At 47.0% G+C, this 57,671-nt stretch carries 52 protein-coding genes and 1 pseudogene (2 of these 53 running past the window's edge); 11 read left to right on the forward strand and 42 right to left on the reverse strand.

Translation table 11 applies throughout. The features are described from left to right. Positions 1 to 463 carry the 5' portion of an HD domain-containing protein gene (locus LKE33_12910; GenBank protein MCH3951814.1) on the reverse strand. 155 nt of this gene lie to the left of the window's left edge, so the window shows 463 of its 618 coding nt (coding positions 1-463); it begins with the start codon at positions 461 to 463; its stop codon lies off the left edge, out of view. 729 nt (positions 464 to 1,192) lie between these two features. On the opposite strand from LKE33_12910, the gene LKE33_12915 reads away from it, so the two are divergent. Continuing rightward, positions 1,193 to 2,542, forward strand: coding sequence for an ISL3 family transposase (locus LKE33_12915; protein ID MCH3951815.1), 1,350 nt, complete (start codon positions 1,193 to 1,195; stop codon positions 2,540 to 2,542). Here LKE33_12915 and LKE33_12920 read toward each other — a convergent pair. Both LKE33_12920 and LKE33_12925 read right to left on the reverse strand, forming a co-directional pair. After that, complete coding sequence (locus tag LKE33_12920; protein MCH3951816.1) at positions 2,481 to 2,873, reverse strand: hypothetical protein; 393 nt, start codon at positions 2,871 to 2,873, stop codon at positions 2,481 to 2,483. The two genes, LKE33_12915 and LKE33_12920, sit on opposite strands and share 62 nt — an antisense overlap. A gap of 200 nt (positions 2,874 to 3,073) precedes the next feature. Beyond that, a complete protein-coding gene (locus LKE33_12925; protein ID MCH3951817.1) occupies positions 3,074 to 3,421 on the reverse strand; it encodes a hypothetical protein in 348 nt (115 codons plus the stop codon). Between the two features lie 638 nt (positions 3,422 to 4,059). On the opposite strand from LKE33_12925, the gene LKE33_12930 reads away from it, so the two are divergent. From LKE33_12930 to LKE33_12940, 3 genes are read left to right on the forward strand one after another with little or no spacing between them, the layout of a single operon-like run. Beyond that, on the forward strand, positions 4,060 to 4,695 hold the full coding sequence (locus tag LKE33_12930; protein ID MCH3951818.1) for a hypothetical protein: 636 nt from the start codon (positions 4,060 to 4,062) through the stop codon (positions 4,693 to 4,695). Positions 4,696 to 4,727: 32 nt separating this feature from the next. Next, positions 4,728 to 5,654, forward strand: a complete 927-nt coding sequence (locus tag LKE33_12935) for a carbon-nitrogen hydrolase family protein (GenBank protein MCH3951819.1) — start codon at positions 4,728 to 4,730, stop codon at positions 5,652 to 5,654. 20 nt (positions 5,655 to 5,674) lie between these two features. Next, positions 5,675 to 5,902 (forward strand): hypothetical protein, encoded by a 228-nt coding sequence (locus tag LKE33_12940; protein ID MCH3951820.1) that lies wholly within the window; start codon positions 5,675 to 5,677, stop codon positions 5,900 to 5,902. A 472-nt stretch (positions 5,903 to 6,374) separates the two neighbouring features. Here the strand turns inward: LKE33_12940 and LKE33_12945 are convergent, their stop codons facing one another. From LKE33_12945 to LKE33_12955, 3 genes are all read right to left on the reverse strand, one after another. Beyond that, positions 6,375 to 9,653: a UvrD-helicase domain-containing protein gene (locus tag LKE33_12945; GenBank protein ID MCH3951821.1), complete on the reverse strand. Its 3,279-nt coding sequence runs from the start codon at positions 9,651 to 9,653 to the stop codon at positions 6,375 to 6,377. Further along, positions 9,650 to 12,241, reverse strand: a complete 2,592-nt coding sequence (locus LKE33_12950; protein MCH3951822.1) for a PD-(D/E)XK nuclease family protein — start codon at positions 12,239 to 12,241, stop codon at positions 9,650 to 9,652. Before LKE33_12950 ends, LKE33_12945 begins: the two co-directional genes overlap by 4 nt. Before the next feature lie 275 nt (positions 12,242 to 12,516). Further along, a complete protein-coding gene (locus tag LKE33_12955; GenBank protein ID MCH3951823.1) occupies positions 12,517 to 13,221 on the reverse strand; it encodes a hypothetical protein in 705 nt (234 codons plus the stop codon). Positions 13,222 to 13,608: 387 nt separating this feature from the next. On the opposite strand from LKE33_12955, the gene LKE33_12960 reads away from it, so the two are divergent. Genes LKE33_12960 through LKE33_12970 form a run of 3 tightly spaced genes read left to right on the forward strand, consistent with a single transcriptional unit; the run spans position 13,609 to position 15,611 of the window. Continuing rightward, complete coding sequence (locus tag LKE33_12960; GenBank protein MCH3951824.1) at positions 13,609 to 14,556, forward strand: hypothetical protein; 948 nt, start codon at positions 13,609 to 13,611, stop codon at positions 14,554 to 14,556. 14 nt (positions 14,557 to 14,570) lie between these two features. Further along, entirely contained in the window at positions 14,571 to 15,389 is an 819-nt protein-coding gene (locus LKE33_12965; GenBank protein MCH3951825.1) for a hypothetical protein, read from the forward strand. An 18-nt stretch (positions 15,390 to 15,407) separates the two neighbouring features. Beyond that, a complete protein-coding gene (locus LKE33_12970; GenBank protein MCH3951826.1) occupies positions 15,408 to 15,611 on the forward strand; it encodes a hypothetical protein in 204 nt (67 codons plus the stop codon). A 592-nt stretch (positions 15,612 to 16,203) separates the two neighbouring features. Here LKE33_12970 and LKE33_12975 read toward each other — a convergent pair. From LKE33_12975 to LKE33_13090, 24 genes and pseudogenes are all read right to left on the reverse strand, one after another. Further along, entirely contained in the window at positions 16,204 to 16,767 is a 564-nt protein-coding gene (locus LKE33_12975; GenBank protein MCH3951827.1) for a hypothetical protein, read from the reverse strand. A 123-nt stretch (positions 16,768 to 16,890) separates the two neighbouring features. Continuing rightward, a complete protein-coding gene (locus LKE33_12980) occupies positions 16,891 to 17,541 on the reverse strand; it encodes a hypothetical protein (GenBank protein MCH3951828.1) in 651 nt (216 codons plus the stop codon). Between the two features lie 398 nt (positions 17,542 to 17,939). Beyond that, positions 17,940 to 18,080, reverse strand: a complete 141-nt coding sequence (locus LKE33_12985) for a hypothetical protein (protein ID MCH3951829.1) — start codon at positions 18,078 to 18,080, stop codon at positions 17,940 to 17,942. Between the two features lie 174 nt (positions 18,081 to 18,254). Continuing rightward, on the reverse strand, positions 18,255 to 21,167 hold the full coding sequence (locus LKE33_12990; protein MCH3951830.1) for a sel1 repeat family protein: 2,913 nt from the start codon (positions 21,165 to 21,167) through the stop codon (positions 18,255 to 18,257). Between the two features lie 5 nt (positions 21,168 to 21,172). Beyond that, positions 21,173 to 22,936 carry a hypothetical protein gene (locus tag LKE33_12995; GenBank protein ID MCH3951831.1) on the reverse strand — a complete coding sequence of 588 codons (1,764 nt, stop codon included), beginning with the start codon at positions 22,934 to 22,936 and terminating at the stop codon, positions 21,173 to 21,175. A 343-nt stretch (positions 22,937 to 23,279) separates the two neighbouring features. Beyond that, on the reverse strand, positions 23,280 to 23,843 hold the full coding sequence (locus tag LKE33_13000) for a hypothetical protein (protein ID MCH3951832.1): 564 nt from the start codon (positions 23,841 to 23,843) through the stop codon (positions 23,280 to 23,282). A gap of 119 nt (positions 23,844 to 23,962) precedes the next feature. Continuing rightward, positions 23,963 to 24,511 (reverse strand): hypothetical protein, encoded by a 549-nt coding sequence (locus tag LKE33_13005; GenBank protein ID MCH3951833.1) that lies wholly within the window; start codon positions 24,509 to 24,511, stop codon positions 23,963 to 23,965. Positions 24,512 to 24,896: 385 nt separating this feature from the next. Then, complete coding sequence (locus LKE33_13010) at positions 24,897 to 27,980, reverse strand: DEAD/DEAH box helicase family protein (GenBank protein ID MCH3951834.1); 3,084 nt, start codon at positions 27,978 to 27,980, stop codon at positions 24,897 to 24,899. Continuing rightward, a complete protein-coding gene (locus tag LKE33_13015; protein ID MCH3951835.1) occupies positions 27,980 to 29,896 on the reverse strand; it encodes a site-specific DNA-methyltransferase in 1,917 nt (638 codons plus the stop codon). Before LKE33_13015 ends, LKE33_13010 begins: the two co-directional genes overlap by 1 nt. A 23-nt stretch (positions 29,897 to 29,919) precedes the next feature. Then, positions 29,920 to 31,479 (reverse strand): site-specific DNA-methyltransferase, encoded by a 1,560-nt coding sequence (locus LKE33_13020; GenBank protein ID MCH3951836.1) that lies wholly within the window; start codon positions 31,477 to 31,479, stop codon positions 29,920 to 29,922. A 210-nt stretch (positions 31,480 to 31,689) separates the two neighbouring features. Then, positions 31,690 to 33,267 (reverse strand): recombinase family protein, encoded by a 1,578-nt coding sequence (locus LKE33_13025; GenBank protein MCH3951837.1) that lies wholly within the window; start codon positions 33,265 to 33,267, stop codon positions 31,690 to 31,692. After that, entirely contained in the window at positions 33,252 to 35,015 is a 1,764-nt protein-coding gene (locus tag LKE33_13030) for a recombinase family protein (GenBank protein MCH3951838.1), read from the reverse strand. Before LKE33_13030 ends, LKE33_13025 begins: the two co-directional genes overlap by 16 nt. Before the next feature lie 43 nt (positions 35,016 to 35,058). Beyond that, complete coding sequence (locus tag LKE33_13035; protein ID MCH3951839.1) at positions 35,059 to 35,235, reverse strand: hypothetical protein; 177 nt, start codon at positions 35,233 to 35,235, stop codon at positions 35,059 to 35,061. Further along, complete coding sequence (locus LKE33_13040) at positions 35,225 to 35,632, reverse strand: DUF2116 family Zn-ribbon domain-containing protein (GenBank protein MCH3951840.1); 408 nt, start codon at positions 35,630 to 35,632, stop codon at positions 35,225 to 35,227. Before LKE33_13040 ends, LKE33_13035 begins: the two co-directional genes overlap by 11 nt. A gap of 56 nt (positions 35,633 to 35,688) precedes the next feature. After that, positions 35,689 to 38,608, reverse strand: a pseudogene (locus LKE33_13045) (DNA polymerase). A 60-nt stretch (positions 38,609 to 38,668) separates the two neighbouring features. Next, a complete protein-coding gene (locus LKE33_13050) occupies positions 38,669 to 38,857 on the reverse strand; it encodes a hypothetical protein (protein MCH3951841.1) in 189 nt (62 codons plus the stop codon). Between the two features lie 12 nt (positions 38,858 to 38,869). After that, complete coding sequence (locus LKE33_13055) at positions 38,870 to 39,433, reverse strand: DUF2815 family protein (protein ID MCH3951842.1); 564 nt, start codon at positions 39,431 to 39,433, stop codon at positions 38,870 to 38,872. Between the two features lie 13 nt (positions 39,434 to 39,446). Beyond that, on the reverse strand, positions 39,447 to 40,577 hold the full coding sequence (locus LKE33_13060; protein ID MCH3951843.1) for a DUF2800 domain-containing protein: 1,131 nt from the start codon (positions 40,575 to 40,577) through the stop codon (positions 39,447 to 39,449). Beyond that, entirely contained in the window at positions 40,567 to 40,878 is a 312-nt protein-coding gene (locus tag LKE33_13065; GenBank protein ID MCH3951844.1) for an rRNA biogenesis protein rrp5, read from the reverse strand. Before LKE33_13065 ends, LKE33_13060 begins: the two co-directional genes overlap by 11 nt. Position 40,879: 1 nt before the next feature. Further along, positions 40,880 to 41,071, reverse strand: coding sequence for a hypothetical protein (locus tag LKE33_13070; protein ID MCH3951845.1), 192 nt, complete (start codon positions 41,069 to 41,071; stop codon positions 40,880 to 40,882). Positions 41,072 to 41,402: 331 nt separating this feature from the next. Further along, positions 41,403 to 41,705 carry a hypothetical protein gene (locus LKE33_13075; protein ID MCH3951846.1) on the reverse strand — a complete coding sequence of 101 codons (303 nt, stop codon included), beginning with the start codon at positions 41,703 to 41,705 and terminating at the stop codon, positions 41,403 to 41,405. Positions 41,706 to 41,762: 57 nt separating this feature from the next. Then, positions 41,763 to 44,834 (reverse strand): type I restriction endonuclease subunit R, encoded by a 3,072-nt coding sequence (locus LKE33_13080; protein MCH3951847.1) that lies wholly within the window; start codon positions 44,832 to 44,834, stop codon positions 41,763 to 41,765. Positions 44,835 to 44,846: 12 nt separating this feature from the next. Further along, positions 44,847 to 46,061, reverse strand: a complete 1,215-nt coding sequence (locus tag LKE33_13085) for a restriction endonuclease subunit S (protein MCH3951848.1) — start codon at positions 46,059 to 46,061, stop codon at positions 44,847 to 44,849. A gap of 12 nt (positions 46,062 to 46,073) precedes the next feature. Beyond that, entirely contained in the window at positions 46,074 to 47,681 is a 1,608-nt protein-coding gene (locus tag LKE33_13090; protein MCH3951849.1) for a type I restriction-modification system subunit M, read from the reverse strand. A gap of 407 nt (positions 47,682 to 48,088) precedes the next feature. Between LKE33_13090 and LKE33_13095 the strand changes: the two genes are divergently transcribed. The 4 genes from LKE33_13095 (at position 48,089) to LKE33_13110 (ending at position 50,453) form a co-directional block, all read left to right on the forward strand. Then, a complete protein-coding gene (locus LKE33_13095; GenBank protein MCH3951850.1) occupies positions 48,089 to 48,568 on the forward strand; it encodes a J domain-containing protein in 480 nt (159 codons plus the stop codon). After that, on the forward strand, positions 48,546 to 49,271 hold the full coding sequence (locus LKE33_13100; protein ID MCH3951851.1) for a hypothetical protein: 726 nt from the start codon (positions 48,546 to 48,548) through the stop codon (positions 49,269 to 49,271). Before LKE33_13095 ends, LKE33_13100 begins: the two co-directional genes overlap by 23 nt. A 40-nt stretch (positions 49,272 to 49,311) precedes the next feature. After that, positions 49,312 to 49,758 (forward strand): hypothetical protein, encoded by a 447-nt coding sequence (locus tag LKE33_13105; protein ID MCH3951852.1) that lies wholly within the window; start codon positions 49,312 to 49,314, stop codon positions 49,756 to 49,758. Positions 49,759 to 49,859: 101 nt separating this feature from the next. Next, entirely contained in the window at positions 49,860 to 50,453 is a 594-nt protein-coding gene (locus tag LKE33_13110; protein ID MCH3951853.1) for a hypothetical protein, read from the forward strand. A gap of 40 nt (positions 50,454 to 50,493) precedes the next feature. Here the strand turns inward: LKE33_13110 and LKE33_13115 are convergent, their stop codons facing one another. From LKE33_13115 to LKE33_13170, 12 genes are all read right to left on the reverse strand, one after another. Further along, positions 50,494 to 50,928 (reverse strand): peptidase M24, encoded by a 435-nt coding sequence (locus tag LKE33_13115; protein ID MCH3951854.1) that lies wholly within the window; start codon positions 50,926 to 50,928, stop codon positions 50,494 to 50,496. A 114-nt stretch (positions 50,929 to 51,042) separates the two neighbouring features. Continuing rightward, positions 51,043 to 51,597 carry an N-acetylmuramoyl-L-alanine amidase gene (locus LKE33_13120; GenBank protein MCH3951855.1) on the reverse strand — a complete coding sequence of 185 codons (555 nt, stop codon included), beginning with the start codon at positions 51,595 to 51,597 and terminating at the stop codon, positions 51,043 to 51,045. Further along, the gene (locus LKE33_13125; GenBank protein ID MCH3951856.1) at positions 51,594 to 51,908 is read right to left on the reverse strand and encodes a hypothetical protein; all 315 of its coding nucleotides are present in this window, start codon (positions 51,906 to 51,908) and stop codon (positions 51,594 to 51,596) included. The genes LKE33_13120 and LKE33_13125 overlap by 4 nt, the downstream gene beginning before the upstream one ends. Beyond that, positions 51,893 to 52,189 (reverse strand): hypothetical protein, encoded by a 297-nt coding sequence (locus tag LKE33_13130; protein ID MCH3951857.1) that lies wholly within the window; start codon positions 52,187 to 52,189, stop codon positions 51,893 to 51,895. The genes LKE33_13125 and LKE33_13130 overlap by 16 nt, the downstream gene beginning before the upstream one ends. A gap of 18 nt (positions 52,190 to 52,207) precedes the next feature. Next, entirely contained in the window at positions 52,208 to 52,861 is a 654-nt protein-coding gene (locus tag LKE33_13135; protein MCH3951858.1) for a hypothetical protein, read from the reverse strand. Beyond that, positions 52,858 to 53,820, reverse strand: coding sequence for a radical SAM protein (locus tag LKE33_13140; GenBank protein MCH3951859.1), 963 nt, complete (start codon positions 53,818 to 53,820; stop codon positions 52,858 to 52,860). Before LKE33_13140 ends, LKE33_13135 begins: the two co-directional genes overlap by 4 nt. 1 nt (position 53,821) lies before the next feature. Next, entirely contained in the window at positions 53,822 to 54,652 is an 831-nt protein-coding gene (locus LKE33_13145) for a hypothetical protein (GenBank protein MCH3951860.1), read from the reverse strand. Continuing rightward, entirely contained in the window at positions 54,646 to 55,056 is a 411-nt protein-coding gene (locus LKE33_13150) for a Hint domain-containing protein (protein ID MCH3951861.1), read from the reverse strand. The genes LKE33_13145 and LKE33_13150 overlap by 7 nt, the downstream gene beginning before the upstream one ends. Positions 55,057 to 55,070: 14 nt before the next feature. Further along, positions 55,071 to 55,442 (reverse strand): hypothetical protein, encoded by a 372-nt coding sequence (locus tag LKE33_13155; GenBank protein ID MCH3951862.1) that lies wholly within the window; start codon positions 55,440 to 55,442, stop codon positions 55,071 to 55,073. Continuing rightward, positions 55,442 to 55,804: a hypothetical protein gene (locus LKE33_13160; GenBank protein ID MCH3951863.1), complete on the reverse strand. Its 363-nt coding sequence runs from the start codon at positions 55,802 to 55,804 to the stop codon at positions 55,442 to 55,444. Before LKE33_13160 ends, LKE33_13155 begins: the two co-directional genes overlap by 1 nt. Continuing rightward, entirely contained in the window at positions 55,779 to 56,900 is a 1,122-nt protein-coding gene (locus tag LKE33_13165; GenBank protein ID MCH3951864.1) for an SPASM domain-containing protein, read from the reverse strand. Before LKE33_13165 ends, LKE33_13160 begins: the two co-directional genes overlap by 26 nt. Further along, positions 56,897 to 57,671, reverse strand: part of the annotated coding region (locus LKE33_13170) for a hypothetical protein (GenBank protein MCH3951865.1) (this coding region is incomplete at its 5' end). Its footprint extends 456 nt past the window's final position; 775 of its 1,231 annotated nt are in view. The genes LKE33_13170 and LKE33_13165, both read right to left, overlap by 4 nt.

Consider the following 57,671-nt stretch of genomic DNA (forward strand, 5'->3'; position numbering starts at 1 on the left):
TGCGCCAGCGGTCAAGGGCGTCGGCGTCCTTAAAAAGATCGTAGAGAGGAATTGCATCGGCAAGGCCTTTTTCACGGAAAGCATTCTTTCCGATGCCGTCATCACGGTCATGATAGGCCATGATAAGGTAGACGCGCTCATCAAAATCCACCAGGCCGCGGTCGCAAAAACTCCTGTAATTTTCGGCAGCCCGGGCACCGTGTCCCACATCCCGCGTATCATCCTGGCGGCGCGAATCATGAAATACGGAAGCCTTGCACAGCACCGTAATCCCGTCTTCATCCAAGTTCGCCATCTTTGCCATCTTAAGATTATAAAGAAGCACGTGCGCACAGTGATTCTTCGTATGCAGCACGCTGACAAATTTCCCAAATTCGATATTTTTCATCATGAAGGAATACCACTTGTAGAAACGCTGCTGGATTTCCTGTGGTTCTTCATGAAGAGCTCTATCCAGAAACATACTTTTCCATCTCCTACATTATCTCTCCATACCATGTGTCGTATGTATCCATCTTACATCTTTTGGAGGGAAAAGACAAAAGCGCCTTTTGCTTTTGGCATTTGGCATGTAGCCGTGTCTGCAGAGAGTGGAGAGTGGTTAGTACTCCCGTGCAGGCAGCTTGTTGGGCAAAACATAAGGCAGAAAGCAAATTGCATTTAGCCGCAGTTAGCGGAAAAGCGCATTTGGCATTTTTTAGTCCGGCCGTCGATAAAATGATCCGTTTTTTCACGGCACTGAATCATTTGTACCAAAAATCACCGCTTCCGTAAAGCAGCTTCCACAATAATACAAAACAGACCTTTCCGATTCGAAGCCATCGGAAAGGTCTGTTTGTTTAATGAAATGAGCTTTATGTCACAGCCCATTCGGTCAGAAATTTTCTTTACTTTTATACGAGCCTGCGATTTTGCTTCTCAGAAGAAACCGGCTCTTAATCCAAACTGCTTCTCATGCCCGTATAATCAGCAATCTGCCAGAAAATGTAGCTTAACATGCCTCTGTCATCATCCAGGTAATTTTGAGTCATATCTCTGCCATTCTCCGTAGCACGATCAAGGAAAACGAGTCTTTTACCATTTCTTTTAGGTTCTTCACGGAAATTTGTGGACTAAAAGACATTTGACTATTGAAAAAGGACATTAACTCCTCCAAAATATAATCGTCGAAACCATACCTTGGGAGGAGAAAATGTCCCTTACTAATTACACTATTCAAAATAATGCAGAATGTCAAGATGTCTTTTACAATGTCTTCATGCCGGAAGACCCTTTTGATGACAGCCAGGAGATTGTTATTTGCAGTGAAAAGAAATATACTGACTTCCGTTGTCCTAAATGTGGTCAGAAAATGTATTCTTACGAGCCATTTTCCACCTACTTGAAAAGTTTTCCTGCGTATCCTGAGCATACCAGGATGATCCGCTTTGAAGGGCATCGCTTCCGTTGCTCCTGCTGCCATGCAACCATCACTGAGCCTATTCCCTTTAAATATCCAGGAACTCGCATTACCATGAGAGCTTCTCTCTGGATTGAGACGCTGCTTCGTAATGGAATCCCTGCCAATGCAATTGCCAAGATGTCAGGAATTCACTGGAGCACAATTCGCTATGTCCACAAACAGCTCATGGACGAATCTCTCGATAAATATGAAATGGAATTGGGGCTGACCTCTTACAAGCCCCGTTTCCTGGCCATCGATGAGTTTGCTATCCATAAGGGACACACCTATGCCACTTGCGTCATGGATTTAGCGACAGGTTATATTCTCTGGGTCGGCAGAGGTCGGGCGATAGCTGACTTCGAGCATTTCTTCAAGGAATATGATCAGACAAAGCTGACAGAGGTCAAGGCAGTCGCCATGGATATGAACGCTTCCTACAACAAGCTGGTACAAGAACATCTGCCGCAAGCTAAGGTCGTGTATGATCGTTACCACATGCAGGCTCAATTCGGGAAGGAAGTATTAGGTGTAGTAAGACTTGATGAGGCCAGAATGCATAAGGATAACGCCAACGACATGCAAGAAGCATTAAAAGACGCAAGTGCTGAAGACAAGCCGGCTTTGAAAGAGCGGATATCCGAGGAAAAGAAGAACTACCGCACATTGAAGAAAGTCCGCTGGCCGTTACTCACCAATGAAGATAAGCTGAATCCTAAGAGCAAAGAAGCGTTGCAGGCCATCTTTGCAGAGCACGAGGATCTGGCAATATGTTATTCCATGAAGGAAGAGATGATAGCCCTCTATGAATTAAGGGACTATGACAAGGCTCTTGCAGGATGGAAGCGCTGGTTTGAAGCAGCACTGGGCAGCGGGATTCCGGCCCTGGTTAGGTTTGCTAAGATTAAGTTGCCAAGGATAGACGGACTGGTGAACCATGCCCTGTACCCGATAAACACAGGGAAGCTTGAGGGTTTCAACAACAAGATTAAAGTGGCCAAAAGAAGAGCGTACGGATACAGAGATGATGAGTACTTTTTCACGTTAATTCGCTACCTCTCAATTCCAACCGTAAGAGGTATACTCCCGAAAAAAACGTGAAGAACCTTCTTTTATAGGTTTTAAAAACAAAAGTGATTTTAGAAAGATGAGCAGGACTTCCGTCCGATTGTGCACCGCCGTACGGGCTATAAACTAAGGCAGACAAGGTAGCAATGTTCCCATCACTGGCAGCATAGCAGCTGGTAGTATCCAAATAAAACGTACTTGCATCATTTGCACCTACAAGAGGATATTTGCCATAGAGCATATCACTGTACGGAAGCTGACTTGCCGGAAGATTTCTCATTGCATAAGCTGCTTTGGGCGTACCAGAAATAAAAAAGCCAAGGCAGACAGCAAGTGCACCGATAAAACACATTATTTTTTTCATTTGATTTCCCCTTTCCCAAGGTCTCGTTGTAAACAGCCGCGCCCCAGGCGCCGCCGAAAATACATCGTAGCTATTTTATGCAAAGCGTCCTATTCTGCTCTATCGTAAAATTCACTGCTAAAACGGCCGTTGTAGAATCTCATATTATATGCCAGGTAAAAAGCCATTTCCCCCGCCGGCATGGAAATGCCCGTTTGGGCTCAAGAGCCATTCGGGTCCAGATATCTCCATCTGCCGTTTGAGTTTACGTACATGCGGCGGCTTGTCCAGTTATAAGCAAATTCATTGGTAAAGACTCTGCCGATTGCCGTATTGTATGCCGGATTTTCCACTTCGCAGACATTTACGGCGATCCTGTATTCCGGCGGATTATACTCTTCCACCACAAGGGACGAACGGTCCAGATAAAAACCATAGCCCATATGGCCGTCAACACAGATAAAATTGCTGTCTCCGCCCAGATGATCCGGGTAATTGGCTCCAGCCGACGCGGTGCCGCCTACCATCAGCAGGCAGATCATACAAAGCAATAACCAGATTTTCTTCATAACTGCATCTCTCCTCTATTTATAAAATTTTCGGCATAAGTGCCGTTATTTTTCCCCATTTTCCCTGCTTCGTCGAAAAAGTCAAAATATTCATCCCAGTAACGGCTCACGGAATGCGCCTCTATTTCTGCTTACAAACTGTAGTTCTTAGAATTTTGTGATGCTGTATATAAATTATGATTATAATTATTTTTATTATATTTCGCATGGAATTTTATTTCAAACTTGTACACTGCACCGCATGCCGAAATTCTGTTTTTTATTAAAAATATATAGTTAAAATGCGGGATTCGAAAGCCGTATGAAAATGGAAAGTGCAGTTAGATTCGCTTTCGGCAGAGTGCAAAAAATAGTCGGATGCTGATGGAGAGCAGCCAGCACACCCGTGAGGCAGATTGTCGGGCCTGTACCTGAGGCAGATAGCTGCAATTTGCAGAAAAAAGGCGTTTTTAGTCTAGGCCGTCATTCACCGCAAACGATTTCCCTGTTGTCCTTACTATCACTGATGGCTAGCGTGCCCTAATCAGAGAAGTGGTTCAATAAAGGCGAATGCCAGCTTTTTTGTTATCATTTCCCATTTCGACTTTTCTGTTGTATGATAAAAAAGTAAAAAACACGTTACAAAAGGAGATTATGCTATGCACCTCACTAAAAAATTATTCCCTACGCTGTTCCTGTTATGCTTCAGCCTGGCAATGTCCGTCATCGGAACCGAAGCAGCAGAAGCCGCAGAATTCCTGACACCGGAAAAGAGCGCTTTCATCTACATGGATAACAGGCGGATGAATACAAGATATGAGGGCGAGAAGCTAAAGTTTGAGACCGACGACTACGGATTTCTGCATTTGATGAGCCGGAGCGGAAGGCGCGATTATCTGTCCTTTATCAATACGGTCGGTGCAAGGGGCGGTGTCGGCTACAAGGTTACACAGATTCGGACCCAGAACCCTGACATGACTTTTTTCGAGATCATTGCCGATATCGGTGCCCACGGCATGAACTGCGGCTACTGGCTCATTGGCAAGCGCGACGGCAAATGGGTAACGTTTGTTTCCCTGGATAACCTCGCCCGCATGGGCTACACCGTGGGAGAATGGCATCAAATCCTGAGCAGCATCAATCAGAACGGAAACGGCCGCTTCATCCTGACGAGCCGCCATGAATACATGCCGCCGGGAGCAAAATACGGTTTCCAGCGCCGCTATGCCAACGATTTAAAGATTGAACTCTTCTGGGATGATGAGGCGCAGTGGTTTGGCATGAGAAGTTTATGAGTGATTAGATGAATTAAAGGAGGCATATCACCATGCAGGATATCGATAAACACTTGCGGGCAGCTGTCGTGCAGTCTGCTCCCATTTTATTTGACAAAGCGGCTACGACCGCCCATGTGGTAAAGCAGATTGAGGAAGCCGGCCGAAATGGAGCACAGCTCATCGTCTTTCCGGAATCCGTCATTCCCTGCTATCCCTACGGCCTGACTTTCGGTTTTACCGTCGGTGCCCGCAGAGAAGCAGGCCGCAAAGACTGGAAACGCTATTATGACGCCTCCGTCGTTGTCCCCGGTCCGGAAACGGAAGCTATCGCCAAAGCGGCTAAAGCAGCCCACGCCTATGTCAGCATCGGCATTACCGAACGCGACGCCGTAAATACGTCCCTTTACTGCACGAACCTCATTTTCGCGCCGGACGGGACGCTTGCCGCCAAACACAGGAAGATCAAGCCGACCGGCGCGGAACGCTACATCTGGGCCGATTCCCACGACCCAGCCACCTATTTCCCGATTGTCGAGACGCCCTGGGGTCCGGCAGGCAGTCTGATCTGCTGGGAAAACTACATGCCTCTGGCCCGAGTGGCGCTCTACCAAAAGGGCATCACCCTGTACCTTGCGCCTAACACCAACGACAATCCGGAATGGCAGGACACCATCCGGCACATTGCCATTGAAAGTCATTGCTACGTCTTTAACGCCGACCAGTATTTCACCAAGGCCATGTACCCGAAAGACCTTGCCGAGACCGACCAGGTCGCTGCCCTGAAAGACAACGTCTGCACCGGCGGCAGCTGCATCATCGACCCCTATGGCCATTACGTCATGGAACCCGTCTGGAACCAGGAAGCCATCCTCTATGCCGACCTCGACATGGACGCTGTCCCTATGAGCCGCATGGAATTTGACGCCGTCGGGCATTACTCCCGGCCGGATATATTGGAGCTGAAAGTGAAGGAATAATAATAAGGGGCTGTGAAACAATGCACAAGCATTATTTCACAGCCCCTTTTACGCTGGTCGCCGGTCGCTGGCCGCGGGTCGCCCGTGGAAGAAAAATTGCCAAGGCATTTTTCTACGAACTTATAAAAATCATCTGTGGTTTATTTCTCGCAGAGACCTTCTTTCACGCCGCACTGCGGCGTCGAAAGGAGGAGAATCGCTTGCGATGGAGGATAGAATGTTTTAACCCTAATGAGCTGTTTTTTTAAATTTAGAAGGCCTGTGTGAAATTTCACGCCTCTTTTTCCCTCTTGTTTTCCATTGGAAAATAAGAGGGGCGGACCGCAGGAAGGGCTTGACGCCGTCAGGCCCTTCCGTCTGCGGTGGGTATTCATTCAGAACGCAGGAATGGGTAAAATCAGGCATCGTCCTAATTGAATTGAGCCAAATCTCTGATTTGGCCACTTTCAGGAGTGCTGTTTTTTTACACTTCGTATTTACCCTTACTTGTTATCTAACTGAATATCCACCGCAATCGTGTGCGCGATTGACAAAAGTCAATCGACGCACACTGCGGTTCCCCTTTTTCTTCGCTTCGCTCGAACAAGGCCGAATACAGTCGCCAAAGCTGCGCTTTGGCAAAACTAAATAGACAAAAAGCTGCAGCCACATTAGTAGTGACTGCAGCTTTTCTCAACAATTACGAAATACAATGAATGGCCGCCATCCACTGCCCGGGTTTCATCCCAGCTCGATATGGTAAATCCTTGTATCCGCGTCTTCTCCCACAATCTCCTTAAATGCTTTCCGGTACGCTTCCAGCTGCGTGCGGTACTGTTCGTCCAGTCCGGATCCGTCGAGGTTGGTCTTATAATCCACGATATGCCAGCCGCCGTTCTTTTTATATAACAGGTCGATGGTACCGTTCCAGAGCTTATGGTTTTCCTTCTCCTGATAACAGAAAGGAATTTCGCAATGCACTTCTTCTGCCGATTTCAGCTCGGTAAAAAGGTCCTGCACAGATCCGTTTGCCTGTGGATAGCCGTCATCATTCAGCATGGTCTCTGCGACCTTTTGCAGCACTTTTTGATAACGCTCTTTTTCGTCTTCGGGCACCGTATCACCGAGTTCCGCCATGACAATGGATACTGCCTTATCACCTGTCAGCTTCCAATGCGACGTCACTAAGAGTTCCATCAGGCGGTGCACCATCGTCCCCATAGCCGCGTGGTTCACTCTGCGGCCGTCAAAAATAGCCTGTAAAGCCGAGTGGGCATTCGAGTCAGGCGCACCCGGCGTGCTGCCCGCAGCACTTGGGGCCGGCTTATTCGCTTTTTCATCTTCAGGATCCTGTTTTATATCGCTCGGTTGTTTGATGTCGTACGTTTTATCAAACGTATCGTCTTTCCAAGGCACCTCGGCTTTCGAAACATCCGTGATTGACACCGTATCTTTTTCAGCTTCCTTTGCAGTGTCTTTTCTTTCCGCTTCGTTTCCGATGATTTCAAAAATATCGCTGCTATCGCTTTCCGTACCTTTAAGCAGTTTTTCCCATTTCGATTTTTTATCTAATTGATTGATAATCAGTACATTCTTTGCCCTGGTCGCTGCGACGTACAAATGACGATCTTTTTCTTCATTCAATGAGGTTGTTTCCTTATCCTTTTCACTGTCGAATAGCTTCGTTTGGAACCAGGGAGTGTTGTGTTCTCCCATTCCGTTTACAGAAAAAAGATACCCCTTCGTGGGCTGAGCTGAATAATCAATGTGCAGAGAAGATCCTTTATTGTTGCCCGTCTTTGCCCCAGCCAGAATGACAATCGGAGCTTCCAGGCCCTTCACTTTATGAAGATTTGCGATATGTACGGCCGGTTTTTCGACCAAATCAAGGCACCGTTCTTCTTCCGAGCTGCCGTCCAGCAGCCGGTCAAGACGCTTCGACACATCAAAGAGGGACGTAACCTCCCCGCTTTGGAAATCACTGCGCACAAGTTCCATGGCGTAGTACGTCACATTCATGTTAGCGGAAGAAACGTGATGGAAAATTGGACTCGAATTCAATATCTTTGCCAGAAATGCCGCCGGCGATACCGTCCGGCCCAGCTCATAAAACCCACGCAGCTGCTTCAGGGCCTCTGACACAGCATCCTTATCCGGAAAATCTTTTTCAAAAAGGCTGAAAGGACGACCCTGCTTGATGTATTCGCCTACATCTTTTTCAGAAACCGCAAAAGCAGGTCCCGTAACGGCCCTGTATAAGGCCATCTTGTCCTGCGGGCTGGCGACGGCCCTGCAGATATCAGCCACAGCCGTTAAAGAAGGACAATCGTCAAAGGGCACGCTGCCTTCCACATAGAGAGGGATTCCTTTTTCCTTGCACAGCGGAATAAAAGACGAAATCTGCTTTTTTTCCGCGGTGATGACCATGATGTCATCGTAGTGAATTTCTCTCTTCTCTCTGCTCTTCGTATCCCTGATTTGAAATTTGGGGCTCCCCACAATGGTTTCAATGATTTGAAGAACCTTCTCCGCGTCTGTCGGCTTCGTCTTCTTATCTCCCAGCGTGCTTTTATAGGTATACACTCCGTCGAGCACAGAAGGATCTGTCTCAGACTGTTTATCATCCAGCGGAATCTCCTGGAAAAGATTTTTCTCCTTCGGAAAGAGGGCTTCAAAGGTACGATTGAAATAGTCGCAGAGTTTATATGTCGAGCGGAAATTACTCGTCAGCTGCAGCACTTCCCCGACGCTATTATTATTAAAAAGATTTTTTACCTTCCTGAAGGAATCCACATCGGCGCTGCGGAACCGGTAAATGGACTGTTTCGGGTCACCCACAATAAAGAGGGAACCCGGGCGCGGAACGCACTTTGTCCAGTCAGTGTCCGGGTGTTTCGCAGCCAAATAAAAGAAGATTTCTGCCTGCAGCGGATTGGTATCCTGGAATTCATCAATCAGAAAATAACTGTGCCGTTCGGCAATATAGTTAATCAGTTTTCCACCGTTTTGCGCATCTTCCCGGAGCATATTGCGAAGGTCGTAGAGGTAGTCAAAATAGGTCATAACGCCATGGGAATGCAGATATTTTTCACAGACGGGGATGCAATCCGACAAAAAATCCATAGCCACATCATACCGATAGTTTTCCAGCGGATTCATTAGCGTCTCAAGGTTCAATATTTTTGAGTTCTTAGTTTTATCTTTTAAAAATTTCTCGTTCAGTTTTATTGAAAAGGGAAAAACCGTACGAAGATTTTTAATATCTTTGAGTGCCTGTATCACATCAGCCAGATGCTCTGACCATTCCCCTTGCAGTGTTTGCAGGGAGACAGAAAGTTTTTCCCATGCGGCCTGGCTACCTTTTTCCCCAGTATATTTCATTTCAATCTCATTGGCTTGCAGCGTTTCCAAAAAACTCAAACACTCATCTTTAAGATTTTTAAGAACCGCATTGTCAGGAGCTTTAGGCAGGTGCTGGAATTCTGCATCCCTGTGCTCCATCAGAACTTTCATACTGTCGGCAAAGGCTTGCTCCGGATTCCAAAACAAGGTGCGGAATTTCTTTGCTTTTTCAGCCAGTTCCGAACCTTCTTTTCCCTGACAAATCCGGACATAGATTTGCCTGTAATAACGCTGCATTTCCTCGTCATCCGCCAGATGCACATCGGACGGAATACCGGCCTCGACAGGATGTTCCGACAAAATCTTGCTGCAGAAGGAATCAATTGTTCCGAGAAAGCACAGGTCAATGTTTTTCAGTGCCTCTTCGCACTTTGGATCTCCTTTTTCCTCACTCAGCGCCTGCTGAAATCTTTCATAAAATTCCCGTGCCGCCGTTTTGGTAAAAGTAATCGCGCAGATTTGATTGACGGGAATGCCGCTTTTTACCATCGCCACCATGCGCTTTACGAGCATCGTCGTCTTGCCGGATCCGGCCCCGGCTTCCACGAAGAAATTTTTGTTGGTTTCGGTTTGAATCCGCTTTCTTGCTATACTATCGTCCATTGAATTCCGGTTCATGGCTGATTCCCCCCGACTCTATCTTTTTTGCCGCAGATGCTTTCATATTTGCAGTAATCACATGCCTCTTCCCCATCAGCAACAGGAAATTCACCCTTCTCCAGGGCCGCTTTAAACTCCGTTAGTTTATTATCCAAACTTTCCTTTTTCGGATCATAAGTGCAGGAAATTGTCTCTGACAAGCGCAAATAACGGTACTCCCCATCAGAAATCTTATGTCCTTTTTGTTCCATGATATAGCCATACAGGAGGACCTGCAGGCAGGAATCAACATCATCCTGCTTCTGTTTGACTTTTTTGCCGGTCTTAAAATCTACAATTTGATAGGTTCCGTCACTCAGCTCTTCGACGCGGTCCGGGTACCCATGGATCTCTATGCCGCTTCCCTTGTGGGTACATGACATTTCCGTTTCTTTAAGAATCACTTTATTATGCGGATCATGCTCATACGCATCGCTCAGCATATCCGTAAAGTTCTTCTTTTCGCGTTCTATATTGTAAGGAGCAACCGGCGGATGCTGTTTTATATATGTATCAAATGCGGTCTCGGCTCGGGAAATAAACTCCTCTTTAGATATGTGGCTATCAAGCTGCGCCATCATCGCATGGGCCAGCGTACCAAAATCATTTGCCGGAATGACTTCAAAAGGCTTTTCTTCATCCGGTTCCGGGATACCCAAAACATACTTCAGATAAAACTTTCTCTGACACTGGAAAAATGTCTCAATCTGGGTGGGAGAATAATTTGTCTCGCTCAAATCTCCCTTCACATCCAATGGAGTTTTTGACCTCTCCTGGTCCGGCTGAACGATTTTGCCTCTGGCATACTCATCTCCCACACCTTTTGCCGGAGTCAGATTTGGATCTGTGTAACGGGCCACCTTTTTGGCAGCCTTGACCTCATTTTTTGTACGGATTTCATAGAGTGCCGAAGACGGGTTCACTTTCTTTAGTGCTGCCGCATCAAGTTCAAAGTACGAAATATCCACATCCGAATTCAGAGCGGCAGCGGTCTGCAGCAGCTGCTTCAGGCGTTCCTGTTTCAGGCGGATTCGGCCCGCCGACGTATAGGGCTCCGCCGTCTTTTTATCCGCAAAATTTTCCCAATCTTCATCGAGGAGCAGATAATTTTCTACGGGGCGTCCCGGAAAGAGAGACGCATTCATGCCGCAGACAGCCATATGCTTCCGGATGCAGAAGAGCCCCTGCTCCACTGACGCAATATGCAGTGCCCCGGGCTGGCTGCTCTGACAGCAGGTGGACATGGAAAGAATACTGCGGATCACGTCGTTTGCGTCGAAATATTGGGGCTTATTCAAAATGGCAAGGCGGCTTGCGATATCTTCCCTGGCCGCCGTATCCAGCGCCGAAAGAAGCTGGCTTGTTTTTCTTTTACCATCAGGGCGGCGGATCCTGCTGAATGTCTTGATCAATTGATCCGCCGGCAGGGACAAAATTTCCGCCATTTTATCAAGATTGCTGAGCGTTTTTTCCTGATTCTTTTTTTCCTCAGGAGTAAGTGAATTACTGTAGTCTTCCACCCGCTTACGGTTAACTGTCTCATTTCCGTTCAGTCTGAGCTGCCCGCAAAGGTCAATCAATTTAGAGAAATTTTCTCCCGGTTCCGGAAGCTGTGCTTTCAATTTTTGCGTGTCAAATCCGCGGCACCACACGAGGGAACGCAGGGCTTCCTTGCCATAATACCCGGATGTTTTCCAGTGCAGATATTCACTTAACAGCACACCTGGATTGGAATTGCGGACAGGAATCCCGCATGCGAAAGTCATAGGGATATCATGGGCCATGGCTTCGTCAAAAAAGAGCTGCGCATAAAGTGCAGGATCTGTGACTACTGCAAGGCACTCGTCAAGGTGCCCCTTTTCGAGCAAATGTTCCAGTACCGTTTCCACTTCGCAGGCCGCGTCAAAGCACTGCCAGTAGTTAGTTACGTGGTACGAGTCTGCTTCAGCCATATTGCCAAGCAGCTTTGACAGGCTCCTCATCTTGGCCTTACCGCCTGCAGCCACATTAAGGAGCTTTTCTTCAAGAGGAGACCGCATACTTTCTTCCAGAACGTATACATCCGCCTGGGTAGTAACTGCCTGACCTGTTGCCACAGCCTGCCGGATGGCATCAATGCTGTCCATGCGCCCGTCATTACTGACGGCATCCTTGTATTTCTGATAAATCTTTTTAAGAGCCTCATTTTTCTTCTTGAAAGGACCCTTGTCCAGTGCCTTCCGAATTTCATCATCTTCCTGCTGCGGCGTATCAGAAACCACCATGCAGCGCATCTGACGGATGGCGGAAGCGATATTATGAGTATCGGAATAAGAATGAAAAGCAAAATAAGGAACCCCTTTCACTGCCTGCGCAGTATCTTCCACTGCCTGCGCAGTATAAAGGAGTTCCTCATTTTCCTGTAAAATCGGATGATTCAGGGCCTTTCCGGCAGCAGCCAGGACATACTCCGCCAGTTCCTGTGTTCCCATAAATCGATAACCAAACAGCTTGCGGCCCTGTTGGGCCAGCATCCGCTGAAGTTCCGCCGTATTGATTCCCGGGGCAAAAATAATTTTTTCTCGCATAATAATCTCCGTTTCTATTCCCCAATGAGCCAGGCGAAGAAAATGCTGCCGCAGTCATTGAGGCCCGCTTTTCCCCTCGTCCGGATGAACGCCTGCATCGAATAATAACTTTATTATAGTATAGGGAATGCTCAAAATTCCATGAGCTTCCCGTTAGCGTATGAGTAGTGAGTGCCCCCCATCGTGCAAAATCTACCACCCAAATTCATGGGTTCACAGGTGATTTTTTGCTTTCGTGAAGGGCACTCGCTAATTGCTAAGTTTCAGGAACGATTTTACTCCTTAACTTCCTTCCGAAACGGATGATTTTTATCCGCCGTTTTTTGGTAGTGAAACCGAAGCATTTCGGAAAGAGTCAGTACCCACGGCTTATCGCAGAGCTCCGAATCAAGAAAGGCCGCGTCTTCCGCATCATTCAGGCCATAAGCCATTTTAGCTGCCGTAAGGAGCGAACGGAGCTCAGTCCGGTAAGGAACTTTTTCTCTTCTTTTAAGGGACGGTACATGTTCCATCAGTGCGGTCAGAAGCTCAAAAGGAATACAGGTATTCACGGTGCGGATGATCTGGTCAATCATATAGCTCTCCTTTGAGGCCTCCTTGACCAAATCGTCAATGGCCGTTTCCATTTTGGCAGCGCGCTCACTCGCCTTATTGAGCCTCTCCGGAAGCGCCTGGACTTCCCGGATGACCGCTATGGTGTCCGCCATGGATTCTGGATGTTTTTCCAGCACATAAGTAAAACGAACATCTTCCATACTGGTCAAAAGAACGACAGTGAAAGGCTGCAGCCGTTCAAATCCTTTGTTTAAAGCCTGCTGCTCCGTCTCATTCAGCCGGTCCGGATTGACAACGGGCACCACCACATCCGGAGAAAACAGTGCGTCCAGGTGATCTGCCGCCACGCACGAATCCCCGAAGCACTGCGTAAGAATAGCATTTTGTTTTTCCGTTAATCCATAGGTCACAGCCACAGCACCCATCTATGATTCCTCCTTAAGCATTTATGTCGATACGATTTCACTTATCTGATGATATAAGTCTTTCTGCCTCAGCATTGATAGCTTTATTATAGCAGGAAAGGCATAAGATAAGGTCACTTCATAAGTGACGGGAAAATTTTTGAACAGCGTTCCAAAAGGGAAGAAAGGCACATTGGCAGAAGGTTTCCTGCTGCCGGCGCAAATGGTTATTTCTACTAAATTCTCGACTGCATTTTGATTTTCCGTTCCCTATGCGAATAAGAGTAAAAATAATCCCTCGACTGCAGTTGTCACTTGGCAAGTGACCTGCTTTTATGCGAAAAGCAGTACGATATAGGCGTAGAGAAAAATAGCCGATTTCATTCAGGTTAAAGGAGGAAATCATACATGCTTACCATGCAGCGCGCCATGAGCGGTCTGAAGCGGGAAAATCCGGACGCGGGCCTCACCCGCCTGAACCATTCCGTAGGAGAAAAGGCGCTTGCCCTGCTCCCGGTCTTTAAGGAAGACCCCCTGCCGGAGCGGCTGCTCCGCAAAATGAAGCAGGCAGCCCGGCGGCAGCATCTGGCGTACTTTACGCTGAAGGAGGAGGAAATTCCGGCCTTCCTGGATACGGAAAAGAAGCTGGCCTTTGTCCTTGTCCTGACCGCGGCGCCCTGCCAGCAGGAGGCGCTGACCGAGCGTGCCAAAGCGCTGGGGCAGCAGTTCCGGCGTCCCTTTGCCGTGACGGCCGGGGCGGATACCCGCCTGCTCTATCACAATCTGGCCGCGGGGACGCAGCATTCTTTCGGAATGCTTAATCTGATGCGGCGGTACGGGGAGGCAGCTTGTCTGGGAATCCTTCCTCTCGCCTCGGAAGCGGCACGAAAAGAGCTTTTGCGGTGGACGGGATACGCCGATTTTAACTGTGACTGGATTGCGGGGCCGCGCGGTACTCAGGGCGTCCTGGTATACATCAATAAACTGTACCGCGGTCAGCTGCTGCCGTTTATGAAGCGCATGGCGGTGCGAAGCGGCGAAAAGGCGTTCCTTTTTGCAGAAACAGGCGGCACAGCGTTTTCCTATCGGGCTGACAATGACGCGGCAACGGCTGAAGGTTCATTTTCGGCAGAAACCGTGGAAAGCTTCCTGCGTAAAAACGGCCGGACAAGTTTTGAACTGCGCGGGTTCGAAAGAGGCTTCCGCATGAGCTGCACGCTGCAAAACCTTTATTTTGCCAATATGACGAGTCAATTTATGGAGCGCTATACCGATTGGGATACCCAGATGGAAAAAGCACTGGATAAAGAAAATCCCGAACCAGTCAATATCCTGCAATTGTTTGAAAAGAAATGATGAGGAAGGAAGGTATGATGATGTTTGCATTTACGAACTGCCATGATTCTCGGTTTTATCAGGAATTTAAGGCGTTGATAAACAGACAAGATAATGTAGAAGATTTCTTTCAGAGAAAATATCCTGACCTCTTTAACATGGCACGGGTCGTTCGGAAAGGTTTTCATTCCATGGGGCCTGATCCGATGTTTCCTTGCCGTGTCGACTTTCTGACACAGGAAGAAATGAAAAAGTTTGAAACGAAAAAGATCAATTATTTATCAGATCTGATGAAAGACGTGAGTGATCTCATTGATGACATCGAGGAACTCCCCCCAATGGAAAGTGAACCTTTTGAACGGCTTTTACGACTCCTCAAGAGGCTTTTGGAAATGATTTGCCATAAGGAAATGGTAATAGAACGTCCGGGAGCGTTCAACGAAATGCGTGAGGCAATCAAAGACATCATTGGAGAATATATGTGGGAACCGGAAGTGGAAATCTTCAGGATTCCGAATGACCGTATTGGGAACAAGAGACTTCGGAAAAAGCTGAAAGATTTGGCTGAAGGACTTGACTTTATCGCACTTCCTGTGACACTTCTGGGCTGCTATACTCACGACAAAGGGCCGGTGATTCATCTCTGCCCGGCAAATATTCTGGATGAACAGCAGCAGAATAAAAATATTAACTTCATTGATTTCTTGGAAGCGGTCTTGGTGCATGAAACCACGCATTACCTGCATGACCTTTATAGCAAAGTTCATAAAATAAACAGCAGCTCTAAAAAAAAGTTTTTCGATACCAAAGTTTCTGCCGTAAAAGAGACACTGGCAGAGTATGTGGAATGGTAACGCTGGAATGAACTCAAGATGCCGCCAAAATGGATGGAAGACCATATGGACGCCCATCCTTTCCCCGGTTGGGGCTATGCCGGTGCCAAAATTCTGATTGAGTATGAAGAAAAAACAGGATTACATGGAAAGATGCCGCTGTGGCTGCTCAGGGAATCCGGCAAAAACTGGGAAGATACGTATGCGAAGCTGCTAATCGTGAAGGAACTGACAGATTTATAAGGTTATAGGTCATTGATCAGCCATTATAAACGTGCTGTGAAAAAATAAAAAAGCGCTTTTGGCATGGCCGTCGGCAGAGTGGTTAGCAGGCAGTGGCTAGTGGCTAGTACATCCGTGCGGGCAGATTGTGTGGCAAAATCCAAGGCAGATAGCCGATAGCATCTGGCAGGCAGCGGAAAAGCGCAGTTGGCCAATGGCAGAGTGGCTAGCGGATAGTGTCTAGTGGCTAGTACATCCGTGCGGGCAGATTGTGTGGCAAAATCTAAGGCAGATAGCCGGTAGCAGCTGGCAGGCAGCGAAAAAGCGCTGTTGGCTTTTGGCTTTTGGCTTTTGGCTTTGGCCTATGGCATCTAGCCTCGTCTGCAGCAGTGTGGTGAGGCTTTTGCTTCAAATAAAATAATAAAAACCTGAAATTTAGCAGCTAACCTAAATTTCAGGTTTTATTTTTATAAATTCAAAGAAAAATGCCCTGGCAATTTTTCTTCCACGGGCAGGCTGCGGACGGCGGGCTACGAAAAGCGTAAAAACGGGGCTGTGAAACAATGCGCATGCATGATTTCACAGCCCTTTTCAATATACAGCCCTTTTTCTGTTACTCCGTCTCTTCGTACTCAAAGAGCTTCATCCGGCGATTCGTTTCTGGGCATTCTCCATAGGTAAAGACCAGCATCCGGTCCATCAGGAACGAATTGAGCTGGTTGATACGCTCCACCGTGGCCGGCGCTGCAAAGAAAAAGCGAAAGGTGTCCCTCCGTCTGGTCTGCCGCAGCAGATTCACAAGGCGTTTTTCCGTGCCCGTATCACAATCCTTGAATTCCATGTCTTTAAACTTCTTGTCCAGGGCCTTGCAGTCCATCATGCGCACGGGCCGCAAGTCCTCCGAGTTCCAGCGTACCAGAATGCACTTCGTGAAGCGGAGCTCCTGCACGCTGTGATACGCCCTGTAGAACGGTTTCCACAAGGCAAGGAACTGGTCCCTGGTCAGTTTCATGTCGACGATGATGAAGACATGATTGAACCCGCCCGGCAGCGTCGATGTTTCCGAATAGGCTCCTTCAATCCGCCACGAAGGCCGCATTTCCGTGACCTGCGGCAGATTTCTCCGGATCATCTTCTTGACACTACACACGAAATTCATCTGCGAGTTTACTTTCAATGTACCTGCGCCTCCCCTTCCAGTCGGCAAACTCTTGCCATTCAGCCCTTTTCCTGTTCCTTCGGCAGATAGTGGCAGCGAATCAGGAAATCTTACCCCTGACAGCCGCGGATGCCTTTAAAATCACTTTCCCGGATACGACCACCTGCTCTCCCACATCTCCTCCCACTTATCGCCGTACTTTTTCATCGTCGCAATGAGGGACTCCGCCAGCCATCCTCTAAAGACCTTTCTCTCGGAAGGAATCTCTTTATCCACCTTCGTAAAAGAAAGCTGCTTCCTGCCGATTTTTTCAAAGTACTTGCCGATTTCCTCCACAGAAAACATCCCGAGCTCCAGCTCGGAAAAGAGAGGCTTTCCGGCAGAGTTATCTTCTCTGGTAAAAATCAGGTACGCCTTTTGGTCCTTATCCACGAAGAGAACGGCATCCTGCCAAAACTTTTTCCCCAGGCTTTTACCAAAAACCTTGAGCATGTCTCCCCCATCAAGGTCGTCATAGACAATGTAGGCAAGCTCGTCGCAGGCTTTTCCTTTCGCCAGGGCGGGATGGGCAGCTTCATAAGTCACTTCCACTCGGTTGTAGCCAAAGTTTGCCTGACCCAGATAGCTTTGAAGCACTTCCCTGTTTTTAGCGTTCTCCTCTTCGGAAGCCCATTTCTTGTCAGACGTCATAATAAGAATGCGATTTTTCCCCAGGTGCCTGTCCAGCGCATTGCGCAATTCTTCCAATGCATCACCAGCCGCTTTTTTGACCTTCTTGTCAGTGATTTCCATCGTGTATCCTCCTCATTAACCCTGCCTGTATCCACGCGAAACTCACTTGATCTTTTACACAACTAAATTTCCATCACTTTCCTTCACTCAGCCAAACTTGCCTTGCTTGCGTACATTATATGACATAAGGCCCTGTTTACGGGTCCTGAAAAAGTTACAGTATTCCATAACGGCAGGCTTGTTTCATGAGGTAAACGACTTTATATTCCTAATTCAGTCATATTGTAGCCGTTACAAGTCAGACTTAGGTCGCCTTGAAAGTGACATTTGGACAAAAAACAATTTTTGGACCTATACCAACAAAAATAGAGCCATACCGCAGCAATCACTACGATATGGCTCTATGCGCTCTACTTAACTGCAAAACTTATAAAAACGTTTCGTCCTTCCATATCGGATCAGCCCTGCCCCACTTCGTGGCTGAGCTGCTTTATCCCGTGCGTCAGTACCGGCTGAGAAATGAACAGAGCATCGGCCGTCTTCGTGATGTTCTTGAAACTGTGCAGATATTTTAAAATTAGTAAATCTCTTTCATCCATACGCCGCGCCCCTTTCCGTAATCCAAATCAAGTATATCAGGAAACGGGCCGCTCGCCAACAGAGGACGGGGAAGATAACTTCTTTTATCACTTTTGGCAAAAATAAAAAGCACCTGCGATTTTTCACAGATGCTTTTCAAAATCAAAATGAATTTAAATTCTTTTAAAGATTTGTCAAAAGTCTTTTAGTAATTCCCGTGAAAAACCCATTTTCATAACAATGCTCCTGGCTCCACACCCCGCCTTTTGGTACCATTCCACCGCCCTTTCATCGGACTGTTCGACTCCCCTGCCCTCTAGATAGCAATTTCCCAAGTTATATTGAGCATCCGCAAATCCTTGTTCTGCTGCCTTTTGGTACCATTCCACCGCCTTTTCATACGACTGTTTGACTCCCCTGCCCTCTAGATAGCAATCTCCCAATTTATTTTGAGCCTCTGCAAATCCTTGTTCAGCTGCTTTACGGTACCATTCCACCGCCTTTTCATCGGACTGCTCAACTCCCCTGCCATATTTATACATATCACCTAAATTAGTTTGAGCCTCTGCAAATCCCCATTCTGCCGCCATGCGGTACCATTCCACTGCCTTTTCATACGACTTCTCGACGCCAAGACCCTCTTGATAACACTTTCCCAAGCTATTTAGAGCATCCTCATATCCCCCTTCTGCCGCCTTGCGGTACCATTCCACCGCCTTTTCATACGACTGCTCGACGCCAAGGCCCTCTTGATAACACTTTCCCAAGCTATTTTGAGCATCCGCTTTTCCTTGTTCTGCTGCCTTGCTGAACCATTCCACCGCCTTTTCATACGACTGCTCGACGCCAAGGCCCTCTTGATAACACTTTCCTAAGCTATTTTGAGCATCCGCGTCTCCTTGTTCTGCTGCTTTGCTGAACCATTCCACCGCCTTTTCATACGACTGCTTGACGCCAAGGCCCTCTTGATAACACTTTCCTAAGCTATTTTGAGCATCCGCGTCTCCTTGTTCTGCTGCTTTTTGGTACCAGATTTTAGCTTTTTCCAAGGACTGCTCAACACCTTGACCATATTTATAGCAATCAGCTAACCAATACTGACCCGCTGCATTCCCTTGTTCTGCTGCTTTACGGTACCACTCCACTGCTTTTTCAGCGGACCGTTCAACTCCCCAGCCATATTTATACATAAACCCTAAATTCGTTTGAGCATCTGCATATCCTTGTTCTGCTGCCCTTCGGTACCATTCTACTGCTTTTTCAGCGGACCGCTCAACTCCCAGGCCAAATTTATACATAACACCTAAATTAGTTTGAGCTCTAGCAAATCCCTGTTCTGCCGCCTTACGGTACCATTCCACTGCTTTTTCAGCGGACCGCTCAACTCCCCAGCCATATTCATACTTAACACCTAAAATAGTTTGAGCATCTGCATATCCTTGTTCTGCCGCCTTGCGGTACCATTCCACTGCCTTTTCATCCGACTGCTCGACTCCCTGACCATTTTGATAGCAAACGCCTAAATTAGTTTGAGCATCTGCAAATCCTTGTTCTGCCGCCTTGCTAAACCATTCCGCCGCCTTTTCATCAGACTGCTCGACTCCCTGACCATCTCGGTAGCAAACTCCCAGATTATTTTGAGCATCAGCATATCCCTGTTCCGCCGCCTTACGGTACCATCTTGAAGCCTCTAAATCATCTTGAGTCACGCCGATGCCATCACCGTACATGTTACCTAATGCATTCTGGGCAAAAAAGTCACCCTCTTTTGCAAGATCAGCAATGTCAGCTTTTACTGCATTCAAGATTGCCACTCTCTCCGATGAATTTTCCGGGAGGTCGTAAGCGATATTAAAGCCTGTAACCGGATACCCGGCTTCACAGGACTTCTTAACATATTCTTTACCCAACTTTTCGTTGATTTTCACTACTTCATACCCAGAATTGTAGTAACTTCCCAGCATATAAAGCGCTTTGGCATTGCCCGCATCAGCAGCCTCATGGATTGTTTCAAAAGTTTCCGGAGAATGATTGATAAGAAAAAGTTGAGGGAGGTTATCATCCGGCGTGTGCAACAATTTTTCTGTTTTCCCTTCAGAAAGATTAAACAGCAGATCCAGCAGCAAGTCATAAGTCTCTATATCGGAATTTAGATTAACGCCAGCATATTGTTTCATATACTTTTCCGTCAAAATATACTTAATATCTTGAGGCGCAACCTTTATTCCTTGATTACTAAAGATAGAAACCATTGTATCCACAAGATACTCTTCTTCATTTTCCAACGCGTCCAGTTTATTCAAAGTACCCAGCGAAATGAGATAAGAAGGATCAGAAATCGGCTTAATTGTCTGATTCCCTAATAATTTCTGCTCCAAAACAGGCGTATCGGCAATTGCCTTCATCGTCTGGAAATAGTTAACCTCTTTATGAGGTTCAATCCCTACCTGCCCCATGGCCGCTTTCAGGAGCAGCAAGTCAGACATGGACCATTTGCCTTCCGTAAGATCATAAAAGTCTCTCGTAAGGCACACAATTTTTTCCACATCATCCAGTGCGCTGTACTCTACTCCGTTAAAATCCAGGTACTCGATGGAATTTTGCCAATTCAGTAATTTTACATTTCTTTCTACCGCATTCATTCTCAAATTAAGGCTGACTATATCACTGCGGTTCTTTTGAAAGAACTTGCCCATTACCATGAATTGTTTCTTAACCATTTCATTGGTTGCTTCCACGGAAGCATTCAGTTTATTATTCACGGCCGTAAGAAGGTCAAAAGTCATCAGATTCTGCTCGGCCAGTTTTTGCAGCGTAACTTGGGAAGCGTACTGAGCAGCCCGCATATTGCTGTTGATTTTATCCTGGAGACGCCTGTTGCTTCCCGAAATACCGCCAATAAGTCTGCGGAAAAATCCCTTATTTTCCAACCTGCGCGAAGCATCATCCGCTTCTGTCAGCGCCGCCGTACACTCAAATACCAGACGATTGATTGCCTGCCGGTTATTCTTATGGACATGAATAATGCGGTCGATTTCCTGACTTAATGCACTTTGTTCCTCCGCCGTAAATACATCTGCATCTACGATTGCCAATTGATTATCCAACTTGGTCACTCCTCTAATAAAGCATTCAATGCGGTCTGGAGCTTTTCCATTTCCTTCTGCTGTTCTTTCAGCTTTACTTCATGCCGTTTCTCATCACTCTGCATTTTAGTCAGACACATTTCCTGCTGACCGTTAGTAAGATTCATTTGTTTCGCTGCATACCAAGCCTTATCAGCCGCATGTTTTGAGATTTCATACCCCATCAGCTTCCGGCCGACGGCCAGTGTATCTACTTTTTTCCCCGCCATGTGTGCCTGCAGGGCAGCGGGATTTTGGCTGAGAGTCAGGATTCGTTCCATGCCCTCCAGGAAGGCACTGTCAGGCGGCAGGAAGATATGAGCACGCAGTCGGGTAATCTTTTCGATAATGGACTGCAGTAAATCGTCTGCGAATTTTTTCCGATCCTTGCTGGCATACATTTCGAGCAGTTTACTTTGAACCAGCTGCACCTGAAGGTCTTCCAGCACCAGATTCAGTTCTTCCTCATTGAGGAGGTAATCCTGCGCCTGAATAATCATTCGCTCATTGAGGATTTTGACCATTGTAACAGCGTCATCCTCTATAAAATGATTAAGAACGCTGGAAGAAATGGCCGAAGCAGCCATACCGCCCGCGATTCCTCCAACAATAGCTCCTGCAGGTCCCAAGGCTGAACCAGCCGCAGCACCAACCTTAACACCAGCCACAGCGCCCGCATAGGCACCGCCCATCCCGGCCGATAATTTTATTACATTCTTAAATAGCTGCTTTCCGGAAATTTTGCCGCTGAAGAAATGGCTGATATCCTCTGCAGACATTACGAGGACAAACGCTGCGGAACTAATGATATTGCTGCTCCACAACTTAGCAAGATTTCCTGCGGCATCCCGCCCATATATCAATGCGCTGTCTTTCATCATGGAAACCATGGATCTTCTCATTCCGGAAGGCAGTGCCCTGATTACTCCGATGAGGGGCTGCTGGATAGCTGCATTGAGTCCAGTCCTCGTAAGCTGCGAAGCAATTATTGTCCCGACAAAAGCCGTGCCGCCCATCTTGATTCCTACGTACATCGAGTCGTCAATGGCGTCTTCCAAGTTTTTCCCAGCCCAGAGGGAGTGGGCAAATGTGATGACGGCGGAAATTCCAAACGCACTCGTAGCAATGACAATACCATGCGCCGCATCAAACACAAGTGAATCCACAGTCCCCGCTTTGGCAATATTGCAGGCCTGCTTGTGAGTAATATAACCCTTTCTCACAATTCTTGAGGCCTCATTGGGATTTTTGACTCCAGGTACTTGACCGGCAGCAATTCTTTTTCGCATAATCTGAACGGCTTCCTCGTACTGCTCACTAGAAACCTCCAGCTGCATTGGCATACCGTTTTTATCAAGGTACCGATAAAGCTTGGTTTGTGGGTCAAATGCCGCCTCCACGGATGCCTTCGCCGTCTTGCAGTATTTGGTCTGAATCAGCGTGCCATCGACCATACGGTCTGGCCCATTTTTAGCGTTATCGTTTCCGAGGATTTGTGCATCTTTTCCTAAAAACGTGTCCCAAAGATTGTTCGCCTGCTCTGCCGCACTACCATGTCCCTGGTGCCCGTTAAAGCGCAGTAAAGCCTCTGTGTGAGCACCGCCTTCTACGGAACCATAGAAAGCTCCGGCCGTCGTCCCAACATCTGTGAAATCTTGTTTTTTCTTCAATTTTTCCTGTGCCGCACGAAAAGCAGGCTGATCTTCCAATCGCTTGGCACGAGCTTCTTTTCTTTGCTTGTCATCATCCATTGCACAATTGCTCCTTAAGGAAATAAAAGTAACTATACATATTATTTATAATATTTCGGAAACTGTCAATTGAGGAAGGATTTATAGAAACGGAAGACGGCTCGTTCTGTTGAACATTTTGGTATGATTAAGCAGAATAGTCGTCTTCGAAAGTATTATATCCGGCAAAATACGTCTTGTAGATTTTTCTTTGTTAGGCTAATCAGTATTTAAGAAAAAGTTAAAAAAGGTTGGCAAATTTACCTTGCCCCTGGCGCAGCCCCACCCCTCGCTCCTCATAGCAAAAAAAATAACTGCCCACAATTCAGAGGACAGTTTACATCTCACAACTTATTTCATCCCATCAAATCGCCGCTTTGTCTTCTCCCCAATTTACCATCATAAGCATATCCATTACATCTTTTTCTGCCTGCGTCCGTTCCCCAACGACCTCAAAGGTATAGACGGTTCTTTCACAACGGTCTAAATAACCTTCAAACAAAATTTTTTCTCTAAGATCCATAACCTCTTTTGTAGGATGAAAGGCTGACATAAAATCGATTGCTTCCAGGATTGGCATTTCTGTAGTATTGGGACGCCTTCTTAAGGCATTTCCCAAAGGAATCATTCTGCCGTTGTAATAATTGCTGAACGAAAGCGTAAACCCATCAAACAGATGATTTTGTTTGATAAAATGGATTTGCTTAAAATCCCTATTGCTCATATCCCAAATACTCAAAGAGCGTAACATCATCTTATTATATTCTCTAAAGAATATTGCCAGATCTTCAGAATCCTCTATGTTACTGGCGTCATAAACTTTGATAAATTTAAATGTAATTTTATGTTCCTGAAAGGGCACATCCTTGCAATCTCCAGGATTCTTTGGGTTCAGATAGGGACTTTTGCCATCAATCAAATGTAACATGGATATCGCCCTCCTTCCGATGCAGCCATCTACAGATTTCGAATCTTGCTATTCTCATATTCCTAATGCCGTTTGCTAATTCATCATGGTTCTCCCATACCAACTTAACGGATTCTCCATCAAATCAGTGATGTGTCATCTCCCCAATTTGTCATCGCAAGGATCTTCATCACTTCTTTATCGTCTGAGGCCTTTTTGTCTGCGAAATCAATGGTATAGATGGTCTTTTCACAATGGTCTAAATAACCTTCAAACAATACTCTTTCTTTTAGATCAGTCAACTCTTTCGAAGGATATTGGGATGTCATAGCATTCATGGCTTCAATGGTGGAAGATTTTACAGTATCTGAATGATTTTTGAATTCTTCTCCGACAGCAGCAACTTTACTGTTATAAGAAGTGCTGAATGAAAGCGTGAACCCATCAAACAGCTGATTTTCTTCTTTAAAATGGATCTGCTCAAAATCCTTATTGCTCAGGTCCCAAATACCCACCCGTTTTAGAATGATCTTATTCCGTTCACCAAGAAAATTCTTTACGTCTTCCGAATCCTCTACTTTACTGTCATCATACACTTTAATCAGTTTAAAGATAAGTTTATCTTTTCTCATTGGTTCAGGAGCCACTAGACTAAGATAGGGACATTTGCCATTCACCGAATGTAACAAGGATATCGTCCTCCTTTAGATTCAACCATCTACCGAATTCAGATCTTACTATCATCATAGCCATCATTCAGTTTGCTAATTGATCACGGCTCGCAACATTTCTATTATAGAAAATCCCCGTAAAACAAAGCAATAGTTCAACGTCCAAAATATTACTCAAAAAAAGTAACTAGAAAAAGGTGTACTGGCTATTTTAGTTAAGCTAAATTTGGCGATTTCAGATGATTCCTAATTAGTCATTTCAGTTGGGCTGTTTTTGGCAATTTCACCTGACCCCTATGTAAAAAAATCCGCCTTCGTCCTGCCTCAAGGCAACAGACGAAAGCGGATAATTAAGTTATAGACCTGTCAAATGCTTAGTGCATTTTGAGATAAAATTAATGGACTATATAGTCTTCATAATATCAAGAAGGTTCTTATAGGTATCGACTTCGTGATAAACAACATCTTTGTTGGAAAGTGATTTGAAGAGCTCACTAGCGCATTTAATTTTTGCCTGCTCAATTGTCCTTAAGTTCATGCTCGACAATGATCCCTTGGTTTCCGCTATAAAGAAAACATGTTTTACCGAACCCTTTTTAAAGGCAATTGCCCAATCAGGAGCATAGTTCCCCACAGGAGTTGGAATCTGGAACCCACGCGGTAATTTGGCATAGACAACCACTTTGTCATCTGCGTCCATATCTTCTGCGAACTTTCTCTCCACTGATTTTTCAGCATAACCATCGGTGAACACATAGTCCTGGACATTCTTTTTAGCAGCGTATGCTTTGCTGAAATCCTTATTTTTCTCGGCTGTAAAAATACTTGAATCATAAGTCCCAGTTGTTTGATTATAGGTAATATGATCAACAATCATAGTTGCTTTTTGTTCGTTAATGAGTTGGATTGTCTTAGAAATAAAATCTTCCGGATTTTCTTTGAACATATTAAATTTTTCATCAGATATCCCGGAAAGGATGCGTACAACGGTCTTCCGTGTAAGATGTGTTCCTTCTGCAATTTTGCCTATAAGGTCATACTTTACTGTACCCGTTAAATTACTTTTCGCATCATATGAGGTTGTGCTCTCTCTCACAAACCCTTCGCCCGCTTCTACTGATTCAGAAGACCAATTATCAGATTGTTTTCCCATAGTCACAATATACTGAAGCTGCGTGACAAAAAGATTATTATCAATACTATTCTTTGCTTTATCGACCAATTCATCACTGTCAAAGCTAACCTGATAGGTATATTTATGGTTAATATAATTCCACAGCGTCTGGAATTCTTTTTTATCAAAATTTTTGTTCAGTTTATTTTCCGGAATCGTAGTCACATTGCCATTCTTGATCATCGTATTCAAGATACGCGGATCAAAAATGCCTTGAATCAGGTCATGGATGCCATCTTCAAAGCCATGAAGTTCATCGGGGAGCGGTGCAAGAGTCTTATTCTGTACACCAGCATCATATTTATCAGTTATATGACCATGTCTATCAACATATTCATTTTGTACCAAGTAAAAATAGATTTCGGTAGCTTGGTCATCTGTGATTGTGACAGACTTATCTCCCACTTTAATCGATTTACCCTTAAAGTAATCTGGTGTCGCTTTTGTAGGACGATCATAAAGATTCTCTCTAATTTCTTTCTGAAGACCAGAAACGTAATCACTATAGCCATCGCTTGCGATAACAGTAAGCTGGTTTACCTGTCGAAATTCATTATCAAGGATTTTTTTATCCATACGGGTCCCATTCTGATCCACACAAATACGAAGACCCCGGCCAACTTCCTGACGCTTATTGGTTGTACTATCTCCGCCATGTTTCAAAGTACAAATCTGGAACACATTCGGATTATCCCAACCCTCTCGCAGCGCGGAATGAGAGAAAATAAAACGAACCGGAGAATCGAAAGATAACAGTTTCTCCTTATCCTTCAGAATCAATTCGTAGGCAGATTCATCATCGCTGATATCGCTTCCCCGCTTTACAGCGCTATCAACCTTGTGGCCCTTTTTATCAATACTGAAATAGCCTGCGTGCGTATCATGAACGTTGATTTTTTTAAGATAATCCCTGTATGACGCATCGTACGAATCTAAGTGATTCTTGAGAAAGTCCGTGTACTCTTCCTCAAACATCTGACCATATTCCGAATTCACTTCATTGCCATCTTTATCGTACTTGCGATAGTGCTCTACTTTATCAATAAAGAACAACGACAAAGTCTTGATGCCACGTGCATAAAGTTCTTGTTCCCTTTCAAAATGAGACCGTATCGTTTCACGAATCTGAATTCGGCGGATTTCTTTTTCAGAAACATCACCTGCTACTTCATGCGTATGAATTGTTACCCCGTTAGTGAATGTCACGTAACCAGTATCGGCAGTACCAGCTTCAATGTCACTAATATGGTACCCCTTATATTGTTCCAAATTATTCGATAGCGCATAAAGGTCATCATCAACACCCAGAATACGTGTTTCCCGATTGATAGACTTGCTATGTTTTACTTCAAATTCTAACCTCGCCATGGGAGGTTTGTTTGGATCAACAACTATACCATCAAGGAACAAGTATCCATTTGTGCCTTGTAAATTCTGAACCGAAACTGTTTTGACAGTAATTTCCTTCACAAGCTGCTTGTTATATGCATCTACTGCGTCCAAAACATAAACAAGATCATGGTGCTCTTTATGTGTAGCGGAGTAATTTAATGTGAATAGGGGATTGAACTCCTTCAAAGAATCCTGAGTTTTCTTCCCGCCCATCTTTTGCGGCTCATCAAGGATGATAATCGGATGATTTGCGCTAATGACGTCAATGGGACGACGACTGCCAAATTCGTCTAGTTCCATACGAATACGACGTGCGTCTTTGCCTCGTGCATTGAATGCCTGTACATTAATAATCATGACGGACAAATCCGCGCTTGAACTAAAGTTGTCAATGTCTGTCAAGTTTTTTGAATTATAAACAAAGAAACGAGCTTTCTTTTTATACAGATCCATAAAGTGATCCTGCATCGTTTCAAAACTTTTTTGAACTCCTTCGCGGATTGCAATAGACGGTACAACAACAATAAATTTATTCCAACCATATAACTTGTTCAGTTCAAACATCGTCTTGATGTAGACGTAGGTCTTACCTGTTCCGGTTTCCATCTCCACATCCAGAGAACAGGCTCCCATGTGCTTAGAAAGGCAATCAGAAAGCTTGATATTATTATTCTTTTGAACTAAGCGAATATTTTTCAACAAGGCATTTGAATCAAGTGTTACGGGTGCATTGGAAAATCCCAGATAAATTCCCTCATCAGCAGCATGACTAAAAACATCTTGTTCCATTTTTAATGTGCCAAGGTCGCGGCGATAGCTTTTTATATCTTGATGTGGCTGACCACGAAAGACGTTGACAACACTTTCGACTGCCTCTGTCTGATAATCTTGAATGGTAAATTTGAATTTCATGGCAGCCATTAAATCACCTTCCTTACTGTTTCCGGGCTATAGGTGGCAAAAATTTGCTCAAAATTCGTAAGTACACTGTCATTTTCCATGCTACGATCCCGGAACACAGCATAGAACGGATGACGTTTAGCAATTTCAGTCACAGTCTCATCCGTCACATTTTTGTCAAAGCAAGCAAGCAAATATCCATCATCAACAGAAAAGACTTTCTTTCCGCCTATGACTACTTCTTCAATTTTTGAAGATAACAGGATCCCCAAATCTAACATAACCTGGATTAAGAGATCTTCAGGGGTTCGGTCTTCTTTAATATTATTTTCAAATAGCCCTATCTGATCTTGTTTGATTGCGTCAGGTTGATAATAAACATCCTTCATGTTAGAAGAGTCCACTTTGAAACACCGGAACCCATAGTCAATGTCCGCTCCAGTTTCTTCCTTAATCTTCTTGCCCGCACGGCGAATACGTTCTTCGCCGATGTCGCATATAGTCTTGTAGCCAGCCTGATAAGCTGCTGATTTTGCATCTGTTATCTCAGGCAGTTGAACGAGAATAAATTTTCGTTTTCCTTTATCCTCAGCATTTTGTTGAAAAACAGCTTGAGCAGTCGTAGCAGAGCCTGAGAAAAAGTCCATAACATAAAAAGAATTATCATTAATAATATGAATCAAGTATTTCATCAGTTCCACAGGCTTTGGGAAATCAAAAGGTATCTTCAAACTATTGAGTTCCTTCGCTGCATGTCTGTTTTCATATTTTAGGATAAGGTCTGAAGGTAATTGGCCTGCTTCTAATCTTGAATTTAGCCATATTTTTGTATAAATATTCCAGTGTGCCTGGGTACCCGTAACATAGTCCAGAAGAGGCGTGGAAGAGCTCTTTACAAACACTATGTCATCATTTTTTAGTCCCTGTTCAAACGTTTTTTGATTCCATCTCCAGGGAAGCCCATTAGGAGTAATAACTTTTTCACCATCAGGGCACTCAATTGGATATGATGATCCACCATGTTTTAGTGAAGCTTGAAAAAAGCCCATTGTTCTGTAGCGTTCCCCCTTACGTGGACCAGTTTCTTGGACTTTGTTATATACCTTCTCTATAAGTTCCTGGCTCATATCAGCTTTGAAAGGCTTAGCAATTTCTGCATTTTTAGCGTACACAACTATGTAATCAATATTTTGAGTAAAAAACTTTCCTTGGTTGTTTCCTGTCTTCATTTGTCTAGAAACTACACCAGCTCTATTTGGTCTTCCAAAAATTTCATCACAAATTTTAAGCATATTATCTAATTCGCTTTGCCCAATGCTAATAAAAATTGCCCCGTCATCTGACATTAAATCCTTTGCTATCCTGATACGAGGATACAACATATTGAGCCAAGCCGTATGAAATCTGCCATTACTTTCAAAATTCTGTACCAGACGATTCCCCTGATTATCTATTTGCCCACTCTTATCTAAATAATCTGCTGCTTTCTGAGAAAAATCATCTTCATAGATAAAATCATTTCCCGTATTGTATGGCGGGTCGATATATATCATTTTCACTTTTCCCAAATATGTCTCTCTCAAAAGTTTTAGAGCATCCAGATTATCCCCCTCAATATAGATATTTTCCGAATCAATACCACCGGATGTTCCATCTTTTCCCACCGATTTTTCTCGATTGAGTCGAAGCGTCTTAGCAATGGGTTGATTAGCAAGAATGATTGCATTTCTCTTATCAGGCCAAGTGAACCGATACCTTTCCTGATTCCCGTCTACTACTTGTGTATTGATTTCCTGCATTAAGACATCTTTATCTATGGCCCTTATAACATTACCATTTTCATCAATCGTTTCCGTAACAGCATTTGGAAATAAATCTACTAGTTTTTGGTAATTTTTTTCGGCTAAATCAGGTGTGTGCATTTTTAATTTATCCATTTTTAGCTCCTTCTGTGCAGCCATCAAATCACTTTTCTCACCGTTTCCGGGCTATAGGTGGCAAAAATCTGCTCAAAATTCGTAAGTACACTGTCATTTTTCATGCTCCTATCCCGGAACACAGCATAGAATGGATGATGTTTAGCAATCTCAGTTACCGTCTCATCCGTCACATTTTCATCGAAACAAGCAAGCAAATATCCATCATCAACAGAAAAGACTTTCTTTCCGTCTATAACTATTTCTTCAACTTTTGAAGATAACAGGATACCCAAATCTAACATAACCTGAATTAAGAGATCTTCAGGAGTACGGTCTGCTTTAATGTTGTCTTCGAATAGTCCTATCTGATCTTGTTTGATGGCATCAGGTTGATAATAGACATCCTTCATGTTAGAGGAGTCAACTTCGAAACACCTGAACCCGATGTCAAGGTCCGCTGTTGTAAGAGGTGATTCTTCCTTAATCTTTTTCCCTGCTCGCTTGATACGTTCTTCTCCTAAATCACATATAGTTTGGTACCCGGCTTTAAATGCATCACTACCTTCTTTGCACTTTTCAGGAATTTGAACCAATATAAAACGCCGATGACTGTGGTCCTCAGAGTTTATTTTCATGACACCTTCAGCAAAAGTTCCAGATCCAGAGAAAAAATCCATAACGATAGAGTCTCCGCAATTAGCCAAATAAACCAAGTGTTTCATAAGAGCAGAACTCTTAGGAAAAGGAAATAATTGATTACTAAACCCTAAATCTTTAAACTCCTTCATTGCATTATCGGAATTGAATTCTTTTCTATTCCAAAAAGTATGCTCTTTAACTGTCTTAATACCACCATTTTTGTCAATGTAGTCTTTCTCATAAACCGTAAATTTTCCTTCATCCGCATATTTAGGCATTATATGAGCATCTAAGAACTCTATATTATCCTTAGATGTTTTATATCCCCAACGCCATCTCCCATCAGAATGATCTGGTTTTATAGGCCAAATTTCTATATAGCCAGAATTAACTAAACTTTGGTCAACCTCTTCTCTAACAACTAAATCTTTTGTTTGGGGATTAAAATAAAATGGATACCACATTGCAGGTCTATCTTGACGACGATCACCTGTTCCCGTTTTTCTTAAATCTGTCTCTCTATATTTTCGCCCATCATCATCTACTTTATCAAACCGATTAATTACTTTATCTGTAGCAATTAAAGGCATACAGTCCCAAGCAGCACTACGACTGTAAACTAACATAAATTCAGTTGATTTCATAAAATTTGTGCTATCCTGTTTTCCTGATGTTTTTCTAACGTAGGTAATAGTAGCTTGATAGTTATCTTCGCCAAAAATTTCATTGCATATCTTCAGTAAATTTTCTAATTCATTATCATCAATAGAAATAAAAATGACCCCATCCTTAGAAAGCATATCCTTTGCTAATTTTAATCGCGGATACATCATGTTCAACCAATCAGTGTGAAATCTTCCATTGCTTTCAGTGTTCTGCACCAATCGATTTCCATCCTCATCAATCTGTCCACTATTATTCGCATAGGCAGCTACACTCTGAGCGAAATCATCTTCATAAATAAAATCACTCCCAGTATTATATGGGGGATCGGTTGCCTTACAACATTTGATACAATTACACGATTATTCCCTTAAATTCTTGAACGATGCACCCTGGGGTGCAAAGTGAAGTGCACCCCAGAAGCCCCCTGCAATTGCTGTTAAAATTGACATGCCTGGTGTTTTGGACAAAGAAAAAACCGCTCTGCATTTCTGCAAAGCGGTTTCTATTTATGCCTTGATTTCCGTCCCGTCTTGAAAGACCACGGTTACATTCTCTTTATCTTTTACTATCATTTTATCGACCAGGGCACACCAGAGTGAATGGTCAAATTCGGTGAGCAGGTTCTTCCGACCTTTCAGTTCCTGAATGAACCTTCCAAGCTGCTCATTCCGATCCTGGCGGTTTTCAATCTTCTCACACAGTTGTTCGTACTCAGTTTTCATTGCATCATAGCGGCTGATGATGTCATCATACTGTTTTTGGTACTCTTCCTGGTTCTGCGCCACCCGTGCATTCCGTTCCACAGCATTCTGGGCCATTTCCACCAGGATGCCGATTTCCTTCTGCATGGCATCTCGTTTGGCTAGAAGGTCTCCGTTGTCACAGATCACCTGCCTAGCATCCTCGATGGTCTGGATAATCTCATCCTTCTCTGTAATCATCTGATTCATTGCCCGGACGAAGTACATCTTGATTTCCTCTTCTGTCAGATGCGGCGTTCTGCACCCTGTATTGTTTCGGAACTTATTATTACACTGGTAGATGATCCTGCGGTACTTGTCATTGGAATGCCAGACCTTCGCACCGTACCATCCTCCGCATTCAGCACACTGGATTTTGGTGGAAAAGATGCTGGTACCACTAAAGTACTTCCGTGCTTTATTTCTACGTTTCAGTTCCGCTTGCACCATTTCAAAGGTCTGAGGTTCAATAATGGCTTCATGGTCATGCTCTACATAGTATTGGGGGACTTCCCCTTCGTTGATTTTCGTTTTCTTTGTAAGAAAATCAACCGTATAGCTTTTTTGTAGAAGTGCATCTCCCTTGTACTTTTCGTTTTGAAGGATACTGTAAACCGTACGTGCACTCCATTTGGATTTTCCTCCTGGGGTTTTAAGTCCTCGTTTTGTTAGTTGCTTGGCAATAGTTGTTGTTCCCAAGCCTTCTAGGAATAGCTTGTAGATGAGCTTGATCGTTGTTGCTTCTTCTGGTACAACTACTAGCCCACCGTTCGGGCCTTTCTTGTATCCCAGGAAACGGCTGTAAGCGACGCTGACTTTGCCATCGGCAAACCGCTTCCGATGACCCCAGGTGACATTTTCTGAAATACTCCGGCTTTCTTCCTGGGCCAGGGAACTCATGATCGTCAGGAGCAATTCTCCCTTGCTGTCAAAAGTCCAGATGTTTTCCTTTTCAAAGTAGCACTCTATCTTGTGTTCTTTTAATTTCCGAATAGTAGAAAGGCTATCGACGGTATTTCTGGCAAAGCGGCTGACAGACTTTGTAATGATCAGGTCAATTTTTCCTTCCAGAGCATCATTGACCATTCGCTTGAATCCATCACGATGGCGGGTATTTGTACCAGAGATTCCTTCATCCGTATAGATACCTACAAATTCCCAGTCATCCCGCCCTTTGATATAGTTTGTATAATAATCGACCTGGGCTTCATAGCTGGTAATCTGATCATCGTGGTCTGTTGAAACCCGTGCGTACCCTGCTACTTTTCTTTTCTTCCGACTATTAATCGGAGATGATGTATAACGGCTGATTGTTGCCGGAATCGCTCTTACTGTTTTTGCCATCGATTATCCTCTCTCTTCCATTCTTCTTTCAGCGCAAGCATTATTTTTTTAGCCTCTGGGTCCTTGCGTTTTGCATATTGCATGATTTCATGCATATAAGCCCGATACGCTTCGCTATGACGGGTTCCCCGTTTTCTTTCTCTATATTGCCTGGTTTCCGTATGGCCATCTTTAAAATGGAATGTTATTTCTCTATTCAGGACAACTGCTTTTTCAAGGGATTCATCCATTTTTTCCTCATTGAAAGTGTCCAGTCCCAGCACAGAAGCAGTTAGCTTTTTCATAGTGCTGTCTTTGATGGCTTCATTGCCACATATACCAGCACACCGCCAGTACCGTTCCTTTTTTCCATCAGAATATGTAGTTTGTTGGCTCCTGTAATTTTCTCCACAGTACCCGCATTTGATGAAGCCTGTGAACTCATTGAATGCTTTTCGGTTGGGATTTGTGCTTTTTAGCTTATGTCTTTCTCCCCATTCCTTCCGGCGTTCACTAGTCCATGCGTCCTTCCGGGCAGTAGAAACCCATTGCCGTGTAATCTGCTCTCCATTTTTCATATGAAACACCATCACATGATGTTCCGGAACCACAATTATATCAACCTGATTCAGGAAGACATTTTCATCGAATTCGGAAAGCCCCAGGACTTCTGTGCATTCCTTGACTAGGACTTTCTGTGGGATAGCTCCCTTAGAACGGCAGGTTCTTCCTCTCTCTTTATGGGAAATACAGGTCCAGCAATCCTTATTTTTCCGTTTACTGCGAATATGCACAAAACTCTTCCCGCAGATTCCACACCTGATTTTGGTGGTAAAACAGCAGGTATCGATGGACCAGTTTGCCAAAGCCCCCAGTTCCCGCCGTCTTTCCCTTTCTTCCTGTACCTTTTTATAGGTTTCCATGGGGATAATGGCCTCATGTGTATTTTCCACAAAATATTGTGGGAGTTCTCCATGATTGATTTTGGTTTTTCCGGTGATGGGGTCTGTCGAATAGGCTTTCTGGAACAATAGATTACCGGTGTAAGTAATATTCTCTAAAATTCTCCGGACGGCCGAATTCCCGAAATGTTTCCCATTAAAGGATTTGATTCCCATTTCTTCCAGCTGCTTTTCCGTGGCCTCAGCGGACAGGCCTTTTAAGAAGTTGTCATAAATGAGCTTTACAACAGACGCTTCCCTGGGCTCAGGGACAAGCTGATCTCCCTGCCAACGGTATCCATAGATTCGAAACCGTCCATTAGGAATCCCTTGTGCAAAACGTTTTCGGGTTCCCCATTTGACATTTGTACTAATGGAACGGCTCTCTTCCTGGGCAAAGGATGCCAGGATGGAAAGCATCAGTTCGCCGTCACCCGTAAGGGAGCGGATATGCTCTTTCTCGAACCGCACTTCTATACCCAGGTCTTTCAAATGCCGCACTGTCGTTAAAAGGTCTACCGTGTTCCTGGCAAAGCGCTGGATGGACTTTGTAAGGATAATGTCAATCTTTCCTGCTTCACAGTCCGCCAGCATCTGCTTGAACCCTTTTCGCTTGTCGATAGTGGTTCCGCTGATACCGTCGTCTGCATAGACACCGGCAAATTCCCATTCCGGGTTTCTCTGGATCAGTCCGTTATAGTAGCTGATCTGAGCCGATAGGGAATGGTTCATCCGTTCCGACTCCACGGAGACCCGGGCATAGGCTGCCACTTTTTTTCTCCGCACGATGGCCGGCATGGGCCGACTGACCCGCGTGATTTTTTTCATTGTATCAACTCCTTTTGCTACTATTACTCACTCTGAACCGGATTTATAGCAAGTCGATATCTGCTAATAATGGGCCGATTACAGGACAATATTTATTCCGGATCTGCCGTTCGGCTTTTCCGTATTCAGCTTTTGTAATCAAACCCTTCTGGAGCATTCCCCTGATGAAATGCATGGCGGCCAGGTATATCTTCTCCTGCTTCAACTGCTTAGCGTCCATCCTGGCCACCTCCGAACCTGTCTTTTACATAGCAAGTGTGGGAGCAGTATTTACGCTGCCCGTTCCCGTAGACAATGAATGTCTCATGACAGCAAGGGCATTCCAGCTTTCGTACAATCCTATGGTTCACCTTGTCCCGATGGCTATTCCACCAGGCCATCCGGCAGGCATCGGAGCAGAACTTTTTCTCCTTCCGTTTGTCGTTCTGCTCAATAGGCTGACCGCATTGCAGGCAGTGATGGGCTTGTTCCGTTTCCGGCTCCTTGAGGGATAAAGGGTGTCTGCGGCAGTAGGATTTGACGGTATTCTCCGACATGCCTGTTTCTTTGGCGATTTTCCGATACCCGACTCCCTGGAGCCGCAGTTCCCGAATCTGTGCTTTCTGTATATCGTTCATGAATAAACACCTCCTGCTTACTAGCCACGGCAGGAGGTGTTTTCTGACGGTTTCGTTCAATCTTTCTGATAAAACTCACATTCATACCCATCCGCCCGGAGGATCAGACCTTCCGCCCAGGGTGGGGTCCGGCCCATCTGCTCACAGATGGCATCTACACTGACATCCTTACTGCACTCGATGATCAGTTCATCGTGTACGTGACCAACAATGGCACAGTGCCGGAGAGTTCTGCATAGCGTAGCAGAGAATATCCCGGGCCGTGCCCTGGACGATGTTTTCTACGAACTTCGGTCCATAGCTTTCCAGGCCGCTCCCACTTCTTTGTTGCACCGATGCCCTCGTAGGTTACGGATTCCCCGCCGAACTTGTTCTCTCCCGATCCGGGGCTTCACATAGGAAAGCCGCCGCCCACTGGGGAGTTCGATGAACAGCATGCCGCTCTTGCAGAGGAATCGGAGATTGTTGACCTGGACAGGGAATCCTCTTTTTGATGGCGGTTTTCACAGCCCTATCCACCTGCCACCAGAAATCCACGATGTGGGGATTGGCAGCCCGCCAGGACTGGACCAGAGGTCCCAGTTCCTCTTCCGTGATCCCCATATCCATGGCCCCCATGGCCTTCAAAGCGCCCACGGAGCCGCCGTATCCGCAGTTATGCACTAGGCAGTCCGATACGGTAAAACGGTGATGGGGTCCGGCATTTCGTATGTCATAAAGTCGAGCCGTGCGTCGATGACATACCAGTTTTTCCGTTTCTTTGCTACTGCATCCCTGGCATCTGCTATGATCTGTTCCCTTGTCTCCCCGCCAGACAACTTTCGAATCACCGTCGAATAACAGTACGGCCAATACTCTTGCTGGAATTCCGATAACACCGTTTTTCTTCGGTTGCCCCGGTTCACTTTTAAAGGAACCATTCGGATATTTCCTGGAGCATAATCTCCATCGTTGTTGATTCTGTCGATTTCGTACTCCCGATCTGGAAGTCCATACTGCTCCAGCAGATAAAGTCCTGCCGCAAGCACACTGGGAAACTGGAACCGGATGCCCCTGGCTCCATAATTCCGATAGCCCGCATCTTTGGGATTTTCGCAGCGCTGTTTGGCTGCCATCAACCGCTTGTAAAGCCACAAAGGAATCTTTCTGGCTTGGGAACAATGCTGACACCCCTTGCTTTTTCCGCTTACAAGAGCATCCCGCAGAGTCCATTGTATGGATCCGCAGCCCTGGCACTGGGTCAAAACATAGCAATGGTTCTGTTTCTCGTTCCAGCGTTTTTCCGGGCTGATAATTTTTACCCAGCCGTATTGCTCGCCCACCATTTCCGGTTTGTAAGAGATGTGCGCCGCTGGCGGCGGCGATTCCAAGCTGTATTGGCTTCTCTTTCCCTTGCACCCAGACCATGTGGTCGGCAGTTGCTGTGAGTCCTTCATAGGTGAGCACCTCTCTTTCGCCTCTGTAGACAACCCCGTCATGGTGGACCCAGTTCTCTCCATCCCAAACCCGGTCTTCCGTGGTCACCTTTTCAATGGGGATAAGACCATGATCCGTAAGGACAAGCTGCCCTTCTGCGATACAGGCCAGTTCCGCGATTTTCCCCTTCTGGCGCAAATCCCCGTTCACCCCGTGTTTCACCACGGGCACTCCAAACATCTGGCTGGCCGTTGAGCAGTAGATGTCCTTCCCGGCTGCAAAGGCTGCGGCTTTCCACTTTTCCCCGGCCATCCAGGAAATGACCCTTGCCTCAATGGCCGAGAAGTCCGAGACCACAAACTTCATCCCCTCACGGGGCACAAAGGCTGTCCGGATCAGCTGAGACAGCACATCCGGGATAGAATCATAAAGAAGATCCAGTGCTTCGTAGTTTCCCTGCTGCACCAGCTCCCAGGCTTCTGAAAGGTCCGGCAGATGGTTCTGAGGAAGATTCTGCAATTGGATATGCCGTCCCGCAAACCGCCCGGTCCGGTTGGCCCCATAGAATTGGAACATGCCCCTGGCCCTTCCATCCTGGCAGGCCGTCATTTCCATGGCCTGGTACTTCTTTACCGAGGACTTGGCCAGCTTCTGCCGGAGCAACAGAACACTGTGCAGGGGCTCCTGAGCCGTTTTCAATAGTTCCTTCACCTGCTTCTTCCCCAGGGAGTCCGACTTTAGGCCACGGGCTTCGAGCCATCCCAGCATCTGGAGGACTGAATTGGGATTCTCCAGGCCGGTCTTTTCCTTCAGGGCTGCCATCAGGCTCTCCCGGCTTTTGGCATCCATGGCCACCGCTTGCCGGGCCAGTTCCAGATCAATGGCAATTCCCCGGTCGTTGATTTCCTGGTCCTGGTGGTATTCTTCCCACACCGTGTCCGGCACCGGATATTTCTGCAGCCTCTCCTGGATGGCCATTTCCACTTCCACATCCCGCTTGTTATAGCTCTTGAAGAGATTCCACTTGTCGGGAGCATGCTGGGGCAAGTTCCGGGTCCGTCCCCCGTTGGTCTTGGTCTCCTTGCAGGGAACGCAGAAATAGCGGATCAGATCCCGGCCTTCCTTCATCTTCTGGTTGTCCAGATTCAGCACGGCCCCCACTCCTTCCAGGGAAAGGGGCAACCCCATATAGGCGGACCACACCATGGAGCACTTCCAGCCGGCCGGGTTCAGGAACATGGCACAGTCCTGAGAAAGCGGATGATGGTCATGGAAGGGATCCAGGCTCCTCCCCAGATCCGTGAGATACCGGGACAGACACACCCGTTCGAAATTGGCATTGAAGGCCCACTTGGTCACAGCATCATCGGTGAGGGCCTCCAGAATCTCTTCCGGGATGGTTTCCCCCTGGGCCAGATCGATGACCCGCACTGGGCCCCCATCCACTGCGTAGCCAAAAAGGAGGATTGCAAAATCCGGGGACTCGGCGTATTTATAGACCCCGCACTTGGCTAAGTTCACATCGCTGTAGGTTTCAATATCGATACTGATGGTTTTCATACGTTTCACCTCGAGAAAAGCGGCGAAGCACAAGGCCCCGCCGCCACCATTTACCACGTCTTATTTCCGAAAGGATTCCATCTGTTTGCGATGATATTCTGCTTCCCGTTCCTCCCGGTTCCGGGCCGCAATTTCATCCCGCTGGTCCTTTTTGATATCCGTATAGATCATGGCCACAAAGAAGCCGCCAACACACAGGGCAACCAGACAGTACAGACAATCCAGAATCAATTTCAAAACATTTTCCATTATTGTTCCTCCTTAGTCCAGGAAATCATCATCGTCTGCCGTAGCAAAGTCGTCTTCTGCCCGGGGTTTTCCGCCCAGAGGTTCCCCATCACGAATCTTCTGCAGGTTGTTCAGGCCGCAGGCAATGCCCTTGTTGCCGTTGGAGTTGAAGGCGTAGAAGTTGATGGAGGCTCTTCCATAGACCCCGCTGTACACTTCAGACCGTTCCAGAATCTGCTGGCAGGAAGAATCTACGATGCCGGGCTTTGTGGCAGAATTGGCATTAATGAAGTAGCTGTCCTTGTAGGTATCATCCCCAGGCCGTTCCAGATCTCCGTCACGGAGCGGGTTCTTGATGGTTTCCAGCTTCGGCACGATGCGGCCATTTCCTTTGAGCTTGCCCTGCCCTTCCTCATAGGCTGCTTGGATAGCCGCTTTCACCTTTTCCACGGTCTTCGTATCAGACTTGGGGATGATGAGGCTCACGCTGTACTTGGGGGTTCCTCCGTTGATGGATTTGGGTTCCCAGACGTTGGCGTAGGACCAGCGGGTATTTGCTCCGGTAATGACTTTGCAAGGATTTACATAATGTTTCATTGTTCGTTCCTCCTTAATTTTCACTGCTAAAATCTTCTGCCGCGGTATGCATAGCCGGGCGTTTGTCCGATTCCGGTACCAGGACCGGTTTGCCTTGGGGCTTTTCGATGAGGCCGGACAGAAGTTCATCAAACCTCCGTTTCCCCAGAAGGTGGGTCAGGGCTGTGATGCCCATGAGTTTCTTTTCGTAGGGAGAGTATCCGGCTTCCTCCACTTTGGCGGCCACCGCATCGTCGTCTACATAACGGCGATTGGAGCGCCCTTCCACCAGTTTCCAGCCAGTCCATGCCTTGCCGGATAGAGCCTGCTGCAGGGCATAGTCCTTAATGTCACCCACCCAGGCTACAAGGTCATCGGCCTTTTCCAGCACTGCTTCTACTTCTGCGTCACAGAGAGTAGACGGCATGGCGAAGTCGTACCTGGCAAGTTCCAGGTTATACTCTGCCCGTTTCCGGCAGGTGGCCCTGATCTTGCAGAACCGGCAGTGCTCACCGGCTTTGTACTCCCCTTCCCCTTTAGCCGCCAGAGCAGCCGTGGGTTTGAGGATTTTCTCCGCCCATTGGAGCAGGTCACCTTTGGTCATTTCGTAGGTGCTGACATTATCCCGTCTTGGCTGGAAGATGGTCATGGAGACCCTTTGGATATCGTAAATCCCGTCGAAGAGGTCCAGTGCCCCCAGGGCATAGCACATCATCTGGGGATTCTTCTCCGCACTGACTTCCACACCAAGCCCGTGCTTGTAATCGATGACGGTCAGGGTATCGTCCGCCACAATGACACAGTCTCCTGTACCGAACCCATCCGGCACCCATTTCGAGAAGTCCAACCGCTGTTCTACAAGGACGATGGGATCCTTGCACTCTTTCTTTGCTTCCGCAAGCCGCTCCATGACGAATTGGGCATAGTCGTCCGTGCATTCAGCCATTTCCTCGCTGTAATAGTCGAGGGTCCCCGTAGGGTTCTGGGCCTTCCTGCCCAGGGCTTCCTTCACCTTGTATTCGCAGAGAGTATGAGCATCCGTACCCTCCCGGGCAAAGTCGCTTGTGGTATCCGGCCGCTTCGCACACTCCAACGCGGAAGGCGGGCAGGCCAGCCAGCGGTAGCTGGACGAGGCGGAAAGAACCGCATGTTGCTTATCCGGCATGGCTGATCTCCTCCAGTTCCTTCATAAAGGCTTCATAGTCTTCCGGCTTTACGCTGGAGAGTTTTTCCGCCCCATATTTTTCAATAAGGGCTTTCACTTCTGCTGTGAATCCCTGGCGGGACTTGTCAGCCGCCGCTTTCCGAACTTCTTCAAAAGAAAGGGCCTTCCGCTCCGGAACCACCTTTTCCGGTTCTGCTGTTCTATTGTTCATCTCGTTTTCCAGAGCTTCTACAATCCGCAGCAGGGTCTTTGTGCAATTGGCCATTTCGTTCGCCAGATTTTCAAGATTGTCCTTCGTCACCTTAGTTTCCTCCTTCGTTAATTTCCCTGATGGCCAGTTCCTCTACGGAGTCGCCTGGCACGATGATGGTTACTTTTTCCTTCCCACCCAGCAGGAACCGCAGAATCCGTTCCCGCACGGACACAGACCGTACGGCAGCGATATGCCCACCACCCTTTGCCGCAGAAACGCTGATGCTAACTCTTTGCTTCATGGCTTTTCCTCCTTTCTGAGGGTTAGTATCGTTTTCCCCTTCCACTCTTTAGCCTTGGGAGAGTGGATTTTCTGACGGTTTCCAAAAAACTTTAAAATTTTTTTCTGGCATATAAAAAGCCGGTATGAGAAGCTACTATGGCTCCCATACCGGCTAAGGTTTGTTATTGAGTTTGAAAAAAAAAAGAGGCCCGTCACTTGGACGTTCCTCTTGCATCCTATATTCCTTAAGGCGGAATTCCTACTCCGCTTACTCTGCTTATTTAAAAAACAGGAAATAGATGATTGCCAGTATCACGACTGCCGTAATAATCATCGGCCACTTTACTCTTTTATTGAGCCGATGATGTGCATAAACGGCCCAAGGTTCCCGATTCCCTTTCACATAGGCCTTTTTCTCCAATATTCATTAAAATAAGTGCCGCTTTGTTTACCGTTATATCAAGCGAAGTAAAATATTCTCCAGCTCTTGTACGTAATTTTAGGATTTCTTCTTTATCTGCGGGATTTCTTTCAATCATTTCTTGCAAGTCTTTCTTATCCATCCCTGCAAAAAATAATTCCAATGCGGTACATGTGACATAATATCCCATATACTCACTTAGATCGATTTCTCTTTCTGTCCACTTTTCCATAAAAGCATCCCTTCCATATTCAGCAATCGGAAGCATCCTCAAAAGAGGCTGCTATTCTTACTGCTCAATCAGCTTCTGGAGCTTTTCCACGTACATCATCCTGATAGCCCCCAACAAATGTCCCCAGTACTTCAACCCGATATCCGGATGAGTCTTCCGGTATTCTTTTACATGGCTGTTCTTCTTCAAGGCGTCCTGGTTCACCTGTTTGTCGTGGGGGTCTTTTCCTGCATCGTAGGTTTCCATGAAAAATTCCAGGGCTTCCGGGTCCACGCACCATTCCTGGGCGAAGCTGTCGATGATGGCCTTTGCTTTGGCCCGCACCCGGTCGTTCATCACATCCACGAAGCTCTGGTTCACAAAGGCTGCCGGGTTGTCCCGGTATTCCTGCCAGATTTCTTCCAGGATCTGGGCTCTGGCCGGATTGGTCTTCCGGAACCGCTCGATTTCTTCGGCGATTTCCTGGAAAATCTTCTGGTTTTTGGCACTGTCCGCAATCATCAGGGCCGATTCATCGGGCCGGGTGGCTTCCATCAGTTTCAGGATGTAATCCTCATCGATCTGGTCCCTGTGCCAGCACCGGAGCTCGTAGTTGATGGCGGTGTTCACTTCTTCGTCCCCGCCATCCCCCGGGTCCTTCTTCAATTCTTCCTTTACATTCCGGAACTTGCCGCTGTACCCTTCGATGATTTCTTCGGCAATCTTGTAATCCCGTTCCAGGTCCCGGTCCTGGAATTCAGAATACACCTGGATATCCCCGTAAGCATCGTCAAAATCCCGAAAGGCCTTCAAAAAGCTGATTTTCTGCTTTTTCGTCAGCCCATCCACCGCTTCCGGGCGGTCTGCAATCTGCCGGAGTTTCCCCAGGGCTTCCCGGAATTTCTTTTCCGCTTCTTCCCAGGTGGGTGCCTGGACAAAGCTGCCGCCCCCGGCGGAATACAGGGTCATGGCCTCATCCACCGCCCGTTTGAAATGGGCCGGCACCTGGAAGGTGACGATCTGCCCGAACCGTTTCTGGCTGTCAAACAGCCGGTTGGTCCGGGAAAAGGCCTGGATGATCCCATAGGACCGCATGGGCTTCCGGTCGATGAACAGGGTGGACAGACAGGGAGCATCGAACCCGGTAAGCAGCCGGTCCACCACGATCACCAGGTCCAGCTGGGCTTCCCGCACCTGGTACTGGGCCTTTTTCCGGGCCAGACGGTCGTTTACATTGGCGTTGTAGGCGTTCAGCTGGTCCAGGCCGAACTGGGTACCGAACATCTCGTTGTAATCCTGCAGGGATTCCTTCATCCGGTCCTGATTCACCGTGCTGTTATCCTCATTTTCCGTAACGGAATAGGTAATGGCCACTTTGGGGAAATCCGCCAGCTTCCGTTTGATGGTGCTGCTCACTTCCAGCCCCGGCACCTTCCCCGCCTTCACATCCTGGAACAGCTTATAATACCGCTGGGCCTGCTGGATGGAACTGGTGGTGAGAATGGCGGTGAAGTTGTTCCCCTTCCCCCGGTCCAGTCCCAACTTGCCGCTGGAACGGTTGATGATGAAATCCACCACCTGGCGCATGTGCCCTTCGTCCTCGTAGGCGGCATCCAGGATTTTCTCCCGGAGCAGGGCCTTTTCCACGCTGAACCCGTCCTGGTCTTCTTCCCAGCCGGTTACATGGTTCTCCCGGGCCAGTTCTTCCATGTCGAAGGTATTGTGGTATTCCACCTGGAACCCCAGCACAGCCCCGTCGTGGAGGGCTTCTTTGATGGTGTACCGGTGGAGGCACTTGCCGTACTGTTCCTGGGTGGTCTTGGGCAGATTCCCGGCGCTGTTCTTGGCATCCTGTTCAAAAATCGGGGTGCCGGTGAACCCGTACCACAGGGGCCGGGTAAAATACTGGTCCAGCTGAGCCTGGGCTGCCGGGGATACCGCCCGGTGACATTCATCCACTACAAACACCAGCCGGAGCTTGTGGAGCTTTTCGTATTTGTCGCACCCTTCCGGGTACCGCTTCATAACAATCTGGAGCTTCTGGATGGTGGTGACGATCACATCCCCGCCTTTGGCCTGGAGCTTCCTGACCAGGTCCCCGGTGTTGTCCGTTTCGTTCACATCGATGGTGTCATACTGGGCATAGGCCTGGAAAGCCCCGGTGGTCTGGTTGTCCAGGTCCTTCCGGTCCACCACGAAGATCACCTTGTCCACACTGGGGATCTGGGTCAGGTAATGGGCCGTTTTGTAGGAAGTGAGGGTCTTGCCGCTCCCGGTGGTGTGCCAGATGAAGCCAGACTGGGTGCCCCCGTCCGTATAGGGATTCACGGCGTTTTTCACCGCTTCGATGGCGTGGATCTGGTAGGGCCGGAGCAGGATGATGGCCTTCCGTTCACTGTCCAACACCGTATACTGGGACACCATCCGATGGGCCGCGGGAATGGACAATACCTCCCGGGCAAAGGACAGATAGTCGGTCTGGGGCTGGTTCTTGTCATCCAGCCACAGGGACAGAAACTGGGGATTCAGACTGCTTTCCGCAGCGGCCGCAATGTACCGGGTATCCGTCCCGTTGGATACCACGAACATCTGGAGGGTGGAAAAAATATCCCGGAACACTCCTTCTTTCAGGTATTTCTTAATCTGGTTGAAGGCCTCCATATAGGGATGGGCCCGGTTCTTCAGTTCGATATGGATCATGGGCAGCCCGTTGATGAGGAGGGTCACGTCTCCCCGGCGGTTCCGGTCCAGAGCCTCCCTCCGGGGGAACTGGATCTGGTGCACCGCTTCGTACACCGAAGAACCCCCGGCAATATCCACCCGTTTGAACACCACCGGGTGGATGGTGCCCAGGCTGGCGTCTTCCCGCTGGATATCCACCCGGGCCACCCCGTTTTCGCCCAGCATCCACTTGGCCCCGTCGTAAAAGGTGGGGAATCGGAGCTGGTTCTGCACCTGGAGGAATTCCCCATCGGTGAGGGGATGGGCGTCAAACAGCTCCTTGTTGTTGTTCACCAAGATCCGCCGGAAATTGTCCCACAGGTCCTGGATGGTGTGAAGGTCCTCCCGGAGTGTCCACTGGGACTGCTGTTCCGTCAGCTGCCGGAGCAGGTGCTGTTCCATGCTTTCTTCCGATTCATAGGAAGTCATACAGGTTCCCCCTTATACAAACAGATTTTGCAGCAGGAATTTTTTTACTGCCTGGAATTGAGCTATTTTTTGCTGGTGGAGTGTGATAATATCATCTATTTTTTCCATTTGCTTAGCAATTTTATTTTGTTCTTTAATCGATGCCGGTACTCTGATAGAAATTTTACTTAATATCGGAAATTTTAAGTTCCAATTATCTGAAGTGATTCCTTGCGAATTGACTTGAAAAATATACAGTATATCTTTTTTCTTAAATAAATAAGATACAAATTTTGAATTGATTCCATTCTTTGGTTTTAAAATTGTATACGCTGGACTTACAATTCCTTCATAGGTTGAAACTCCACTTGCTCCCTGCCACATTCTCATAGAATTATAAGCAATATCACCTATACAGACCTTTTTATATTTCGACTTGTCTTGATTTGAACTGTCATGTCTTTCCAGTTCAGAAAATCGTTTTACACCTTCATTTATTGTAACTGATAACAATTCACCATTGGGCATACCCTCTTTTCGTTCATCAAAACAATCTCCGATTTTCCGTTCTTCCCAATCCCCCGTAAACCCTTTGAACCGGATTTTCGGGACCTTCTCCCCTTTGGCCGGGAATAGGTTCTGGAGGAAATAGGCTTTCAGCTTTTTCAGCTGGTCCAGTTTCTGCTGGTTGAGGGTGAGAAGGTGGTCAGCCTCATTTAAAAAATCACCAACTTTATATTGTTCCTCAAAAGTAGGCACTGATATGGGCATTTTGAAAAAAACACTGTCTTTAATGGCAAATCTATCAGAACGAGCACCAGTATCCCCATTCAAATACATGAATTTATACCAATGGCTGCTCTTAAAAAACCATTCAAGATACGATTCATCAATTTCATGAGGTTTAAAAACAGTGTAGAGAGGAGACATTACACCCGTTCTGCCTAATTTATTGCGATTGATTGGTCCTACAGGTGCAGAAGTCGAGATTCTAGGATTATAGACAAAGTCATTATCTTCTACTACATAATAACCATTTATATTTTCAATGTTGGAAATACTATGGTCAAAATATTCCTTTTGGCTTACAATTCCCTGCTCTGCAGAATTTGTTAACGTCTCCTTGTACCTATGCTCTTTATTTTTCGAGGTAACTTTATCAGCAATTTCTCCCAACTTCCGCTGTTCCCAATCGCCCGTAAACCCCGTAAACCGTACCGCCGGAACCTTTTTCATTTCTTTTTTCATCATCCCATCTCCTTACTGAAACAGGTGAAGCAGGTCCTGAAGGTCTTTAGCCTTCTTGAGATCGGTGGTGGTCAGGTCTCCCATCATGTCCGCCAGTTCTTTTTCGGCTGCCTGGATCTGTGCGTTGGTATCCGCCAGTTCCCTATTCACTTCTCCCAGATCGATTTCCGGTTCCGGTTCGGAGGTATCCACATACCGGGGGATGTTCAGGTTGAAGTCGTTTTCCTGGATTTCTTCAAAGGAGGCCACATGGGCGAATTTGTCCACGTCCTTCCGGTCCACATAGGCCTGGAACAGCTTCTGGATGTTGGCCGGGGTCAGTGTGTTCTTGGCCTTGCCTTTTTCAAATTCCTGGCTGCCGTCGATGAACAGCACATCCCGGCCGGGGCGGTCTTTTTTCAGCACCATGATGATGGTAGGGATGCCGGTGGAATAGAAAATCCCCGCCGGGAGGCCGATTACCGCATAGATATTGCCTTTTTCCAGCAGCTTCTGGCGGATCTTCCCTTCCGCAGCACCCCGGAACAGCACCCCATGGGGCAGGACGATGCCCATGGTACCGGAATCCCGCAGATGGTATAGGCCATGGAGCAAAAAGGCATAGTCGGCCTTGGATTTGGGGGCCAGAACCCCGTAATCGGAAAACCGGGGGTCATTGAGGAACCCCTTGTCCGCACTCCAGTGCTGGGAATAGGGCGGATTCATCATCACCCCGTCAAAAGTCGTCACTTCATCACTGGGCCAGTCCCGGTCCAGGGTATCCGCATTCCGCAGATGCTGGTTGGTGGCGGCAATGCCGTGGATGATCATATTCATCCGGGCCAGGTTATAGGTGGATGTTTTGATTTCCTGGCCGTAATACTCTATGGAATCCACATCCTTGATATAATGGCGTACATTCAGCAGCAGGGAACCGGATCCCATGGCCGGATCGTAGGCACTGAACCCCTTTTTGGCTTCCTGGCCCCAGGTTACAATGTGAGTCAGCAGCTGGGAAACCGATTGGGGGGTATAGAATTCTCCCGCCTTCTGGCCCATATCCGAAGCAAAGGTGCCGATCAGGTATTCATAGGCATCCCCCAGCACGTCCCCGCTGTGGCTGTCCAGGTTCAGGGGCGCCAGGGCCGTCATCACCTGGGCAATCATGTCGTTCCGTTTCTGGGGCGTGGACCCCAGCTTGGTAGAATACAGGTCCACATCGTCGAACAGATGGCCCAGAAGGTCCGAATTGGACTGTTCAATATCCCGGAACGCCTGGTTCAGATTTTCCAGCTGGAACTGCTGCTTCCGGATGGAATCCATCAAAGCAGTAAAGGTAAAGTCCGGCTTGATTTCATAATCCATATTCATGGTTTCCAGCAGGTCATCATGGAATTCTTCATCCTCGTAATATTTCTTGTACACAGCCTGGCGGGCCTCTTCCGTGGTCACTGCCTCTTCTTCCAGTTCTCCGGAATCCACCAGGGCATCGGCTGCCGCTTCCAGGGTTTTATCAGACAGATGCTTGTAAAAAATAAGGCCCAGGGCATAGTTCATGTAGTCCGCTGCCCCCATGGTTTGGCGCATCACGTTGGCAGAATCCCACAGAACCTGTTCCAGGCTTTTTTCTTCGTTGTTCATGGTTGTGAATCTCCTTTGGCCAAAAGTAGAAATTTTTCTGAGATGATTCTATTTTATCATAGAACCATTTCTCTTTCATTTCTCAGTTCTCTGTATTCCTTCTTTTCCTCATCGGTTACGCTATTATTTATTATAGCATAGACACAGTTCGAATTTTAGGACACTTAAAATTCTATACTTGTTTCAGAAGCCAGATTTCTCTCTAAACTTTAGATATTTCTGCATTATCGTTGAAATATTTTTTATGATGCATTAATTTCAAAAATACGATAGAATAAAATCATCAATGTATTTATTCACCTAAATTATTCCCGAGGAAGGATTAAATTATCTATAGGTTGTCATTTGTTATTTGCAATCTCAGATGGAGTCATTTTCTTAGAGATATCCTTCAGGAGGCATTTTAAATGGTTGATTATTACGAGATTTTAGAGGTACATCCAAAAGCCTCTCCAGAAATTATAAAAAAAGCTTATTTCATTTTAGCCAAAAAATATCATCCTGATGTATATCCGGATAAGGAGTTTGCCGTCAAAAAGATGGCACTTTTAAATGAAGCCTATAGTGTACTGAGCGACCCAGAAAAAAGAAGAACTTATGATTCTCGAAGAAATGGTACTTCCAGGGAATCGGCCCAAAATAATCAGAGTCGAAACACATCTTCTTCAGCAAGAAATTCATCCCAAAACACAACCGAAAGACAGAGGCAACAATATCAAGATAACAGTACATCCGATGACCTATCACCATTGCAAATTTGTATTCTCCGTGCCTTACATTTAGCCAAAGAAAATGGTGAAAAAATATACAATCCAGAGGATCCATTAACATTAAGGCGAGTAAACGGGATTGGCTTTACCTTAATTGGAAAAAAAAGAAGAAGATAAATATAGCGGGAGCTATATTAAATCATACTGGTTTACCATTCTATGGATTCCTGTTTTTCCTATAAAAGAATATCGTGTTTTGAGTCCTTCCATGGATTCATACATTATCATAAGTTCTAGGCGATCTTCTGGATTTAAATTATTGCAAGCTGTTGCATTTGCTATATGGGGCTTAATAATTTTTGCAGGCGTAAGTTCATCGAATTCTACAAGTAAAAAATCTCAACCGCCAAAAGCTCCATATAAAGCAGTAAATAAAGCCCCTGCTAAAGCAGCTCCAGTAAAACCCTCTTCTAAATTGACCCCCAAAAAAGGTGTAGTTACAGGATATGTCAAAGGAGAGCCCATTAAAAATAATAAAGGGTATAGCACAATCGAAGTCGACAATTCCCAGAACAGTGCACCAGTTTATGTGAGGATTTGGTCCTTAGATGGCTCCCCTAGACCTGTACGGTGTTTTACCATTAGAGAGGGTGAAAAATTCACAGCAAAAAATATAACTCCTGGAAATTATGATGTCCGTTTTAAATATCTTTATGAAGAACAAGATGCTAAGGCTGGGTCAAAATCACAACCAGTAAAAATAGAAGAAAAACCCAGTCCCTTTGGAGATGGAATTCAATATACGAGCTATAGTTTGACACTGTTTACGGTAAGGAATGGAAACACACGCATGGACGAAATTTCTATAGATGAAATTTAGTTCTAGCAAGTACCGTTTTGTTGAAAAGAAGCAGGTTAAAATGAAAAAAATAATTAATGTTTTTCTACTTATTGCAATGTTTTCTTGCTTTCTAACACCTTGTTTTGCAGAGTTTCAACCAAATCCTAAGCGATGGACATGGATTGCATCAAATTCTACTAGAAGTATATGGTTTGATAGACAATCAATCTATGCAAGAAAAGAAGATGGCTATAAAAAGGTCAATTTATGGTTGTTGTTTTATAGAAATTCTCCAAAAGAAGAGATAATGGAATGTGACTGGACTGTAGATCTTATAAATAGAAAGCTCTCGATGAATAATGTATATGTTTATGATATGAATTGGAATCTCATAGATCAAATAGAAGATGATGAAAATAATCGAATTTGGAAACCAGTTGTTCCTGAAACCGCTTCAGAAAAGATATACAAAATTGCTAAATACTTCTATCTCAAAAATTATTCAAAAAAAGCAAAGTCAACTTAAATGACAAAACTATAACTATAATAAATATTACAAAATATTTGGTATATAATAAAAAGCCATTATATTAATTTAATTTTATTCACATAGGGAGGTTGGAAAAAATGAAAAAATTCTTTTTCATACTTGTTGCACTTTTTACCTTTGCGTTTTCATCATCAGTCTCTGCAGCGGATGACGACTGGATTTACGCTGGGCGATTTGGTCTGTTATGGACCCCACCAGTTGCACATAATGTAGATATGTATTTAATCAATCATCTAACAACCTTTCGCGGAATTACGTCTATGAGGGATTCTGAAAGTCAGTTACCATATGATGTCTATTATAAACATGACCATTCAACAGATACTGGTGATAACCACCATGAGTATAACAACCACAGTTTTCAGTTCCAAGTTAAAATTGTCCCATTAAATGTCCACGGAACAACGATGGGGTCAGGCACTTATGCAGGTACAATTATATGTAGCTATAAAATTGCAGCCAAAGGTGCCTTCGGTGTCGTAATGAAAAGCTTCAAGATTTTTGATACTAACACCGATCAACAACTTTTTAATGCAGAAGGAAATTTTGGATCAGAGATAATGTACAAAGACTCTGCAGCTGAAGCAATTCTAAAAGACAGTGCACCACATCCCGTTTCCCAAAGTACGGCAAATCAATTAAATGGTACAGGATATTATAAATATAGATAAAAATAGAGCCATGGTAGGATTTCCCCCACCATGGCCCTCTTCATTTCCGCACCAAAGCCGCCAGCAGCACTGTCCCTATCCCGTAAGCCAGGTTCCGCTGGGCTTTCAGCCTTTTCTGTGTTCTATTGTTTTCTTTCTCGTACGCGGCTAAGGATTCGTTGGCAATCCGCAAGGATTCTTCCTGCCTGATCGAGGTCCTCTCCAGTTCTTTCAACTGACTCCCGAGCAGACTGGACTGTTCCCTGGCTTTCTGCAATTCGTTCTGCGCTGCGGTCAATTGCGTTTCCAATTCCTCCATGCGTTTCTTCTGCTGACTGGATTCCTTCTGTAATCTGCTGTTGATGGTCTGCAGCTCGCTGATATGGCTTTCCAACTGGGTCAGTTCCTCTTCTGTTATGGAATACGTAGAGGCCCAGGAGACCTGCGGAAAGGACAACAACAAGCACAGCAATAAGCACCAGGCGCTTTTTCTCAATGATCCCCACCCTCTTTCTTCAGATGACCAGGGTAAAGAGAAGCACCCCGGTCAGGATGCCCAACAGATAGCCCAGAAGAAATTCATCGCTGATCCGCCACATGTCCATGGTCCTCATCCTTTCTGGGCCACATAATCCGTCACCCCGCGGGCAATGGCACGGGCAAATTCGTTCTTCCGGTTCATCAGGAGCTGTACATCTTCCTCATTGGTGATGAACGCCGTTTCCACCAGGACCGCCGGCATATCCGTCTCCCGGAGCACCGCCAGCCCCGGCCGTTCCTTTACGCCCCGGTCCACGGTCCCCAGGCTCTGGACAATCTGGTTCTGGATGCATTCCGCCAGACCGCAGACTTCTGCACTGTCACTGCTGTACACCAGAGTTTCCGTCCCCTGGGCTTCTTCTGCAGCTGCCGCATTGCAGTGGATGGACAGGAACAGGTCCGCCTGCCACCCGTTGGCACTGGCACAAATGTTGGTATAATTGGGAGACTCCCCGCAGAGATTGTCGGACTGGACCAGCAGGCAGTCATAACCCACCCGGTTCAGGTACTGCTGGACTCCTGCCCCGATTTTCTTCACGATACCGGCTTCCGTGACGCCGTATTTGTCATTGACAGCCCCGCTGTCCACACCGGGCATATGCCCTGGATTGATAAAAATCTTCATTTCTTCTCCTCCTTTTCAAAGTGGTCCGGGATGCCGTTCCCGTCAAGATCCACAAAGCAGCCTGCAATGAAGGTGACAAACCCCACCATGGCAGGCCCGACCAGTTCCCGCACCATGGCCAGAAGGTCCGGCAGCTGGATTTTCCCCGTCACCGCCAGATACAGCCAGAAGCCATAGTAGGAAAGCACAAAAAGAAAGACCGTCACAAGATACCCTATGACGATCCATTTGATGGGCTGCTGGAATTGGTTCAGGCGTGCTTTCACCGCATCCAGGCCTTTAGTCAGTATCCCTTTTACTTTTTCAAACATGGCGGATTCCCCAGATTACTGTGATCGTGGATGCGGTCCACTTCTCCCTTCAGGTCCTTGTACCGGTGCCACAGGTTGTCGATATTGGTCTCGATGCCCGCCTGGGCCACCCGCATTTCATTGATGAGCCCCGTCAAATCTTCCAGAGCTTTGGTGTTGTTGTCGATGCTTTTGTGGAGCGCCTGGTTCTCGATTTTTTGTGGCCGCAGGATCAGCCAGCACCCGAAGACTGCCAGGGCACTGATTACCGCGTTCACAAAAGTGTAGCTAATGAAGTTCATGGTCTTCCCTCCTTTCTGTTATCTTCGATCTCCCGAAACATGGAGAGCCCGGCCTTTGTACCGTCCCTTTTCGGTGCCGCAGTACACGTCTTCCGTAGGACTCCAGGCAAAGGAGAACCAGTTCTCCCCTTGGGTCAGCTCCTGGGTCTGGCCGGCGTGGCTCACATAAACCGGCTCCTTCCAGAAGGCAGATCGTTCAAACACCAGGCTTCCCTCGATCCGACCATAATGGATCCGGGCCTTCACATGATGCACACTCCAGCTAAAGGCCCGGTCCAGTTTGTGGAGGTCGGCCATGGCTACATGAGGAAAACGGGAGAAGTCATGAGTGCGGCTTCGGAGTTCCGGCTGGCCCTTGGGCAGGAACACCTTCATAAAGGTATCCTTCCCGTACTTGTCAATCTGCACAAAGGAGCACAGACTCAGAGTCCGCAGCAGCTCCTGGGGCCCCAGATCCATCACCTGGAGAATCTCCCGGAAGTTGAACAGGGGATACACGGACCCTGTGATGGGGTTCTTCAGGATCACCGTGGAGGACCCGCTCCGAAGGGCATCCAGGTTGATGGCCACTCGTTTGTTGCTGCAGGAGAAGCTCAGTCGCCTTTCTTCCAGATCCAGGGAAATGGTATCCGTTGTCTGCACCGCCTCCAGGAAGATAAAGAGATGGTTCATAGCCGGTTCACTTCCTTCTGGAACCAGGTGTAGAGGGCCTTGTAGAACCGGCACTCCTGAGCATGCACCTGGCTGACGATACAGGCCCCGCCGCACATGCCGTAAACAGAGCACTGGCGGCATTCGGGACTCAAGGCATCCAGGAGATCCTGCTGTTCCTTCAACCAGTTATCGGAAAGCCCCTGGCGGCGGATATAAAGACACGGATACTGCCGTCCTTTGGTATCCACCTTCCGGATGGTCCGGTTGCTGCAGTAGGTTTCTCCGTAAATGTACTGAACCTCCCTGCGCCGTTCCAGGGTCTGGTAAAGTCCTTCATACCGCAGATCTTTTATCCCGAAGCGTTTCAGCCGGGACAGATACAACCCCACATACTTCTTGTACTGTTCCAGGATGGAATCATAGTCCTCCCGGGTCAGAGCATACTTCCGGTTGGTCTCGTTGGTTACATGCATGAGATGCGGGAAGAAGGACAGGTTCCGTCCGATGACTTTCTCCTTCTCCCGGAACTTTGCCATAATGGCTCCCAGGTCCGTATTCCCATGGTACAGGGTGGTGGAAACCGCCAGGTCCGGGTAATCCCAGAGAGCAGTGAAAGGATCATACCCCCGCAAGTCCTTTTCCGCCCCGTCATAGCTGATGCAAATCTGGAAACGGTGCTCCCGGAAGTACTCCAGGTGCTTTTCGATGCCGATGCCGTTGGTGCTCACCGCAAATTTCGCTTTAGGCACCGCAGCCACCACTTTCCGGATCTCCTTCATGTAAAGGAGAGGCTCCCCGCCCATGAACTTGATGGAAGAAGGCGGATTGCACTTCAGTTCTTCCAGAAAGCTCTCCGCGATTTCTCCTTCCCCGTCCGATGCCTCCCGGTGACAGTAGGCACAATGCAGGTTGCACTGGCTCCCTAGATAAAGGGTGATTTGATACTTTGTAGACAAATCCATACCATTTTTCTGCATATCAATCCTGCTTTCCCACAAATACCAGATAGTCGTTCCACACTTCGTACCACTTTCTCCCCAGCTTAATCTTCACCGGGCCTTCGTACCCAAAGGGATACAGGCGGAAACTGCCCGTTCCCTTTACAAGCCTTACCCGTCTGTTGTTCACAAGGCCCGCAGAAGATTCCACAAAGACTTCCTCGTCATCCATATCTCTTGTGAGCTTTTCCCTGGTGGAGAAGTCCCCCTTGTACTTCTGGATGGTAAAGTCGATGTAGTCCCTGCTCCCTTCCGGGACGAAGGGTTCTTCCGGATCCCCGTCGATGAGGTACCCTTTCCGGTTGGCCATCAGCTCCCGTCCGTTGGCAGAAAGACTGTAGCTGTCCCACAAGGTCATCCGGGGATGGTCCCCCAGAATCAGGTCGCTGGTGTGAAAGGGCAGCAGTTCGTATTCCTGGTCCGAGTCAATGGTCAGGTTTTCCTTCTGCCCGTTGAACATCCGCACTATAATATCCCGCTGGCCTTCCGCCATGATGCCCGTATCGATATCGAGGATGGTGGTATTTCCATAAAGCTGGGTCAGAACGGCAAAGTCCAGTTTGATGGATACCCCCAGCCGGTTAAGGTCAAGGAACCGGTAGTCCGAGGCCATGGGACGGCGGAACAGTTTCACGGTCCCGTTTCCTTCTGTAAGAACGTAGGAACTGTAAGGATGCATGGTCTCGATCACATCCGCTCCCTTCCGGCTTTCGCTATTGCTGGTGCATTCCGCCTTGCAGTAATCGCCCCGGAGAGTCAGGTGTATCAGGTAGTCAGCATTGGATTCCTCGTTGTAATAGATCTTCAGCATACCCCTTCCTCCTTGTCTGCTACATCGTACCCATTGACCAGGACATCCTTGCCACCCTCGATGGTCAGGCGATAGCCGGTGACTTCTTCCTTTTTGATTTTCATCACATCCTCCTGCATCTTTCTCCCTTCAAAGAGCATCTGGATTCGTCCATTCATAGCCTTCCGCACGCCTTTGAGGGAGATGGCGCTTCGCAACCCAGTAAGGGTGAAAAGAAGGCTGTTCCCCGCCAGGACCAGGTCTTTGTTCCGTTCAAAATGGAGTGTCTGATGGAGCTGGACCTGTTCTACCATCAGCAGGTTCCTTGCCCGATGGCCCCGGTCCACCACCAGCATTCCCGGTTTTAGATTCTCTACCGGCACAGGCCCTTCCGCCGTACTTACGTTTCCTTTTGCAATGATCATAAGTTGTTCCTCCTTTAGCTGTCATCCGAGCAATTGCAGTTGCAGTCGCAATTGCAGTTCTGGGTCATGTAATACTGGCATTTCTGGCACCCCTGGCAGGTTTGGCACCCTTGACAGGTCTGGCATTTTTGGCATCCCTGGCATGTCTGGCAAGACTGGCACCCCTGACAAGTCTGGCAGCAGTTGGCCTGGCAACAGTTTCCCGAAAAGGCCTCCTCTAGTTTGTTCACCGCTGTTTCCAGGGCTGCCACGTTGATTTTCTTCACCTTGTCATAGTTCATCGAGGAAAGGTCGATGGAAATCTTCGTCTTTGTGGCAAGGTTTTCCAGTCCCGACTGGATGTCCGTCAGGTCCTTCTTCCATACAATCTCGTTCTGACTTGCCATTATGGCCCTCCTCCCGAATCATCCGAACAGTTACAGTTGCCACCAGAGCAGTTGCAGTCACATTGCCCTCTCGTCTGGCAGGTGCAGTTTCTCGAGCTGCACTGGCTGATGCTCTGGCAGGTTTGGCAGGAACTGGACTGACATTTCTGGCTCTGACATCCCTGGCAGGTCTGGCATTTCTGGCACGACTGGCAGAAGGTGCAGTTTCCGCAGTTGTCCACATTGGCCCCGTAGGCATTGAGCTGTTCCAGGGCCGTCTGGAGTTCCGTCACATGGATGGCCTTCACCTTCAGCTCACTGGTATCTGTGAGGGCTGTCGTGTCCGTGAAGGTGGTTTTATTGATGGTTCCGTTCTTTGCCATGGTTCTTCTCCAATAGCTTCTGCCCGTACTGCTGAATGGCCATGAGGACCGGGGTAAAGACGGCCCGTTTGAACTTGCAGTAAGATTCCTTCCGGGCCTTGTCCCCCACCAGCTTGCAGCCTCCCTGGCAAAAGGCGAGGGCCGTGCAGGATAAGCACTCTTTTCTGTGTTCACGAGTATGATCTCCCGCAAGGATCCGCTGCAAATACGAAAAGTAACAATCACGGATGGTGCCAACCTTCCGTGATGTATTATGGCAAGGGTAGAGATTTCCCTGGAGATCCAGATTCAACACCGTGAGACCATTCCCGCAGGCAGCAGTATACCGATTCCACTTTCCTTTTCCTGTCAGGTAGAATTCCTTCAAAGCATGGAATAACTGGAGGATGTAAGCTTCTTCTGTGTACCTTTCTACAGGAACCCTTTTCCCGAAGCCATCCAGGAACCGGAGGGTCATTTCCTTCATCTCCCGCGTTACCCGTCCGTAGTCGATAGCCAGCAGGTCCTTCTTAGGAAGGCCGGTATCCATGATTTCATCCAGGTTCACCGCAATTTGGTAGCCATGGATGGCGCTGTACTCTTCCGAAATCTGCTGGAAAGCCTGGAGGACTTCCCTGGGATAGGCTTTGGCGGAAAGAACCGCAGAAAGACAGAGATGTTCCAGGGCCAGGATCCGTTCCCGGATTTCCGGCACGGAAAACACATCATACCCTCTCGTTTCCTTCACATGAGGCCCATCCCAGGAAACACAGACCGTGAAATTCCGGGCATTAAAAAAACGGACCATTTCGTCCGTCAGTGCCCGTCCATTGGTGATGATTCCAAAGGTCATAGGGAGTTTTCTTTTTTCGATTTCCTTGGTTACTTCCTGGATGGTGCCAAAGTACAACAGAGGCTCCCCGCCGTAGAACTGCAGGTGGAGAGGCCGGGCATTCTCCCGAGAAATCTCTTCCAGGAAGTCGTAGATTTCGGGGTTCACGTCTTTCGTCAATGGCTTATGCACCAGGGGATGCTGCAGGCAGTAGGCACAATTCATATTGCAGGAATTCCCCAGCATGAGGAATACGGTATTGATATTTCGTCTGAGGTATTTCATCTTCCACTCCTTACCATGATCTTCACCAGCCGCACGTTTTCTGCGGTATCGTCCTTCACGATCTGTCCCACCGCCTGGGTAAGATTTTCTCCCGGAAGGGCCATCCGGCCTACCCCAGGCATTTCGGAAGGGATCACCCAGCCGCCCTTCTTGGCCTTCCCGTACATGCGGACGGGCACACGGCCGGCCAGGGCTACCGGGATATAAGTGGGCAGATTGGTTTTCAGAATATCATCTCCTGGAGAAAGGGTCCGGCCGCCAATGATGGAAGCAAAATCTTCTGTATGGACCCCCACCACACACTGACTGCTGGAGGTTGCCCGGCCATACTGCTCTTTCCCAGTGGTTTCATCCAGGGCAATGATATCGCCCCGTTGGGTGTCGCCACCCCGAGGAAAGAATTCTGCGTAGTCGTTATACACCGCGTTGTAGACTTTCGCAGCCGTCAGCGTACCGGTCAAGGTCACATTCCCCGTTTCATCCGTTGCCACAAACCGGCTGTCGTTGGTGAGCTGGCTGGTTTTATCCGGAATGGTAGGCCGTTCCAGCAAATCCTTGTACCTTCCACTTTTGGCCACGGCTGCAAGAGTTGCCGTTTCTCCAGTCAGTTCCGCCTTGGTGGCATAGGTCTCTGCAATGTTGTTTCCCTTCCCATCGGCCAAAGCCGCCTGGGCCATTGCGGTAGCGTCCAACTTTTTCCCAATGGCCGCCATGATGCTGGTGGCGAAGTTCGGGTCATTTCCCAGGGCGTCCGCCAGCTCCTTCAGGGTA

The sequence above is a fragment of the Acidaminococcus sp. genome, assembly GCA_022482815.1.
Lineage (GTDB): Bacteria > Bacillota > Negativicutes > Acidaminococcales > Acidaminococcaceae > Acidaminococcus.

What these genes read in the sequence shown, in the direction of transcription:
- LKE33_13040 (MCH3951840.1), bottom strand. Translation starts at nt 35,632, where the DNA reads ATGAACGATATACAGAAAGCACAGATTCGGGAACTGCGGCTCCAGGGA.
- LKE33_13130 (MCH3951857.1), bottom strand. Translation starts at nt 52,189, where the DNA reads ATGAACTTCATTAGCTACACTTTTGTGAACGCGGTAATCAGTGCCCTG.
- LKE33_13160 (MCH3951863.1), bottom strand. Translation starts at nt 55,804, where the DNA reads ATGGCAAAGAACGGAACCATCAATAAAACCACCTTCACGGACACGACA.
- LKE33_13155 (MCH3951862.1), bottom strand. Translation starts at nt 55,442, where the DNA reads ATGGCAAGTCAGAACGAGATTGTATGGAAGAAGGACCTGACGGACATC.
- LKE33_12915 (MCH3951815.1), top strand. Translation starts at nt 1,193, where the DNA reads ATGTCCCTTACTAATTACACTATTCAAAATAATGCAGAATGTCAAGAT.
- LKE33_13010 (MCH3951834.1), bottom strand. Translation starts at nt 27,980, where the DNA reads ATGGCTGCCATGAAATTCAAATTTACCATTCAAGATTATCAGACAGAG.
- LKE33_13165 (MCH3951864.1), bottom strand. Translation starts at nt 56,900, where the DNA reads ATGAAATACCTCAGACGAAATATCAATACCGTATTCCTCATGCTGGGG.
- LKE33_13085 (MCH3951848.1), bottom strand. Translation starts at nt 46,061, where the DNA reads ATGAAAAAAGAAATGAAAAAGGTTCCGGCGGTACGGTTTACGGGGTTT.
- LKE33_13030 (MCH3951838.1), bottom strand. Translation starts at nt 35,015, where the DNA reads ATGAAAAAAATCACGCGGGTCAGTCGGCCCATGCCGGCCATCGTGCGG.
- LKE33_13150 (MCH3951861.1), bottom strand. Translation starts at nt 55,056, where the DNA reads ATGATCATTGCAAAAGGAAACGTAAGTACGGCGGAAGGGCCTGTGCCG.
- LKE33_13050 (MCH3951841.1), bottom strand. Translation starts at nt 38,857, where the DNA reads ATGGAAAATGTTTTGAAATTGATTCTGGATTGTCTGTACTGTCTGGTT.
- LKE33_12995 (MCH3951831.1), bottom strand. Translation starts at nt 22,936, where the DNA reads ATGGATGATGACAAGCAAAGAAAAGAAGCTCGTGCCAAGCGATTGGAA.
- LKE33_12970 (MCH3951826.1), top strand. Translation starts at nt 15,408, where the DNA reads ATGCCGCCAAAATGGATGGAAGACCATATGGACGCCCATCCTTTCCCC.
- LKE33_12925 (MCH3951817.1), bottom strand. Translation starts at nt 3,421, where the DNA reads ATGAAGAAAATCTGGTTATTGCTTTGTATGATCTGCCTGCTGATGGTA.
- LKE33_12940 (MCH3951820.1), top strand. Translation starts at nt 5,675, where the DNA reads ATGCACAAGCATTATTTCACAGCCCCTTTTACGCTGGTCGCCGGTCGC.
- LKE33_13035 (MCH3951839.1), bottom strand. Translation starts at nt 35,235, where the DNA reads ATGGACGCTAAGCAGTTGAAGCAGGAGAAGATATACCTGGCCGCCATG.
- LKE33_13090 (MCH3951849.1), bottom strand. Translation starts at nt 47,681, where the DNA reads ATGAACAACGAAGAAAAAAGCCTGGAACAGGTTCTGTGGGATTCTGCC.
- LKE33_13015 (MCH3951835.1), bottom strand. Translation starts at nt 29,896, where the DNA reads ATGGATAAATTAAAAATGCACACACCTGATTTAGCCGAAAAAAATTAC.
- LKE33_12950 (MCH3951822.1), bottom strand. Translation starts at nt 12,241, where the DNA reads ATGCGAGAAAAAATTATTTTTGCCCCGGGAATCAATACGGCGGAACTT.
- LKE33_12930 (MCH3951818.1), top strand. Translation starts at nt 4,060, where the DNA reads ATGCACCTCACTAAAAAATTATTCCCTACGCTGTTCCTGTTATGCTTC.
- LKE33_13105 (MCH3951852.1), top strand. Translation starts at nt 49,312, where the DNA reads ATGAAAAAAATAATTAATGTTTTTCTACTTATTGCAATGTTTTCTTGC.
- LKE33_13125 (MCH3951856.1), bottom strand. Translation starts at nt 51,908, where the DNA reads ATGTTTGAAAAAGTAAAAGGGATACTGACTAAAGGCCTGGATGCGGTG.
- LKE33_13095 (MCH3951850.1), top strand. Translation starts at nt 48,089, where the DNA reads ATGGTTGATTATTACGAGATTTTAGAGGTACATCCAAAAGCCTCTCCA.
- LKE33_12960 (MCH3951824.1), top strand. Translation starts at nt 13,609, where the DNA reads ATGCTTACCATGCAGCGCGCCATGAGCGGTCTGAAGCGGGAAAATCCG.
- LKE33_13110 (MCH3951853.1), top strand. Translation starts at nt 49,860, where the DNA reads ATGAAAAAATTCTTTTTCATACTTGTTGCACTTTTTACCTTTGCGTTT.
- LKE33_13060 (MCH3951843.1), bottom strand. Translation starts at nt 40,577, where the DNA reads ATGCCGGATAAGCAACATGCGGTTCTTTCCGCCTCGTCCAGCTACCGC.
- LKE33_13025 (MCH3951837.1), bottom strand. Translation starts at nt 33,267, where the DNA reads ATGGCAAAAACAGTAAGAGCGATTCCGGCAACAATCAGCCGTTATACA.
- LKE33_12935 (MCH3951819.1), top strand. Translation starts at nt 4,728, where the DNA reads ATGCAGGATATCGATAAACACTTGCGGGCAGCTGTCGTGCAGTCTGCT.
- LKE33_12965 (MCH3951825.1), top strand. Translation starts at nt 14,571, where the DNA reads ATGATGATGTTTGCATTTACGAACTGCCATGATTCTCGGTTTTATCAG.
- LKE33_13145 (MCH3951860.1), bottom strand. Translation starts at nt 54,652, where the DNA reads ATGCTGAAGATCTATTACAACGAGGAATCCAATGCTGACTACCTGATA.
- LKE33_13135 (MCH3951858.1), bottom strand. Translation starts at nt 52,861, where the DNA reads ATGAACCATCTCTTTATCTTCCTGGAGGCGGTGCAGACAACGGATACC.
- LKE33_12945 (MCH3951821.1), bottom strand. Translation starts at nt 9,653, where the DNA reads ATGAACCGGAATTCAATGGACGATAGTATAGCAAGAAAGCGGATTCAA.
- LKE33_12980 (MCH3951828.1), bottom strand. Translation starts at nt 17,541, where the DNA reads ATGGAAATCACTGACAAGAAGGTCAAAAAAGCGGCTGGTGATGCATTG.
- LKE33_12985 (MCH3951829.1), bottom strand. Translation starts at nt 18,080, where the DNA reads ATGGATGAAAGAGATTTACTAATTTTAAAATATCTGCACAGTTTCAAG.
- LKE33_13000 (MCH3951832.1), bottom strand. Translation starts at nt 23,843, where the DNA reads ATGTTACATTTGATTGATGGCAAAAGTCCCTATCTGAACCCAAAGAAT.
- LKE33_13070 (MCH3951845.1), bottom strand. Translation starts at nt 41,071, where the DNA reads ATGAAGCAAAGAGTTAGCATCAGCGTTTCTGCGGCAAAGGGTGGTGGG.
- LKE33_13055 (MCH3951842.1), bottom strand. Translation starts at nt 39,433, where the DNA reads ATGAAACATTATGTAAATCCTTGCAAAGTCATTACCGGAGCAAATACC.
- LKE33_12920 (MCH3951816.1), bottom strand. Translation starts at nt 2,873, where the DNA reads ATGAAAAAAATAATGTGTTTTATCGGTGCACTTGCTGTCTGCCTTGGC.
- LKE33_13120 (MCH3951855.1), bottom strand. Translation starts at nt 51,597, where the DNA reads ATGAAGATTTTTATCAATCCAGGGCATATGCCCGGTGTGGACAGCGGG.
- LKE33_13140 (MCH3951859.1), bottom strand. Translation starts at nt 53,820, where the DNA reads ATGCAGAAAAATGGTATGGATTTGTCTACAAAGTATCAAATCACCCTT.
- LKE33_13080 (MCH3951847.1), bottom strand. Translation starts at nt 44,834, where the DNA reads ATGACTTCCTATGAATCGGAAGAAAGCATGGAACAGCACCTGCTCCGG.
- LKE33_13075 (MCH3951846.1), bottom strand. Translation starts at nt 41,705, where the DNA reads ATGGAAAAGTGGACAGAAAGAGAAATCGATCTAAGTGAGTATATGGGA.
- LKE33_12955 (MCH3951823.1), bottom strand. Translation starts at nt 13,221, where the DNA reads ATGGGTGCTGTGGCTGTGACCTATGGATTAACGGAAAAACAAAATGCT.